We start from the raw sequence: 55,065 nt of genomic DNA, 5'->3' as shown, positions 1-55,065 counted from the left end.
ATTAAATATACAATGCACCCATAGCTCAATTGGATAGAGTACTTGACTACGAATCAAGCGGTTACAGGTTCGACTCCTGTTGGGTGCATTTTTTACTTACGGGAATTAGCTCAGCTTGGTAGAGCACTTGGTTTGGGACCAAGGGGTCGTAGGTTCGAATCCTGTATTCCCGATACGTAAACAAATGAGGAAGCTAGACATTGTGTCTAGCTTCTTTTTTTATCAAAAAATGCAAGATGATTGGCAAAAGTCGCATTCTTTTGTATAATTAAAGTCAAATATAGTCAAGGTAAAAGGAGGAAGATGAATGCAAAATCAAAATCAAAATATGTCGGATTTGATTGAAAATTACTTAAAGAATGTACTGCATAAGAATGAAACAGTTGAAATCAGACGCAGTGAGATTGCAGACCAATTCAATTGTGTACCTTCCCAAATTAATTACGTGATTAATACCCGCTTTACCATTCAACAAGGCTATGTCGTTGAAAGTAAACGCGGTGGCGGTGGTTATATCCGCATTATGAAAGTGAATCTAGTGGACGAGATGGATATCTTAAATGCATTAGGTGATCTTGTTCCTGAAGAACTTTCAGCTCGAGAAGGCAATCATTTATTACAAAACTTATATGAAAATGAGCTGATTACTAAACGTGAGGCGCAAATGATGTCACTCATGATGGAGAAAGATACATTCCCTTCAAACGTAAAGAATGCTGCAGAGATTCGTAGTAATATGATGAAGAAATTAATCGACAATTTGAAATACCGTTAAACAGAAAGGAATAAACGCATGAGTGAAATTTTTACACCAAAAGCAAAGAGTGCAATGGTATTAGCCGCAAGAGAAGCCATCCTGTTCAAACACCAAGCCGTGGGAACAGAGCACTTACTATTAGGATTAATCCTTGAACAAGAAGGCATCGCGGGAAATGTGCTTCGCGGGGCAGGGTTGACTGCGGAAATCGTTCGTTCTGAAATCGAGTCACTCACAGGATATGGTTCAAACCGTAAGCAAATGGATCCGTACTTAATGCCTTATTCACCAAGAGCGAAGAAAGTGATTCTATCGGCAACCGATGAAGCCAAACGCCTCGAAGTGCCACAAGTCGGAACAGAGCACTTACTATTAGCCTTATTACGTGAAGAAGTATTAGCGACGAAGATTCTCCGTGATAACCAAATTGACCCTCAAGAGTTGATGAAAGAAATCTACGGTAAAATCGGAATTCAACCTTCAAACGCAGGTTCTAAGAGAAAAGCACGTCAAGAGTCTTCACAAGATGGAACTCCTACATTAAACAGCTTAGCGCGTGACTTAACTGAATTAGCTCGTGAAGGCAAAATCGACCCAGTTGTTGGTCGCGAAGATGAAGTGCGCCGTATTATCCAAATCATTAGCCGTCGTACGAAAAATAATCCTGTCCTCGTTGGGGAACCAGGTGTTGGTAAGACAGCCATCGTTGAAGGCTTAGCACAACGCATGGTGAGCGGAGAAGTTCCAGAAGAAATCGCCGAAAAACGTCTCATGATGTTAGACATGGGTGCGGTTGTTGCGGGAACAAAATACCGTGGTGAGTTCGAAGAGCGCATGAAGAAAATCTTGGACGAAGTATACCGTGAACAAGATGTCATTCTCTTTATCGATGAGTTGCATACTCTTATCGGTGCAGGTGGGGCAGAAGGCTCTATCGATGCTTCAAATATCTTAAAACCAGCGCTTGCTCGTGGTGAAATCCAAGTCATCGGTGCGACTACTCTTGATGAATATCAAAAATATATCGAAAAAGACGCAGCCTTAGAACGTCGTTTTGCCTCTGTTCATGTGAATGAACCTAGCGCAGACGATACAGTCGAAATCTTAAAAGGCCTTCGCAAACGTTATGAAGACCACCACCGTGTGGAAATTACAGACGCAGCGATTGAAGCAGCCGTTCAATTATCGGTTCGTTATATTACGTCTCGTAAATTACCAGATAAAGCCATCGACTTGATGGACGAAACAGCAGCCAAAGCCCGTCTAGATCGCAGTGGTAAACACTCTCCGCTTCAAAAACTCGAAGTAGAAGTGGCAGAACTTGCTCAGAAGAAAGACGACGCGATTCGTGAGCAAAAATTCGAAGAAGCAGCTCGTTTACGCAAAAAAGAACAAGCCAAACGTGACAAACTTGAAAAACTACGCCAAAAAGTAGAAGTTGAAGCCAAACGAGAATTTGTTGCGGCGATTACGGATGAAGATATCGCAGAAGTCGTATCGCAATGGACTGGAATTCCATTAAAACAAATGGAGAAAAAAGAAAGCGAACGTCTCGTTCATCTTGAAAAAGAATTGCACCAACGCGTGATTGGACAAGAAGAAGCCGTATCAGCGGTAGCTCGTTCGATTCGCCGTGCTCGTAGCGGATTGAAAGATCCAAAACGTCCAATCGGTTCATTCTTATTCCTTGGACCTACTGGGGTTGGTAAGACAGAGTTAGCGAAAACATTAGCGGAAGCGATGTTTGGCGACCAAGACGCTCTCGTTCGTATCGATATGTCTGAATACATGGAGAAACACGCTGTTAGCCGTTTAGTCGGTTCACCTCCAGGATACGTTGGATTCGATGAAGGTGGACAATTAACAGAGAAGATTCGTAACAAACCTTACTCTGTCATTCTATTAGATGAAATCGAAAAAGCACATCCAGATGTATTTAACATTTTGTTGCAAGTCTTAGACGATGGCCATCTAACGGATTCGAAAGGACGTAAAGTCGACTTCAGAAATACGATTCTTATCATGACATCAAACCTTGGGGCAACGGCTCTAAGAGATGAAAAAGCAGTTGGATTCGGTGCGAAAACGGTCCAACATGACCATACGGCAATGGAAAAACGCATCCGTGAAGAGTTGAAGAATGCGTTCCGTCCTGAGCTATTGAACCGTATCGATGAAATTATCGTCTTCCATAAATTGACGAAACCTGAATTACGTCAAATCGTTCAATTGATGACAAAAGACATTAAGACGCGTCTTGCAGAACTCAATATCGAATTGAAATTCACTTCAGGGGTGATCGACCTAATCGCAGAAGAAGGATTCGATCCAGAATACGGAGCACGTCCAATTCGTCGCGCGATTCAAAAGAAAATCGAAGACCCACTTAGTGAAGCACTCCTCAGTGGAGAAATTCGCTTCGGGCAAAAAGTGACAATCGGTTCTCAAAAAGGAAAAGTGACGATTAAAGAAACAAAAGTCGCTCCTAAAAAAGAAGCCGTTAAAGCATAAAAAGTATAAGAATAGCCACTTCTATGTTGAATAGAAGTGGCTATTTTTTAGTAACTTTGTTTTTGTAAGAGTAGGTGGCAGAGCGTGAGGTCATTCATGTCTTTGACGTTCAGCCCTGTTTGTTCCGCAAAACGATCGATGCGATATTGCAAAGTATTGCGGTGTAAGAAGAGTTTTTGGCTCGCCTTTGAGACATTTCCATGAGCGTCCCAGAGCGCTTCAATCAGTTCTTTTACTTCGTCTTCGCTTAATAAGAGAATCAACTCGTCGGCAATCGGTGCGATATCAACCAAAGCGTTGGCAATCGCCCATAACATCACTGGCGCAAATTCCAAACTCGAGCGCTTGTGTGAATGCATTAAGTATTCCACGAAGAGCGCTTTTTCTGCTTGATAGAGAAGCGGCACAGGGCTTGACGTTGCCCAGCGGTTCCCGATAAAGAGTTGTAATTCCACGGCAAAGTCATCTTCAATGGCGGATTGCACTTCAAAGAGCGTGCTTGCTAGCGATGTTGCGACTTCCGGGTTCACAACCAGCGTGTAATGATGGCGGAAGTTTTTGAAGACGGCAAGGGTCCCAACCGTTAAGTTCTCGACGAACTCCAACCAGTCTTTTTCTTGAAAGACGCCTTCTTGCTTTGGAAATACCGCCAAGTGTACGCATTGGATATACGCAGTTGGAGTGGGCAGTGCGCCTTTTCCTTCTAAGTACGCTAGCCAAGGATGCGTTGGGATTGAAGATTTTGTTGGTTGTGTATTTAAGGTTTCGATGAGGAATCGTTCGCGCTCAGTTAAGCTCGATTCTAAGAGATAAATCACTTCACCATTCAACGTTACAGGAACAGTGTCTTGACCGTTTTCTCCAAGAAGAGCATCCGGGAACAATTCTTTCCAAGTCTTTTTCATAAGAACTCCTTTTTTAAAAGTGTTTGCCTCTTAAGTATACACGTTTGATAACTAGGATGAAAGTTAATTAAATGATTACTAAAAAATAAGATATTCTTCGGAGTTAAAACATGATATTATTTTACTTAGTAAGAATTAAAGGAGAGTAAATATGAATGAGATAAATTCAGCATTAATTGGTGCAATAGCAACTTTGAGTGGAACATTTGTTGCGTATGTGGCTTTAAAAGCAGCGTATAGACGTTCTTTAGATTTAGAATCTAAGTGGAGAGAATTTTTATTTAAAGCAGCCAGTGCGGAGAAGATAACTATGCATGAGGTGCATATATTGAGAACGGCACTTAGGTATAAGGAAAAGACAAATCCTATTGAGAATTCGTATGACTGGCTTTCAAAAAAAATAATAGAATTTTGTAACCATTTAAATCTTAAATACTATACAATATCTAAAAATTCTGAAAAAATAGATCTAACTTATGGGGAACAAGAAGTTGTTCGTATATTTATTAGATGTGTATTGAAACATCATTGGGAGGTTAATCAATTTGGTTTGTGTAAAATGATTAATCTTTTCATACAAAAAATAATGAATAAGAATAAAATTAATAATAAAGAAATAGAATATGTTCGCGAAACGTTACAACAAGCAAAACGAGTTTATGATTATCGACCATCGATAAGTACTGATAAGAAATTTGATTTTAGTTAAGTAATTCAAACTATCTATTTATAAAGAAATTCGGTAGAATAGGACATATAGTCAATATAAGGGGGATACGAAATGTCAACAGAATGGTCATTAAAAGAATTATACCCTTCATTTGAAAGTGAAGAGTTTCAACGTGACTTTGAACGTTTTTCAAACTTTAGAGAGGTATTCAACGGCTTAATGCTCGAAGATAACTTAGAGTCAATCAAAGCGGCAATCGCAGCACTAGAAGAGTTCAGCGTCTTAAGCAGCCGTCTTGGAAACTACATTAATTTAACATTAACAGCCAACACAACAGACGAAACAGCGAATAAATACCGTACTTTATTCGGTAATGCGTATGCTGCGTTAAACAGTGCGTATACAAAAGTCTACAAATTTATCGGAAGCGTGGAAACTGATATCACAGCCGACGAAAATCTAAAAGACTACGAATTCTACTTTGCAGAAGCAAAACAACAATACAAACATCTATTATCAGATGAATTAGAAGATGTGATTGCGAAATTCTCTATCAGCGGTGGAGACGGTTGGGAACAACTCTTCGAAGCGATGACTTCCGGCGTTGAAGGCGAATTTAAAGGCGAAAAAGTAACGCTTAGCGAAATTCGTAATATGGCGTATGATGCGGATGCAGCGGTTCGTAAAGAAGCGTACGAAACAGAATTGAAGATGTACGATACCATCAAAGAACCAATCGCATTTGCTTTAAACAATATTAAACAACAAGTATTAACAGAAACAAGCTTACGTGGATTCGAATCACCACTCGCACAAACATTAGAAGCATCTCGTATGTCTCGTCAAACATTGGATGCACTTCTTGAAGCGATTCGCGAATATTTACCACAATTCCGCGCTTACTTGAAACATAAAGCTTCTCTCTTAGGTCATGAAAATGGATTACCATTCTACGACTTATTTGCACCAATCGGAGAAAGCTCACGTCGTTTCACGATCGAAGAGTCGAAAGAATTCTTATTAGAAAACTTCAAAGGCTTCTCAGAAGATTTAGCACAGATGACAAAAGAAGCTTACGAAAACAACTACATCGACTTCTTACCACGTAAAGGAAAAGTGGGGGGCGCGTTCTGTAGCAACCTACCATTCATCAAACAATCACGTATCTTAACAAACTTCTCTGGTTCATTAAGCGACGTTGTAACGATTGCGCACGAATTAGGACATGCGTACCACGGTTTACACATCGAAAACCACCGTGTATTAAACCAAGAGTACTCAATGCCTGTTGCTGAAACGGCGTCAACTTTCAACGAAAATATCGTGATGAACACAGTGATTAGCGAAGCAAGCGATGCTGAAAAAGTAGCCTTACTTGAATCACAATTACAAGATACAACACAAATCATCGTGGACATCTACTCTCGTTACTTATTCGAAGCCTCTGTATTTGAAAACCGTGAAAAGAGCTTCATGTTCTCGAAAGATTTAGAACAATTAATGTTGGATGCGCAAAAAGAAGCATACGGCGATGGATTAGATCCAGACGCAATGCATCCATATATGTGGGCTTGCAAACCGCACTACTACAGCAGCGGCTTAAGCTTCTACAACTTCCCATACGCATTCGGAGGATTGTTCTCTAAAGGTTTATATGCCATCTATCAAGAGCAACCTGAAGGATTCGTTGAGAAATATCAAGAGTTATTGCGTGCGACAACAGTGACTTCTGCGGAAGATACTGCGAAGGTGTTGGGCGTGGATGTGACGGACAGCGCATTTTGGAAGAAAGCATTGGCGCAAGTTGCCGATAACATCGAGCAGTTCATTGCTTTAACTCCGGTAAAAGCATAAAAACATCTTGCGATGTTTAGTCCAATCCGTTGGAATAAAACAAAATCATTAATAGTGCTATAAAGTACTTCGAGCCCTTTCGGATATCTTCATAGCAATCATTATAGCTGTACCGGGCTGAGCCTTACGTCTCAGCTCCTATCGAGCCTCAAAGTGACTCTAGGAAATAAATTTCCAGAGTCACTAATTTGCATCGATTACACTCGCTATGATGATTGCTATAGAATCCGAAGGGCTCTTTCGTACTTTTATGGAGTTTAATTTTTGTTTTATTCCTTCGAGTTTGTAGTGATTCGTAAGATATTTTTATGCTTTTTTTTTTGATAAACTGCTACGATGTTATCGACAATGCTTAGGAAGGGAACGCAAGGGGTGTGTGCTTCATTATTAGAGTAAGTTTAGCGAATTTGTTTTGTCTTTAATTAAATGGGTAGTTGCCGTGTTATCGGCAATGCTTAGGAAGGGAACACAAGGGGTGTGCGCTTCATTATTGGAGTAGGTTTAGCGAGTTTATTTAGTTTTAATTAAATGGGTAGTTGCCGTGTTGTCGGCAATGCTTAGGAAGGGAACGGCAGGAGTGTGGTGCTGAGCATTATGTAAGTGGAAAAGGGGTGGAGTAATAAAACATGCCCTACTGCTGTAAGGCATTTTAGTTGATGATTGAGGTTGTAGTAATAAAGTGTACTTCATTTTTTTGAGAGGATTCTTAATGAAATTAGTATTCCGATGACAAAAGCAAAGGAAAAGATACTTGTTTCGAGGTGTGATAGAAATAAAATTTGTATTGGTTTTGCGTAACCAAAGTAGAGAAGTGTCAAAAGAATAATGGGGATGCAATATGTTGTAGCAGTCAAAATACCATTTCTAAGGATTTTAGCTCTGGTTACAATAGTGATTACTAAAGTTGTCCATATGATATTTGAGAAGAATAAAAATACGATTCCCCATAAGGCGTTAGGAGAGAGCCTTTGTATGTCATGAGTGATCATATGAACTCCATAAACGTTGAAGAAAGGAAGCAAGAAAAAGCTAAATAGAATTACTACTGCTAAAAATTTTTTCATTGTTAGATTCTCCTTTAAATATATTGATAATCACTTGTTTTCAAGATAATATCTTCAACTTTATTTTACTATTTTCAAGGATGATAAACAATAAGATGTGCACAAAATCACATGGAATGATTAAAAAAATAAGGGTTTAATAAATCTCTAGAAACCCTCGCTAAAATATAATTATACTACTTCTGAAATTGAAATAATAGGCTATTTATTAATAAAAAAAGGAGTAAAATATAATTAGAGTATTAAATGCGAAGGGTGTGAATATGATGCCTAAGAAAAGACTTTTATATGCTTTGATGATATATGCTTATATTGCTAATAGTTTAATATTGGGGAATTTTAGTTTCACAGATTTGACCAAAATTTTCATAGAGTGGTCAATTATATTTGGTATGTGGTGGGGTGCGGAATATTTTTATAATAAGAAAAAAAGTAGTGATGAGTGTAGTTAGTGGGGTGTTTGAATAAAGGAAAGGTGAGAGTAATGAGATACCTATTTTATCTAATTTGGATTCCTTTGCTTTGTTTCGGAATATATTTACGGAAAAAGGAAGTTGTCGTTGTCCCTAGATGGATAGAGATTTCATCAGCTGTTCTATTTTTAATATTCTTTTGGCTGTACGTGATGCTTTGGATGTAAACAAACGACTGGGTCTCCTTTTTAGTAAAGGAGGCTCTTTTTATCGGATTTAACCGATTTTTGATATTGCATCTGGGGGTAAAGAGGATTGTCGATTGATGAATATAAAAAATAAAATAAACAAAATGTTTGCAATTCGTTTGAAATAAACATTTAAAAAGTTTATAATAAACACAAGCAGGGAGGGGATCACTTGAAAAAAAGCGAAAGAATGTCAAAAATTGTAGAAATTGTTAATCAGAAGGGTACTGTTTCAGTAAATGAATTAATTGAAAGACTGAATGTATCTGATATGACGATTAGAAGGGATCTAGCTTCCTTAGAAAATGCTGGTGAACTGATTCGAGTACATGGAGGAGCGAAGAGTCATACTCCTTTAATCTATAATGAATTGACACATGAAGAAAAACATCATAAAAATCTATTAGAAAAACAAGATATGGCCGAAAAAGCAGTGAGATTCATTGATGAGGGCGACAGTGTATTTTTGGGACCAGGAACATCCATTGAAATGTTGGCGCTGGCAATGAATAATCAAAGGCTTCAAGTTGTTACAAACTGTCTACCAATCTTCAACATTCTTTCTAGAAAGAAAAGTGATACATTTAAAGTGATTTTGATTGGTGGAGAGATGCGAGAACGAACGAAAGCATTTGTTGGAGAGATGACAAATCAAATCCTTCATCAATTTCATTTTAGTAAAATGTTCTTCAGCTGTAACGGAATCAACAAAGGGAAAGTTTTAACATCCGATTATAGTGAAGCACAGACACAAAAGCTTGCCATGAAATGTTCGAATCAAATCTATCTTCTTGCGGATTCTAGTAAAATAGGAAAAGAAGATTTTACATCTATTTGCGACCTTCATGAGTTGTCAGGACTCATTACAAATGAACTATCTCCTGAAGAATTGCAAGAGGTTAAAGGGAAAACGCAAATCTATTAATATTAGAAAAAAGGAATCGATGAATATCGGTTCTTTTTTGTTTATTTCAAACAAAACTGTTGCATTCGTTTTTTGTTTGTAGTATATTCTGTTTGTAAAGAACAAAGAAACGAACAAACAAACATTTTTAGGAGGTCTCGGATATGTCAATTGTACTAGGAGCAAATAAAGAAGGACTTCGATTAAAAGAAGTTGTAAAACAGTTTTTAACCGAAGAAAACTTTGATGTTATCGATGTGTCTGATGAAACAAAAGATTTCGTAGATATCACATTAGCAGTAGCATCAGAAGTGAATAAAAAAGATGGGAACTTAGGAATTGTAATCGATGCTTATGGAGCTGGACCATTTATGGTTGCTACTAAGATTAAAGGAATGGTTGCTGCGGAAGTCTCAGATGAACGCTCAGCTTACATGACTCGTGGACATAACAACTCACGCATGATCACAATTGGGGCAGAAATCGTCGGTGATGAATTAGCAAAAAATATCGCTAAAGGTTTTGCAAATGGAAAATATGATGGTGGACGTCACCAAATTCGTGTCGATATGTTAAATAAAATGTGTTAGTGGAAGGAGAAAGAATTATGAAAATTGCAATTGGTTGCGATCACATTGTGACAAATGAAAAAATGGCAGTTGCTGACTTTTTAAAAAATAAAGGATATGAAGTGATTGACTTTGGAACATATGATCATGTTCGTACTCACTATCCAATTTTTGGTAAAAAAGTAGGGGAAGCCGTGGCAAGTGGTGAAGCAGATTTAGGTGTATGTATTTGTGGTACAGGAGTTGGAATTAACAACGCTGTGAATAAAGTTCCAGGAATCCGTTCTGCTCTAGTAAGAGATATGACAACAGCACTTTACGCTAAAGAACAATTAAACGCTAATGTTATTGGTTTCGGTGGTAAAATCACTGGTGAATTATTAATGTGCGACATTATTGAAGCGTTTATTCACGCTGAATACAAACCAACTGAAGAAAACAAGAAATTAATTGCTAAGATTCAACATGTTGAATCTCACAATGCACATCAAGCAGATTCAAACTTCTTCACAGAATTTCTTGAAAAATGGGATCGTGGAGAATATCACGACTAATCTCTGAGGAGTTTATATATGATTTTAACAGTAACAATGAATCCTGCCATTGACGTCTCTTACCCTCTCGGAGAGTTTAAATTGGATACAGTAAACAGAATTTCAGATGTATCAAAGACAGCTGGTGGGAAAGGTTTAAACGTAACAAGAGTTTTATCCGAAATTGGAGAAGAAGTAACGGCAACAGGTCTGGTAGGTGGAACAAACGGACTCTATTTAGTTCAACACTTACCAGAACCTGTGATTCCTTCTTTTTATGATATTGCTGGAGATACAAGAATTTGTATCGCAATCTTGCATGACAATCAACAGACTGAAATTTTAGAAGGAGGCCCAAGAATTTCTGAAAGTGAAAGTGAAGGTTTTTTAAACCACTTCAAAGAATTGATTGGGAAAACAGATATCGTTTCAATCTCTGGTAGTTTACCAATGGGAATGCCTGTAGATTATTACACTCAATTAATAAAGATTGCTAGAGAGCATGATAAGAAAGTAGTTCTAGATTGTTCCGGAAAATCACTTGAGGCAGTATTAAAATCAAACTTTAAACCTGCAGCCATTAAACCAAACTTGGAAGAATTGGCGCAGTTATTAAATAAAGAGAAAATTGAAAGCCCTAACGAACTGAAGAACATCATTAGTCACCCATTATTTGAAGGGGTTGAATGGATTGTTGTTTCACTAGGGAAAGATGGAGCATTTGCTAAGCATAACGATAAATTCTACAAGGTAGATATTCCAGTGATTCAAATTCAAAATGCTGTTGGTTCTGGTGATTCAACAGTTGCAGGAATTGCTTCGGCATTACGTGCTCAAAAGAGTGATGAAGACTTACTCAAACATGCGATGGTACTTGGTATGTTGAATGCACAAGAAAAAGTTACTGGACATGTAAATATGGATCATTACGAAGACTTATTTAAACAAATTACAGTGAAAGAGGTATAAGCATGGTATTAACAGAACAAAAATTAAAATCATTAGAAAAATTATCTGACGAAAATGGAATCATCTCTGCATTAGCATTTGACCAACGTGGCGCATTAAAACGCTTGATGGCTCAATATCAAGAAGGTGAACCAACAGTAGAACAGTTAGAAAGATTGAAAGTACTAGTTGCAGAAGAATTAACAAAATTTGCCTCTTCTATGTTATTAGATCCAGAATACGGTCTTCCAGCAACAAAAGTGATTGATAAGAATGCAGGTTTATTATTAGCCTATGAAAAAACAGGTTATGATACTTCAAGTACTAAGAGACTTCCAGACTGCTTAGATGTATGGTCAGCAAAACGTATTAAAGAACAAGGTGCAGATGCAGTTAAATTCTTACTATACTACGATGTAGATAGTGATGATGCGTTAAACCAACAAAAACAAGCATACATTGAACGTGTTGGTTCAGAATGTGTGGCGGAAGATATTCCTTTCTTCTTAGAAATTTTAGCGTATGACGAAAAAAATGCGGATGCGAATTCAGTAGAGTATGCAAAAGCTAAACCAAGAAAAGTAAATGAAGCGATGAAAGTATTCTCTAACCCACGTTTCAACATTGATGTATTAAAGGTAGAAGTTCCAGTAAATATGAAATATGTTGAAGGTTTCGCGGAAGGAGAAGTTGTTTATACAAAAGAAGAAGCGGCTGCTCATTTCAAAGCACAAGACGAAGCAACAAATCTTCCATATATTTACTTAAGTGCAGGAGTATCTGCTCAATTATTCCAAGAAACATTAGTGTTCGCACATGAATCTGGAGCAAAATTCAACGGAGTTCTTTGTGGTCGTGCAACATGGGCAGGTTCAGTAAAAGACTTCGTAGAAAACGGCGATGAAGCTGTAAGACAATGGTTACGTACAGAAGGCTTCAAGAACATTGACGAACTAAACAAAGTGTTACAAAAAACAGCAACATCATGGAAAACAAAAGTTCAATAAGAGCAGTGAGATAAAAGTTAGTAGTTCATCATTATAAAGTTCAAAAGAGTAGCGAATTACTAACAGAAATTAAAATTCATCGTAAGTAAAAATTTGATAGAAGGAGGAAACTATGATGAATAGAGAAGAAGTAACTTTATTAGGTTTTGAAATTGTAGCTTATGCAGGGGATGCTCGTTCTAAATTGTTGGCTGCTCTTAAAGCTGCTGAAGAAGGGGATTTTGCCAAAGCGGATACTTTAGTCGAAGAAGCAGGGACTTGTATTGCTTTAGCACATAAGGCTCAAACAAGCTTACTTACTAAAGAAGCTGCTGGGGAAGATTTATCTTACAGTGTGACATTAATGCATGGGCAAGACCACTTGATGACTACACTTTTACTTAAAGATTTAATGCATCATTTAATTGAATTATATAAGAGAGGGGCTTAATTAGATGAATAAGCTGATAGAATTTATTGAAAAGAAAAAACCGTTTTTTGAGAAGATTTCTCGAAACATTTATTTAAGAGCTATCCGTGACGGATTTATTGCAGGAATGCCAGTCATTCTGTTTTCAAGTATCTTTGTCCTAATCGCATTTGTTCCAAATGCATGGGGCTTTGTATGGCCAGAGGATATTCAAAATTTCTTATTGAAACCAAATAGCTATTCAATGGGTATCTTAGCTGTACTTTTAGCTGGGACAACTGCGAAATCTTTAACAGATTCAGTGAACAGAACTATGGAAGCTACGAATCAAATTAACTACATGTCAACATTCCTAGCTTCTGTCTGTGGATTGTTACTTTTAGCATCAAACCCTATTAAAGATGGTTTTTCTACAGAATTCTTAGGAACAAAAGGACTTTTAACTGCCTTCTTAACAGCATTTATTACTGTGAATATTTACAAGGTTTGTGTGAAAAATAACGTTACAATTCGTATGCCTGAAGAAGTTCCACCGAATATTTCTCAAGTATTTAAAGACGTAATTCCATTTACATTGTCAATCGTAACTCTTTACGCTATTGATTTATTATCTCGTCACTTTATGGGTACGAATACAGCAGAATCAATTTCTAAATTATTTGCGCCATTATTCACTGCTGCAGATGGTTATTTAGGTATCACTCTTATCTTTGGAGCTTATGCGTTCTTCTGGTTTGTAGGGATTCACGGGCCATCAATTGTTGAACCTGTGATTGCAGCGATCACTTATGCCAACGTTGAAACAAACTTGAGTCTTTTCCAACAAGGAATGCATGCCGATAAAGTTTTAACACCTGGTACTCAAATGTTTATCGTAACAATGGGTGGTACAGGAGCAACATTAATCGTTCCATTCATGTTTATGTGGTTATGTAAATCTAAACGTAATAAAGCAATCGGACGTGCTTCTGTAGTTCCAACATTCTTTGGTGTGAATGAACCAATCTTGTTCGGGGCTCCAATTGTATTAAACCCAATTTTCTTCATTCCGTTTATCCTAACTCCAATCGTAAACGTTTGGTTATTCAAATTCTTCATTGATGTATTAGGAATGAACTCATTTACTGTAAACTTATCATGGGTAACACCTGCGCCATTAGGGTTAGTTCTTGGTACAAACATGCAAGTACTTGCCTTTATCCTAGCTGCATTATTAATTGTAGTAGACGTGATTATCTACTATCCATTTATTAAAGTTTATGATGAACAAATTCTTGAAGAAGAACGTTCAGGTAAAGCAAATGATTCGTTAAAAGATAAAGTTGCTTCTAATTTTAATACAGCTAAAGCAGATGCTATTTTAGAAAAAGCTGGAGTTGAAGCTCAACCTGAAGCAAACAACATCACAAAAGAAACTAACGTCCTTGTACTTTGTGCAGGCGGAGGTACTAGTGGATTATTAGCTAATGCTTTAAATAAAGCTGCAGCAGAATATAATGTTCCAGTTAAAGCAGCTGCTGGTGGTTACGGTGCTCACCGTGAAATGTTACCAGAATTTGATTTAGTAATTCTTGCTCCTCAAGTAGCTTCTAACTATGAAGATATGAAAGCTGAGACAGATAAATTAGGAATCAAATTAGCAAGCACTGAAGGTGTACAATATATTCAATTAACAAGAGATGGCAAAGGCGCTTTAGACTTTGTACAAGCTCAATTTGAAGAGTAATATAGAATTAAAGAGAGAAGCGGGATTAATGTAAAGTTAATGCCGCCTTCTTTCAATAATGAGAATGGAAGGCGAAAATAATGACAAAGAAATTACCTAAAGATTTTATTTTTGGTGGTGCAACTGCGGCCTATCAAGCTGAAGGGGCCACTCATACAGATGGTAAAGGTCCAGTTGCTTGGGATCAGTATTTAGCTGATAACTATTGGTATACTGCTGAACCAGCGAGTGATTTCTACCATAAATATCCAGTAGACTTAAAATTAGCAGAAGAATTTGGTGTGAATGGAATTCGTATTTCGATTGCATGGTCTCGTATTTTCCCAACAGGTTTTGGAGAAGTGAATCCAAAAGGGGTAGAATTTTATCATAAACTTTTTGCAGAATGTCATAAACGTCATGTAGAACCTTTCGTAACACTGCATCACTTTGATACACCGGAAGCACTTCATTCAAATGGAGACTTCTTAAATCGTGAAAATATCGAACACTTTGTGGACTATGCCGCATTCTGTTTCGAAGAATTCCCAGAAGTAAATTACTGGACAACTTTCAATGAAATTGGACCAATTGGTGACGGTCAATACTTAGTTGGTAAATTCCCACCAGGAATTCAATACGATTTAGCAAAAGTTTTCCAATCTCACCACAATATGATGGTTGCTCATGCCCGCGCTGTGAAATTATATAAAGATAAAGGATATAAAGGAGAAATTGGTGTCGTTCACGCGTTACCAACTAAATATCCGTTAGATCCTAAGAACCCTGCCGATGTTCGAGCAGCTGAGTTAGAAGATATCATCCATAACAAATTTATTTTGGATGCCACTTACCTTGGACACTATTCAAAAGAAACGATGGATGGCGTTAACCACATCTTATCTGTTAACGGAGGAAGCTTGGACCTTCGAGATGAAGACTTCGAATTACTTGAAGCGGCAAAAGACTTGAACGACTTCCTTGGAATTAACTACTACATGAGTGACTGGATGGAAGCCTTTGATGGAGAAACTGAAATTATCCATAACGGTAAAGGGGAAAAAGGAAGCTCTAAGTACCAAATTAAAGGTGTTGGTCGAAGAGTCGCTCCTGACTATGTCCCTCGTACTGACTGGGACTGGATTATCTATCCTCAAGGTTTGTATGATCAAATCATGCGTGTGAAGAAAGATTATCCAAACTACAAGAAAATCTATATCACAGAAAACGGTCTTGGATATAAAGACGAGTTTGTGGATAACACTGTTTATGACGATGGTCGTATTGATTACGTGAAGCAACATTTGGAAGTTATTTCAGATGCGATTGCAGATGGTGCAGTTGTAAAAGGATACTTCATCTGGTCATTAATGGACGTTTTCTCATGGTCAAATGGTTACGAAAAACGTTATGGATTATTCTATGTAGACTTCGATACACAAGAACGCTATCCGAAGAAGAGTGCATACTGGTACAAAGAAGTAGCACAAACACAAACAATTCAATAATTGACGAAAAGTCTGCTACAAATTTTGTAGTAGGCTTTTTTATTGCATTTAACCGATTTATTATATTGCATATAGGGTGAAAGAGGAGTACCATTAGGGTATCAACCTTAAAGGAGATGAAGTGATGTTTACGTTAACAAAAGAATTGACGAAACAATATAAAGAAAGTTTTCAAAGTAAGCCAGAGCGTATCGTGGCGCAAAATGCTGCGGTGAAGAATGGCTTGAAAGGATCTAGTGAGACGGTCGCTTCTGTTGTGGAAAATCAGCCTGTGTATTCGATTGATTTGGAACACGGGAAAGTAGCCAACCAAAAGGCTTCTGGTCGTTGCTGGATGTTTGCGGCGCTTAATACGTTCCGCCACAGACTCTTTAATAACTTCAAGCTCGAAGAATTTGAACTTTCTCAAAGCTATACATTTTTCTGGGATAAATACGAAAAGGCTAATTATTTCCATGAAAATATTTTAAAAACAGCCGGCGAACCTGTGACAAGCCGCGATGTAGCCTTTCTTTTACAAACACCTCAACAAGACGGTGGGCAATGGGATATGATCGTGTCTATCTTCAAGAAATATGGGGTTGTGCCAAAGAGTGTGATGCCGGAAAGTTTTTCAAGCTCGGCTTCAAGCGATTTGAACAAATACTTAAATAAAAAACTTCGCCAAGACGCAAAAGTGCTTCGCGACTTAGTGGCACGTGGCGCTAGCGAAGAGGAAATCAACGAAACACGTAAACAATTAATGCAAGAAGTGTACGACTTACTTAGCGTGACTCTTGGAACTCCGCCAGAAACATTCGACTTCGAATATCGTGATAAAGACAAGGAATTCCACCGTTACTTGAATTTGACACCACAAAGCTTCTTCGAACAATTCGTGGGCTTAAACTTGGACGATTACGTGTCAATCATCAACTCACCAACAGCGGACAAACCATTCAACCGTTCATACACTGTTGACATGCTTGGAAATGTCGTTGGCAACCAAGTGCGCTACTTGAACCTTGATATGGCAACGTTCAAAGAATTAGCGATTCGCCAATTAGAACAAGGCGAGTCAGTTTGGTTCGGTTGCGATGTCGGTCAATCTTCAAACCGCGGCAACGGCCGTCTTGCGTTGAACAACTTTGACCTTGAAGGCTTAACAGGAATCGACTATTCACTTACTAAAGGTGAACGTCTTGAATACGGAGACAGCTTAATGACACACGCGATGGTATTAACAGGGGTGAACCTTGTCGATGGTAAACCAAATCGCTGGAAAGTGGAAAATAGTTGGGGCGAAGAATCTGGGGTTGAAGGGTTCTGGATGATGAGTGATGCGTGGATGGATGAGTATACGTACCAGATCGTTATCAGAAAAGACTTGCTTACAAAAGAGCAACTCGACGCTTTCAACAGCGAACCAATTGTGTTAGCACCATGGGATCCAATGGGGTCGTTAGCGTAAGGGTAGAATTTAAATAAAAACAATTAAATCAGTTCCACTATCAACATCTTCAGATGTATTAATAGTGGTAAATGTAAGGATACCACCTGGAGCCTATAGTCTCCAGGTTCCCAAGCTTCAAACAGCTGCTAGGAAATAAATTTCTTAGCAGCTGTAATTCACATTGGGTATTTGTCCTTACAAATACCACTATATAATCTGAAGATGTTTTTTCGTTCCACTGGACAAGTTTAAAATTAAATTCTGTCCTTACGCTAGACTTGGTGCTAATACAATTGGTTGTGTGAAGCGAAGTTGTCTTTTGCTTTTTTATGGCTAGGGGTGCTGGGGATGGCTTTCTGAAATTAACATATATGTTAATTAACAAATATGTTAATTGAGGCAATGAAAAAGGTGGGTAAAGGCCTGGGCCTTTATCCACCTTTTCAAATTTGAATGGTTATTCGCTGCGGAGCGATTCGACTGGGTCTTTCTTCGCGGCGATACGTGAAGGGATGAGACCGGCTAACATGGTTAATACAATGGAGATACCGATGAGGATAAGCGCGGCTTCCCATGGTAATTGCGCCACATTTTCCACGTTTGTCATTTTCGCAACGACGGCATTGATTGGAATTGTCGCAAGGAGCGTAATGGCAATACCGAGCACTCCGGAGATAAATCCTTCGATGGCTGTTTCGGCCGTGAAGATGCGACGGATGTCTTTCTTCGAAGCCCCCATTGCACGTAGGATTCCGATTTCTTTTGTACGTTCGAGAACTGAGATGTACGTGATAATCGCAATCATAATCGATGATACGATGAGCGAGATGGCTACGAAACCAACGAGTACGGTTGTAATCACGCCCACCATTGTCGTAATCGAAGACATGATGGTTTGAATATCGTCGGAGTAGGCGAGCACTTTGTCGTCTTCGCCGGCATCTTTTTTCGCCGTGTTATAGGCGTTGATGAAGTCCTTCAACTCTTGTTTTTGTTGGAACGAAGAGGTGTAGAACTCGATGGCAGCCGGTTTGGATTTGTCGATGACACCCAGTTTTGCGAGGTTTTCCTCGTAAGTGGCAGCCGAGTTTTCGTTGTATTGTTGGATGTATTGCGCTTGTTGTTCAGGCGTCAATTTGACCAACTGGATTTTTTCTTCTTCGGTTAAATCAGCCGAATTGAATGGTTTTGGATCTTTGGCAAATGCTTTTCCAGTAAATACATTGATGGTCGGGTTGGCTTCCTGCTCTTTTACGATGTCACTGTTTTGAATTTGCTCAGAAGTGTAATCGATAAGGGCGCTTGTATAAGCCACACCGCCAGAAGGAGAGTTCACACCAGAACTTGTGCCTTCTTTTTGACGAAGAACGCCGACGATTGTAAGCTCGAGGCCATTCTCGATTTGCGTCTTCATGTAGGCTTCGTCGTCAATTTTATTCATCCATTGGTTGTTTTCTTTCACGAAACGGTTCGTGTTCACAACGGCTTTGAATGTTTTCCCGATGAAATCACTATATTGATACGTTTGTGATTTGAGTTCGTCGAGTTTCTTTGCATCGTTTAATTCGCTAGGGTCTTTGATGCGTAAGCTATAAAGGAGCAGGTCACTGATTTGGTTATCTTCATCCACGATAAGGACGATTTCAGATTTATCCTTTGGAAGGCGACCTTCTAGCACATCATATTGCGCATTCAGCATCTCCTCGTCGCTTGAAAGTTGGCTCCAATAGTCGATATTTTGCAAGTAGCCTTTAATCGTTTGGTTCGTCGTGTCGACTTCGCTTGCTATGTTCGACGGAAGAATGCTCTTTGGACCGCCCGATGTGTCGCTAGCGTAAATATAGGGTTGCAGGTTGTATTGGTAACGAATGTCTTTTGTCAGTTTTGCGACTTCAGAAGCGTGTTCGTCCAAGTAAGTCTTGAAGGACGCGATGTCGTTTTTCCCGATTTGTTTTTTCAATAAATTCGTCAACACCGTATTGACACCGAGTTCGTTGTTGTCTTTATAAGGCTTATCGCTTAAATCCGGAGAAGTCGCTAGCAGATTGCTTTGGTTCTGCTCGCTAATCGTCAGAGGAAGAGAGACGAGGGTGTCTTCTTGCACCTTCTTCACGTAGTCGCTCACACCGTTCGAGAGGGCCAGGATAAGGGCAATCCCGATAATCCCGATAGAACCGGCAAACGCAGTCAGGAAGGTACGGCCTTTCTTCGTCAATAGGTTATTAAACGAAAGGGCTAGAGCCGTCATAAAGCTCATCTTCGTCTTCGTGAACTGAATGTCGCCTTGTTTGGCTTCTTCGGTTGGGTCGTATGGATTAGAGTCGCTCAAGATGTTTCCATCTAATACTTGTACGATACGAGTGGAGTACGTCTTTGCCAGCTCTGGGTTATGTGTCACCATGATGACCAGACGTTCCTTAGCGATGTCTTTTAATAAATCCATGATTTGAACAGAAGTCTCAGAATCGAGCGCTCCTGTAGGTTCGTCGGCTAAAACGACTTTTGGATCATTGACAAGGGCACGCGCAATCGCAATCCGTTGCATTTGTCCTCCAGACATCTGATTTGGTTTCTTATATAAATGGTCTTTCAACCCAACGCGTTCGAGCGCTTCGATAGCACGTTTCTTGCGTTCCGCTTTAGAAACACCAGAGAGCGTCATCGCAATCTCGACGTTTGAGAGTGCCGTTTGGTGGCCGATAAGGTTGTACGATTGGAAGACGAATCCGATGGTGTGGTTTCTGTAGCTATCCCAATCGCGGTCTTTAAATTGCTTTGTTGATTTTCCTTGGATGAGTAAATCACCCGATGTGTATTGGTCGAGTCCACCGATGATATTTAAGAGGGTGGTTTTCCCTGAACCCGATTGCCCGAGAATCGAGACGAACTCATTTTCACGGAAGCGAATCGAGATATCTTTCAGCGCGTGAAACTCTTGATTTCCCGTATGATACACTTTTGAAATATGTTGTAGCTGTAGCATCGTTTAGCTCCTTTCATCATTGAGCCTAGTGTACCATAGTTGAAGGGGTTGAGCATAGGACTCGAGTCGGAATTTTAGTAAAAAATTGGCAGGGAGAAATGTTGAAACTCCCTATAAAATCTGTATAATAGGAATACAACACAAAAAAAGGAGTACAACCCATGACAACAATTGATAAAGTGGCTCTAATGGAGCAAGCGAAAGAAGTTTTAAAGAATGCTTACTGTCCGTATTCAAAATTCCCTGTAGGAGCTGCGGTTTTATATAAAGATGGCCGTGTGATTACGGGAGCGAATATTGAAAATGTATCGTTTGGGGTAACCAACTGTGCAGAACGTAGCGCGATTTTCTACGGAGCTTCACAAGGCTATCGTAAAGGCGATATTTTAGCGATTGCCGTTGCGGGGGAAACAGAAGGATTCTTACCACCATGTAACATTTGTCGTCAAGTGATGGTTGAGTTCTGCGGACCAGATACTCCTGTATTCTTATTGAATGGAAAAGGCGAAATTCTAGAATTACGTCTAGAGGAATTAGTGCCTTATTCATTTGTTAGCTTAGAAATGTAATTTGATTTTAGAAGAAATGAAGCATCCAGTCGTTGCTTCGTTTCTTTTTTTGTCCAAAAAAATTGAAAAATAAATTCGACGGGAGTTGTTGGATCTATTCCGAAAACTGAATTTTTAGAATATAATCGCCTGAATTTCTAGTGATTGAATGATATAAAAGTTATTCAGCAGATTGCTTGAACAGCGATTAGAAATTCGGATGCAGAATCCATTTGTAATGGGATCTCCTACACAGTGAGAAGTACATTTATACAAAATTTGTTGGTTTTCCGAAGTGTTGGAATGAGTTCTTTGTATAAAATTTTCTCGCGCCATTTTTGCATGAAAAAAAGTAAAATGTAGCATATATGCTACACTTCAAAAAAATAAGACCGAAGAATCCAGAGGATGCCATAATGGCAGTAATGGGAGATGGCAACCAATGTGAATTACTGACTCTAGGGAATTCCCGTAGAGTCAGTTTGAAGCTTGGTAGAGCTTGAGACTTTGGCTCAAGCCGGTGCCCTATTACAGCTTTTATGGCCAAATCCGATAGGATTTGAAGGTGTCATTTTTTTAATTGGATTGGCGACCAGTCTTTCTGCTTGCAAGTGGGGAGGGACTGTTTTATACTGAAGTCAACCAAATAGGTTTACACATTTGCAGGAGGTGTACGATGTATCAACCAGAGAAATTAAAAGAGAGAAGAGTGGCGCAAGGACTCACGCAACAAGAGCTCGCTAATGCACTGGGTGTCTCTAAGCAGGCTTATTCTGCATGGGAACGTGGAGTGAAGGTGCCAGCTTCGGATAAGGTAGAACAGCTGGAGAAGCTTCTATCTGTGCCAAAGGGATATTTTACAGAAATAGAAATTGTACGATTATACCATACGCTCACGCCACCCAACCAAGAGAAGGCGGTGCGCTATGTCCGTACGCTCGCAACCGAGGAACAAACGCCAAAAGTGGTGCCGATGAAGAAGAAACTGGTCGCGTATCATGTGTACGAGAAGATGTCGGCCGGAATTGGGGCGACGATTTACAACGACCGAGACTACGATACGGTTTACTATGATGAAGAGTTGGCGCATGATTTTGCGTCATGGGTATCGGGGGACTCAATGGAACCACGCTACCATAATGGATCAGTGGCGCTTATTCGTGAGACGGGATTCGATTATGATGGGGCGGTCTATGCGGTGGTATGGAACGGACAGACGTTTATTAAGCGCGTGTACCGTGAAAGGGATGGGTTGCGTTTAGTATCATTTAACCCAGACTATGCGGACTTATTTGCTCCGTATGAGGAAGAACCACGAGTGGTAGGAATGATTGTTGGAAACTTTATGCCGTTGGAGGGATAAAGATGGGCTGCTTTGACTATTCGAAGGAACCGAGAAGCGACATTGCCTTTGTGGATATGAAGTCCTTTTACGCGAGTGTGGAATGTGTGGCTAGAGGTCTGCATCCGTTGAAGACGTCGCTATGTGTGATGAGTCGTGCGGATAATTCGGCAGGCTTGATTTTAGCGTCCTCCCCAACGTTTAAGAAGGTCTTCGGGAAATCCAATGTCGGTCGTGCGTATGAATTACCCTTTGATGTCAAAACACGCAAGTTTAGTTATGCCAATGCGCGCCGGCAAGGAATCGAAGTGACGCCGCAGTATGTGCGGTTTATAGAAAGTTGGGCGAAGGTGACCTATATCGTGCCACCTCGGATGGACGAGTATATTAAGGTGAACATGCAGATTCAACGCGTGTTTCAAAACTTCGGTGGGCCAGAGGATATTTTTCCGTATTCGATTGATGAAGGGTTTGTTGATTTAACGTCGTCGCTGAATTATTTTGTGCCGGATGATGCGTTCTCTAGACGGGAAAAGCTCGACCGGGTGTCTGCGGATATTCAACGGGCGATTTGGAAGGAGACGGGGATTTACTCGACGGTTGGCATGTCGAATGCGAATCCGCTTTTGGCCAAATTAGCGCTCGATAATGAGGCGAAGAAGATTCCGCATATGCGAGCGAACTGGTCGTACGAAGATGTCGAAGAGAAGGTCTGGGGAATTCCAGAGATGACCGATTTCTGGGGGATTGGTTCGCGAATGGAGAAGCGACTGAACGCACTAGGGATTTATTCGATTCGCGAATTGGCAAATGCGAACCCCGACCGATTGAAACAAGCGCTTGGCGTCGTAGGCTTGGATTTATGGTTTCACGCGAATGGCATCGATGAAAGTAATGTGCATGTGCCGTACCGTCCGAAATCAAGAGGACTCGGGAATTCGCAGGTGCTTCCGCGCAACTATGTTCGCCAGCGAGATATTGAAATCGTGCTACGCGAGATGGCGGAGCAGGTGGCGATTCGAATGCGCAGAATTAAGAAGAAGGCGACAGTTGTTTCGATTCATGTGGGCTACTCGAAGGACGAAGGCTTGTCGTCGATACAGGCACAGCGCAAAATTGACCCGACGAATCGCACTTCGGTGTTATCGGAAGTGGTGTTGGAACTCTTTCGTAAGAAATACAAAGGAGGTGCGGTGCGTAATGTGGCGGTGCGGTATTCCGGATTTGTCGAAGAAAGCTTTGGACTCATTTCACTATTCGAAGATATTGAAGCAGTTGAGAAAGAAGAAAGGCTCCAGACGGCGATTGATACGGTCCGCGACCAATACGGATTCACCTCGCTTTTAAAAGGAAACGCGCTGGAAGGCGGTTCGCGCGTGATGGCTAGAAGTAAGTTAGTCGGAGGACATTCCGCTGGAGGATTAGACGGTTTGAAATAATGGAAAGAGCGTATTTGCCGTATCGCTCGGCAAGAGAGCACAAGGATCGCGGCATGGCGAAGTGGATGGGATTTTTCCTATCTGAACATACGACGTCCCTAAAGGATGAAAAGAAACGCGCTGACCAGACGAGCATGCTGACGATGGAAGAAAAATGGATGTTGCTATCGCAATTGTATGTAGGGAAATTGCAAGCCAGTATTACGGTACCGTATCGGATGATGCGACAAACGCTCATTGGCGAAGTGAGTGAATTATACGAGAGTGAAATCTCGCTGAAGACAGAAGAAGGCTACCGCCGCATTGCAGTGGAAGAAATTCTGCAGATTCAGTTGGTAGAAGGCGAATGAATATGGTGCTAGAGTAATCGAGGTGAAACTATGGCGAAGATGAAAACTACAAGTGTGCACGTAAGAATAAAAGAAGATACCAAAAAACAAGCAGAAGCAATTTTAGGAGAATTGGGAATTTCGAGAGCGGTGGCGATAGAAATGTTTTATAGACAAATTATCCTAAACAAAGGAATTCCTTTTGAAGTAGCCATCCCAAATGCATCAAGGTCACGTGAAGAACTGACAAAAGAAGAATTTGACAAGATGATGAAAGTAGCTATTAAGCAAGTAGAAGAAGGCCAAACAACACCGGTAGAAGAAGTTTTTGAGGAACTGTATCAAGGTGTAGAATAACCACTCAAAACACTGTTTGAGAGTGTCTAATGATTGAACGTCTCCCGTTATTCACTAGAGTTGACGGGGGCGTTCTTTTTTGCTAAAATAGTCGTGTTGTAATTGTGAAGCACCACAGCTACAACCGCTCGGATTAGAGTACAAAAGACCGGAATCGGCACTTTAAACTGGCGAGTCTTAGTCTAAAATATAGGAGGTGCAATATGTACGCAATCGTAAAAACTGGTGGAAAACAAGTTAAAGTTGAAGTTGGTCAAGCAATCTACGTTGAAAAATTAAACGCAGAAGCTGGCGACAAAGTAACTTTCGAAGAAGTAGTATTTGTAGGTGGAGATGACGTTAAAGTTGGTGCTCCATTCGTAGCAGGTGCAACTGTTGAAGGAACTGTTGAAAAACAAGGCCGTCAAAAGAAAGTTGTAACTTTCAAATACAAACGTCGTAAAGACTCACACCGTAAACAAGGTCACCGTCAACCTTATACAAAAGTTGTTATTGACGCAATCAACGCTTAATCACGATGATTCAAGTGACTGTACACAAGAAGAACCAACGTATCGTTTCCTTTGAAATGACTGGTCATGCAAACTTTAGTGAACATGGTTCGGATATCGTTTGCGCAGGGGTATCGGCTTTAGCCATTACAACTGTGAACAGCATTGAGAAGTTAGCAGGATACCAACCGATTGTCGAAGTCGACGAGGTTGAGGGTGGTTACTTATATATGGAAGTTGTAGAAGACTTGACGAAAGAGCAAGAACATACAACTCAAATTTTATTAAATAGTCTATTACTAGGGTTAGAAGATATTCAATCGGAATATCAAGACTTTCTAGCTGTAACTGTTGCATAATCAATCAAGGAGGTGCACAACTATGTTAAAAGTGAATTTACAATTATTCGCCCATAAAAAAGGGGGCGGTTCTACATCAAACGGACGTGATTCACAAGCGAAACGTCTAGGTGCTAAACGTGCTGACGGACAATTCGTTTCAGGTGGTTCAATTTTATACCGTCAACGTGGAACAAAAATCCATCCAGGTGAAAACGTAGGTAGAGGTGGAGACGATACTTTATTTGCTAAAGTAGACGGAATTGTACGTTTCGAACGTAAAGGCCGTGACAAAAAACAAGTATCTGTATATCCAGTAATCGCTGCTGAATAATATTGAGTAGGATGTGACATTCAGTCACATCCTTTTTTTTAGGAAATTTGAGCAAGCTTAAAAACTACTACGAACTTTTCAGATGTCTCTATAATTGCTATACTAGCTGTATCGGAGGAAGCCTTGCGTCTTCCTTCCTCTCAAGCTTCAAAGGGACTCTAGGAAATGAATTTCCAGAGTCAGTCATTCACATTGAGTACAATCGCTAGTATTGCTATTATAGAATCTGAACGTTCTGCGTAGTTTTGTTAGCAAAAAATGCGAATGAATCTATTTCATATCATTCAAAGCTCAAAGACTCTTAAAAATAGAAGGAGGGATTCTTATCGAAGCAGGTAAAGAAATCAAAGCGTTCGAAGAATTGGCAAAAGCTGTAGAGGTGCTTCAACAAGAAATCGGTTATTCGAATGTAGAGGCGCTTGGTGAGACGTTACAAAATATTGTAAACAATAACACTGCGCAACAAGTCGAAGGATTGCCAAGTAACGAAGTCGCTGAAAAATTAAACAAAGCGTATCAACAATTAGATTTAACAAGCTATTCGAGTGAAGAGATTCGCCGTATGATTCAATTCACGTTCTTGAAAGCCGCTAAAGAAGATGGCTTGCAAATGAACCATCAAATGACGCCAGATGCCATCGGATTACTCGTGGCGTATATGATCGACCAAATGACAAAGAAAGACGAACCGTTGCAGATTGCGGACTTTGCTGCAGGAAGTGGGAACTTACTCAGCACGATTCTATTATTCTTACAATCTGCTGGTAAAACTGCGAGTGCAACAGCTATCGATAATGATGAAGTGCTTGTGCATTTAGCCTTACAAGCATTCGCCTTAGAGCAATTGGATGTGAAGACTTCCTTACAAGATGGCCTGCAAGATTCACTCGTGGATCCGCAAGACTTCGTGGTCAGTGATTTACCAGTTGGTTACTATCCAGTAGATGCAAATGCCGCTCGTTTTGAAACGAAAAACGACGAAGGCCATTCATTCGCGCATCACTTACTCATCGAGCAACAAGTGCGTTACTTGAAAGAGGCAGGAGTTGGATTCTTTATCGTTCCAACGAACCTTTTTGATACACCTGAAGGAGAGAAGTTACTTTCTTATTTACAAAAAGAAACATACGTGCAAGCCATGCTCGCATTTCCACGCAATCTCTTCAAAGATGTGCAATTTAGCAAGTCGCTTTTAATCGTTCAAAAACGTGGAAAAGGCGCAAAACAAGTGAGTCAAGTGCTCCTTGGAGATATCCCAGAATTTAAGAACAGAGAAAAATTCAGAAAATTCACTCTAACATTCGAAAAATGGGTACAAGAAATGTTATAATAAGTCTGTTAGACCCACTAATGGGCTTAATTTGAAATTAAAGGAGAATGTGCATGTCAAAATCAATCGCGATTAATGCAGGAAGTTCAAGCTTGAAGTTCCAATTATTTAATATGCCACAAGAAGAAGTAGTGGCTAAAGGTTTAGTAGAACGTATTGGATTAGGTGATTCAATCTTCTCAATCAGCTATGGAGACGACCAAAAATTTGAAGTGGTAGAAGATATTCCAAACCACGAAGTTGCGGTAGAAAAATTATTAGAACAATTAGTAGCTCTAAATATTATTTCTTCATTCGACGAAATCACTGGTGTTGGTCACCGTGTCGTTGCTGGTGGAGAATTATTCAAAGATTCAGCTTTAGTTGATGACACTGTTATCCAACAAGTTGAAGACTTAGCAGAATTTGCACCATTACACAACAAAGCTGAAGCGGTAGGAATGCGCGCATTCAAACACATCTTACCAGACATTACAAGTGTTGCTGTATTCGATACTTCATTCCATACAACAATGCCTAAGAAAGCTTACTTATACAGCATTCCAATGGAATACTACAAAAACTTCAAAGCTCGTAAATACGGAGCTCACGGAACAAGCCACCGCTACGTTTCACGCCGTGCTGCTGAATTATTAGGTAAACCAGTTGAAGAATTAAAAATCATCACTTGCCACTTAGGTAACGGTGCTTCAATCACTGCGGTTGATGGCGGTAAATCTGTAGATACTTCTATGGGATTCACTCCATTAGCAGGGGTTACAATGGGTACTCGTTCTGGTGATATCGATGCTTCATTAGTAGCATTCTTAATGAACAAATTAAACATTACAGACGTTAACGAAATGGTTGACATCTTAAATAAAAAATCAGGTCTTTTAGGTATTTCAGGCGTATCAAGCGACATGCGTGACGTTGAAGCTGCAAGTGCAACAAACGAAGATGCTAAAGTTGCAGTAGAAATCTTCGTTGACCGCGTTCAAAAATACATTGGACAATATGTTGCTGTTATGAATGGTGTGGACGCTATCGTCTTCACTGCTGGTATCGGTGAAAACTCTAAGACAATTCGTGCTCGTATCATCGACGGTTTAACTTGGTTCGGTTGCGATATCGATCCTGAGCGTAACGATACTCGTTCAGAAGCAATCATTTCTTCTGAAGGTGCGAAAGTGACTGTATTAAACATCCCAACTAACGAAGAAGTTGAAATCGCGCGAGACATCGAACGTTTACGCAAATAATAATACAAGAACCGAAGGTTCCGTCCTTAAAAGAAATTACAAATTCCTGCGGGATATTTTATAGTGGTTAGCTGAAAGGCATCGGCTCGAGCCTGTAGTCTCTCACCTACCAAATTCAAAGGCTCTCTTGGCGATAAATCGCTGAGAGAGCCTATTTCATTTTGGTTGCTATTTCTTACAGCTACCACTATAAACCCGCAGGATTCTCCATTTCTTTTAAGAACGAAATGTGCTTATGATTGCGTAAATCCTTCTCAGTTAAATACGAGACAAGTGCTTTGGGATGTGGGGGGATTTTTTCAGGTAGAGTATCTAACCAAAGTCGTGATATACTATAAAAAATGCTGGTTAGAAAGTGGGAGTCTAATGAACATCATAAGAAAAATAATAAAGGGATTTGTTGCTCTATTAATTCTTATTGGTTTAGGGTTAGGTGGAATAAAAATCATGCAACAAGTTCAGTATAATGAAATGGTCAGCACGGTCAAAAGTGAAGAAGTGAAAAATATTATTGAACATAATTTAAAGCTAAGACATGAAGGTGCTTTAGAGAATGGTGATGTCATTCAATCCTATCAAATCGATGTTGATTCTATTGAACATAGTCCAATGGGAGGAATCATCTTTAAAGTGTACATTAATAATGATGAACAGTTATACGTTCATTTCTTAATAAATAAAGACTTAAATAGTGGTCAATTAGTTAACGAGGGTGGTGGGACTTCTCAGAAATTCAGAGAATTGATTACCGCTGATAAGTAAGTTTTCATTTTTACAGCTGGAGCATTTGAAACCAAAAAGAGTATTATTCATCGTTATTGATGAGTGATGCTCTTTTTTATTCGTAAATGCGTTTTTAGGAAGAACTATTGAAAAAATCGAAAGTTTATAGATTTCTTTCTTGTTTGTGAGGAATAAGAATATTCATGGAAAGAAAATTGGGCATACTTTTGAAAATTTTTTAAAGGCGGGGAAGGATTTCTAAAAAGGGGTTTGGAATTTTCCATAAAAAGCAATTCGAGCTTCAAAGTCCATTCTTAAAATAGAAGTGTGAAGAATGAATCGAATGGAGATGAAAATCATGATGATTTCAAACGGAAAAAAGAAATTCTTACTAGCGGCTGCGCTTGTTGGGCTTAGTGCTGTGGCGCTCGCACCTACAAATGTGGTAAATGCGGATGAGATTTACTACGAAAATCAATATGGAGCGAATCAAAACTATCTTCGCTATGAAGCGGTGGACGGTCAGTTGAAGGATGCGGAAATCGTCAATAACCGTACATTTGATGAATTGGCGTATGAAGCTTCCGATAATTCATATGTGAAAGTGGACAACGGCGGAAGTGTGACGTTCACGGCGAAGGAAGGCGCAGATGGGTTAACAATGCGCTATTCCATTAAAGATGGAGACAAAGGGGAAGTCAAGGTTTATGTGAATGGTGAGCCTATGCGCACTTTCCACTTGGATTCGAACTCTGCCTATCAATATGTGGATGGAAGTAATGTCTACGATACAAAGGCGACGGATCATAGTCATGCGCGCTTTAGTTTTGACGAAGTGCATGGATTCTTCGGAGTCCACGTGAATCCTGGAGACACAGTGACGATTGAAAATAATGGCGTTGAATTGGCGCTAGATTTTGTGGAGTTAGAAAATGTCCCTGCACCTATTCCTCAACCAGAAAATAGTATTTCAATCACAGATTCAGCGTATGGTGCAGAAGATGGACAAGATAGTACAGTTGCGTTTGAAAAAGCGCTAAAAGCAGCGATTGAACAAAAGAAAACTCTCTATATTCCAGTGGGAGAGTTCAAGATTAACAAAAAAATTGATTTTACTGCTGATGGCTTAACGGTTACAGGGGCAGGAATGTGGTATTCGAGATTGAATTTCACAACGAATGCAAAAGGTGGAGGCGGATTCGAGATTGGCCACGATTCAAATCGATTGACGTTTAGCAACTTTGCGATGACGTCAGCCTTAACGTCACGTTATGACCATTTAGATGATAAGGCTCAATACAAAGCCTTTGCGGGAAGTTTCGGTAAAGATTCAAGAATCGACCATATGTGGATTGAACACTTCGAATGTGGAGCTTGGATTGGCGACTATGCCTCAATAGGTATGAGATACACGGATCATTTGGTGATTGAAAATAGCCGTATCCGCAATAACTTAGCGGATGGGGTGAACTTTACGCAAGGAACTCGTAATTCTGTAGTGCGTAACTCGAATATCCGTAACAATGGGGATGACTCTCTAGCAACCTTCTCAAGTAGTATTCACACGAATGTATATGCGGAGAATAATTCATTTGAACATAATACGATTGAACTTGGTTGGAGAGCTGGTGGTGTTGGTATCTTCGGCGGGAAAAATCATAAAGTAACGAATAACTTGATTAAAGATAGCCGTGGTGGCGCTGGAATTCGTGTGTCAACGGTCTTTGCGAATGAAGGCTTTGGACTCGGGTTTGATGATAATAACGAGATTTTAATTAAGGATAACATGATTGTAAATTCAGGGACGACGAATGATTTCTATTGGCCTCATTCAAAACCTCGTAGTAACATTGACTTTGAAGAAACATTTGGACATATTAAAGGCATTACGGTTCAAAACAATGTATTTGTGAACCCGGTATATACGGATGAGGCGATTACGCATGCCGGTGTGGAATTAGATGGAAAAGTTAAAATCATTGATTCGAACGTTCAAGGAAATACTTCTTTGGATCCTTATAAAGTAGATGCAAGCATGAGCCATTCTGTTGAAAACGGAAAAGAAGTGTACAACTTTACGTACGGTGATCAACCAACTTTCCTTCCAGAAAACAGCACGGCGTTTGAGCGTGACTACAACTATCGTGGCGAACGCGAAGTGGATGGACATATTATTCGTCTGTGGGAACATAAATAAATATTGAAGAAAAAAGCATTGCTGGCTTTCCGGGACTGACCCCAAAAAGTGAGAATTTAATAAAAAGACACCTCCATGTGGATTTGATTATATTGTGCCAAATCCAACTTGGAGGTGTTTTTATTTAGTTCTCATTTACGGGGGGCAGTGCCAAAAAACACTTGACTTAATTAATGAAAAGTGTCATACTATGTTCAAGCGAATGCTTGAATGATATTGAGGTGAGAATATGATTAACAAAGATACTTGTGAAATTTATTGTTATGACGAAGAAAAGGTCAATCGAATACAAGGTAATTTACAGACAGTAGATATTTCTAGTGTTGCCCAAATGTTAAAAGCTATTGCAGATAAAAATAGAGCAAAAATTACCTATGCATTGTGTCAAGATGACGAACTGTGTGTGTGTGATATTGCAAATATTATAGGTGTTACGGTTGCAAATGCCTCTCATCACCTGCGAACGCTCCATAAGCAAGGGATTGTTAAGTTTCGAAAAGAGGGAAAACTTGCATTTTATTCATTAGATGATGAGCATATCAGACAAATTATGATGAGTGCATTGGCACTTAAGAAAGAGGTGAAGATCAATGTCTAGTGGGAAAGCAAAACAGTTCGAAGAAGAAATGAAAGCCTATCGTGTTCAAGGATTTACTTGTACTAACTGTGCAGCCATTTTTGAAAATAATGTTAAAGAACTTCCCGGTGTTCAGGATGCGAAAGTAAATTTCGGAGCATCTAAAGTTTATGTTAAAGGGACGACAACCATTGAAGAATTAGAAAAAGCAGGAGCATTTGAAAATTTAAAAATTCGAGATGAAAAAGAACAAAGGGTAGAAGGAGAACCTTTTTGGAAGCAGAAAGAAAACATTAAGGTATATATATCAGCTCTTTTACTTGTAGTTAGCTGGTTCTTAGGAGAGCAGTATGGTGAAGAGCATGTTCTACCGACAATTGGTTATGCAGCGTCCATTTTAATCGGTGGATATTCGTTATTTATTAAAGGTCTCAAAAATTTAAGCAGATTAAATTTCGATATGAATACGCTTATGACTATTGCCATTATAGGAGCTGCAATTATTGGTGAATGGGGTGAAGGGGCAACCGTTGTTATCCTATTTGCGATTAGTGAAGCATTAGAGCGTTATTCAATGGATAAAGCACGTCAATCTATTGAATCTTTAATGGATATTGCCCCAAAAGAAGCGTTAATTCGACGAGGCAATGAAGAAATGATGATTCATGTTGATGAGATTCAAGTTGGAGACATCATGATAGTTAAGCCCGGGCAAAAGTTAGCAATGGATGGAATAGTGGTTAAAGGTACATCGACATTAAATCAGGCTGCGATTACAGGTGAAAGCGTTCCAGTAACGAAAATCACAAATGATGAAGTATTTGCAGGAACCTTGAATGAAGAAGGGTTACTTGAGGTTAAAGTAACAAAACGAGTTGAAGATACCACTCTTTCAAAAATCATTCACTTGGTAGAAGAAGCCCAAGCAGAACGGGCCCCCTCTCAAGCGTTTGTCGAGAAATTTGCAAAATACTATACACCAGCTATTGTCATACTAGCTCTTTTAATTGCAGTAGTTCCACCATTATTTGGCGGAGACTGGAGCCAATGGATTTATCAAGGATTAGCTGTATTAGTGGTTGGTTGTCCTTGTGCCTTAGTAGTCTCAACTCCAGTTGCTGTGGTTACAGCAATAGGAAATGCAGCGAAAAATGGTGTATTAATTAAAGGTGGTATCCATTTAGAAGCAGCAGGACACTTAAAAGCGATAGCCTTTGATAAAACAGGAACATTAACCAAAGGGATTCCAGCTGTAACAGACATTGTGACATATGGTAGAAATGAAAATGAATTAATAACCATAACATCAGCCATTGAAAAAGGATCGCAGCACCCTCTTGCTTCAGCGATTATGCGAAAAGCAGAAGAAAATGGATTAAAATTCAATGAAGTAACAGTAGAGGATTTTCAATCCATTACAGGTAAAGGCGTTAAAGCCAAAATAAATAATGAAATGTATTATGTGGGAAGTCAAAATCTTTTTGAGGAATTACACGGAAGCATTTCAAGCGATAAAAAAGAAAAAATTGCCGATATGCAAACTCAAGGTAAAACGGTGATGGTGTTAGGAACAGAAAAAGAAATTCTTTCGTTTATTGCCGTAGCCGATGAAATGAGGGAATCGTCTAAAGAAGTTATCGGCAAGTTGAACAATATGGAAATCGAAACAGTGATGCTAACAGGCGATAACCAAAGAACGGCAACAGCCATCGGAAAACAAGTTGGTGTTTCGGATATTAAAGCTGACTTACTTCCAGAAGATAAGCTTAATTTTATTAAAGAACTTCGAGAAAAACATCAAAGTGTGGGGATGGTCGGAGATGGCGTGAATGATGCTCCAGCCCTTGCGGCATCTACCGTTGGTGTAGCAATGGGTGGTGCTGGAACTGATACAGCTTTAGAAACGGCTGACATCGCCTTAATGTCTGATGATTTGAGTAAATTGCCATATACAATAAAATTAAGTCGTAAGGCTTTAGCAATCATCAAGCAAAACATTACCTTCTCTTTGGCGATTAAATTAGTGGCATTACTTTTGGTCATGCCCGGTTGGTTAACACTTTGGATAGCGATATTTGCTGATATGGGAGCAACTTTACTTGTAACATTAAACAGTTTACGCTTATTGAAAATCAAAGAATAGGTTCTAAAATGGTTGTACTGACCCCAAAAAGTTAGACAGAAAATCTAACTTTTGGGGTGTTTTTATTTAATTCTCATTTACGGGGATCAATGCCTTTCAGTAATGCTTTTTTTCTTCAAGTCATTTGTCATGCGTTCTCGTTCGCTATATAATAAGTATATCTTTACTTTGAAGGAGTACATATGACTCAAGGAATTATTATTAAAGCGTTGAGCGGATTCTACTATATTGAATCGGATGGAGTGATCTATCAAACTCGTGCGCGCGGAGTTTTCCGCAAACGAGGCCAATCGCCACTTGTTGGGGATGTGGTGGAGTTCGAGAGTAGTAACTTGCAAGAAGGAACGCTAACGAAAATCTTGCCGCGAAAGAATGCCATCGTTCGTCCGCCTGTTGCCAATGTGGATGTCGGGATTATCGTGATGTCGGCTGTTGAACCAGAATTTTCGACGCATCTAGTGGACCGCTTCCTTGTCTACTTAGAAGGCTTGAATGTGAAACCAGTCATCATGATTACGAAGACTGATTTGCTGGACGTGGCAGGGATGTCTCGCCTCGTGGACATTAAGGCACGTTATGAGAAAATCGGCTATCCGGTTTATTCTGGACAGGAAGTCATGAAGGACAAGGCGCCACTTTTAGAAAGCCTACGTGGTGAGAAGGTCATCTTCTTAGGGCAGTCAGGGGTTGGGAAATCGACCTTGCTGAACGAGATGATTCCAGATTTAAACCAAGAAACGGGAGAGATTTCGAATGCATTAGGGCGTGGGCGTCATACGACTCGTCACGTATCGCTTCATGAAATCGAAGGCGTGTGGATTGCGGATACTCCGGGATTCAGTACGGTTGATTTTATGGAGATTGAAAAAGAAGACTTACCGCATTTATTCCCTGAGTTTGTCGAAGTAGAGCATGAATGTAAATTTAGAGAGTGTTCGCACCAACATGAGCCAAACTGTGCTGTGATTGCCGGAGTGGAATCAGGGGACATTTGGCAAGAGCGATACGACCATTATTTGAATTTCTATGAAGAACTGGACCAAAGAAAACCAGTCTATAAACGAAAAAAGTAGATAGAGGAGACAGAACATGAAAGTAGCACCATCAATTTTAAGCGCAAATTTTGCAACACTAGGAGAAGACGTTAAGAAAGTCGAAAAATTAGGAGCAGACTGGATTCATATCGATGCGATGGACGGACAATTCGTTCCAAACCTAACATTAGGACCAAACATCGTTGAAGGATTACGTCCGGTAACTGATTTAGTATTAGATTGCCATTTAATGGTACAAAACCCAGAACGTTTCATTCCACAATTCGCAAAAGCAGGAGCAGACTACATCTCTGTTCACGTGGAAGCAACGCCACATATCCACCGCGCGCTTCAAGCGATTAAAGCAGAAGGCGGCGTAAAAGCCGGTGTCGTCATCAACCCAGGAACACCAGTGAGTGCCATTTCAGCAGTCTTAAGCGAAGTGGACTTAGTATTAGTGATGACAGTGAACCCAGGATTCGGCGGTCAATCATTCATTCCAGAAACATTGGATAAAGTACGCGAATTAGTCGCATTGCGCCAAGAAAAAGGCTACCACTACTTAATCGAAGTGGATGGCGGAGTGAACGGCGAAACAGCGAAACTTTGCGCTGCAGCAGGGGTAGACGTTGCCGTTGCCGGTTCATATGTATACTACGCAGACGATATCAAAGCTGCGATCGATTCAATTAAAGAAGCATAAGAGGGACGAAGATGGAAGTTGTGATTATCTTGGGAGGACCTAACACCAAAGAGAACATCAAGGAGCTCTTAGAAAATCGGTACGGTAAAGCCTATGAAGACTTCCGCTTTGTCGGCGTCGATGGTGGTGCTCTTCGGTTATTAGATCAACACCTTCCCATGGAAGTAGCGATTGGGGACTTTGATTCTGTCACAAAAGAACAGCGCGACTTGATTCATGAAGCAGCGGGCACTGTTGTCCAGCTCCCTTCTGAAAAAGACGATACTGATTTTGAGGCAGCCTTGTTATGGGTGAAGGAGCATTACAAAGAGACGCCGATTCATGTACTCGGTTCTTTTGGCGGGCGAGTAGACCACGCGATTAGTACCTTATGGACGATGATGCGACCAGACTTAGCACCGCTCATTCCGTATGTGGTGTTTGAGGATGCAACGAATGTCGTGAATTTCATCCAGCCAGGCACCTACACGATTGAAAAGATGGACTTTACAAAGTACCTTTCCTTTATTAGTATGACTCCTGTGGAAAATGTCACCCTCGTCGATGTTAAATACACGCTCGATTCCAAAAGCTACGCATACCCAGTGGCACTTGTTAGCAATGAGTTTACAGGGGACAAAATGACCATTTCCTTTACAAAAGGACTCATCTTAGTAGCCCAAACCCGAGATCATTGGAGATAAAACAAACATCGCACAATTTCGTGCGATGTTTTTTCTTTTTCACAATGTTAGTTGAAATCCCGAAATTCACTTATAAGTGAATTTTGGAATTTTTTCGTTCGCTGTTGTTTTCAAAGAGAGGCACTCTATATTTCTTACAGCTAAGCCTTTTTCGGAAGTTACAAATCCAACAAAATTCAGAATTTACAAATGATGTAAATAAATTTCATTTTATTGAGAAGCCTTCAAAGTGCTACCTTATAGCCTTTTCACAAACTCCATTTTTTTGAAATAAAACTCAAAAAAGGCACTTTTATCTCACCTCTGAGCCGCGCCACACTGAATGTGTAGTTTTGTTGGTAAAAGCATAAAAAATCTTGTAACAAATGTATAATGAAAAACCTTGATTGTAAGGCTTTTTGCATTTTTGTGATAGAATATGGTTAGTTTTAAAGCGAGAGTAACTAAGAAGCAGAAAAAAATATTAGATATAAATTAATCAAGATAAGGATGATAAAATGACAGAAATTGATAAAAAGAATTTAAAAAATTATCTTTGTTATACATTTGGAATTACTTATATAGCTTGGGGACTTCTTTCCGTATTAACACAATCTGATATTTTGGGGTTAGAAACGTTTATAGGGAGAATATTACATATAGTGGGTGCACTTGGACCAGCTATTGCAAGTGGATTATATTTGAAAAGTAAAAATGTAAAATTTATACATTTTTTATTTAATAAGAGAGATAATAGTAGTATTTATTTCATTATTCATATGTTAGCAATTTTGATACTATTTTCTGTATCTTCCTTAGAATTAAATGGAGTATCAATTTATTTGATGCCACTATTCTTTATACAAATGATTTTTTTTGGTGGTGGTCATGAAGAATTAGGATGGAGAGGAATATTACAACCGTTACTTGATAAAAAATATACTTATTGGCAATCTAATTTGATTGTAGGATCAATCTGGGGAATTTGGCATCTACCTTTATGGTTTATAGTTGGAGAAAGTCATCAAGGATTTCCTTTTATTTTATTTTTTATATATACATTATTTTTAAGTTTTGTTTTAGGGCTTCTTTACCGTCAAACGAAATCTGTGTGGTACTGTATATTATTTCATGCGTTCGCAAATTTGTTAAATCTCTATTTTGTTTTAAAAATTAATGTTACTTTTATTATCATTTTTATTGGTTATTTAATTTATACTATATGGGCTAGTAATAGAATTAGTAAGGAAAAGTAATTTTAATTTTAGATTACCAGATACCCATGGTCCCTTGGTTTCCTGGCATTAATCTCAGATAAAGGAGCACCTGTTTAAAGCAGATAAAAAACTTAGGCGATCCCCAAGCTCTTTTTATAAAGAGAAGGCTTAAAACAATTGCTTATAAATCATAAAGCATGAAAAGCTGCTTGAGGAGGATAGCGGTCATTGTAATGGAGAAGTAACCAATGTGAATTACCAAGGTTTAGCGACTTGTCGCTTAGCCTTGGTTTGAAGCTTGGTAGGCGAGGAGACCATAGGCTCCTGCCGGTACCATTACAATGATGTCCGCTATCCAAAACGTCAAGCAGCTTGGAATGCGAGTAGTATTCATTAGCTATTGTTTTTAAGCCTTCGGCTTATTTATTTTTAGAAAAACAAAAAGAGCTTAGGGATATCGCCTAAGCTCTTTTTAATAGTGCTCTGTATTAAACACGTTCTACTTTACCTGATTTTAATGCACGAGTTGAAACCCATACTTTTTTAGGCTTGCCATCGATTAAAACGCGAACTTTTTGTAAGTTTGGTTTCCAAGTACGACGGTTAGCGTTCATAGCGTGAGAACGAGTGTTACCTGTTTCAGCACGACGTCCAGTGAAATAACATACTTTAGCCATTGTTATTCTCCTCCTTTATTTAATTCATTATCAGCTGATATAATTTTGAACTAAATCATATACCTAAATAATTTAGCATAGTTGACCATAGATTGCAAGCATGCTGGTCAATGAGTTTTCTAGAGGGTTAAAAATTGTTAAAAGGCTAGGTAAACCGCTTGGAATATGATATTATAGTATAGAAATAATGTGTCAATCTGTCTAAAAAATAGACAGACACCTTTATACATTTAAGGGAGGTATTTGTATGACAGTAAAAATTCAAACAGAAAATGGACAAATTGAACTTAGCAATGAAGTGATTGCAACGGTTGTAGGTGGTGCCGCTACAGATAACTATGGTGTTGTTGGTATGGCAAGCCGCAATCAAATCCGCGACAACTTTAATGAAATCTTGAAGAAAGAAAACTTCACTCGTGGAGTTGTGATTCGTCAAGAAGACGATGGTGTTGCAGTGGATGTCTACATTATTGTAGGTTATGGTACAAAAATTTCTGCGATTTGTAGAAACGTACAAGAACAAGTGAAATATAACTTAGAAACAATGTTAGGATTTGCTGCAAAAACAGTGAATGTCTATGTTCAAGGAGTTAAAATCATCGAAGCGTAATGCTTGTTGATTCTAGTCAGGAGGAAGTAAGAATAATATGGCAACTATGAAAACTATTACGGCTCAAGATTTCCGCGCGATGGTGGAAATCGGTGAAATGCGTTTATCTGAAAATGCAGAATTCGTAAACTCATTAAACGTATTCCCAGTACCAGATGGAGACACAGGGACAAACATGATGCTCTCATTCAAATCTGGGGCGGAACGTGTTGCAAACTCTACAGCAACAACTGTAGGCGATTTAGCACAAGATTTAGCAAAAGGATTATTAATGGGTGCTCGTGGGAACTCAGGGGTTATCTTATCTCAATTATTCCGTGGTTTCTCTAAAGCCGTTGTCGGTAAAGAAGAAATCACTGGTGAAGAATTAGCGCAAGCATTTACGAACGGTGTGGAAACTGCTTATAAAGCGGTTATGAAACCTGTAGAAGGTACAATCCTTACTGTTGCTCGTGAATCAGCTAAACGTGGTGTTCGCAAACTAGAAACTTCAAACGACATCATCGAAGTAATGGGATCTGTTTTACGTGGTGCTGAAAAAGCATTAGCGAAAACTCCAGATTTATTACCAGTATTAAAAGAAGTTGGCGTAGTGGATTCAGGTGGTCAAGGTCTTGTATTCATTTACAACGGATTCTTCGAAGCATTAACAGGGGAAGCAGTTCCTGTACATGCATTAGAAAGCAATAAAATCGATTTAACTTCAGTGGCTCACCACGAAGCAGGCGTTGACTATGAACACGTATCAACAGGCGACATCAAATTCGGTTACTGTACTGAAATCATGGTGAAAATCGGTGAAGGCGAAACTGTCGTAGATACATTTGACTATGATACTTTCCGTAACTACTTAAACGAACTTGGAGATTCTTTACTAGTTGTAGCGGACGATGAAATCATCAAAGTACACGTGCATACAGAACGTCCAGGGGAAGTCATGAACTACGGACAACGCTTCGGTTCATTAATGAAAGTGAAAGTAGACAACATGCGCTTGCAACACGAAGAAGTGTTAAAAACTGACTACTCAGCAAAAGTAAAAGAAGCAGCTCAAAAACAAAAAGCTGAATACGGAATCGTAGCGGTTGCTGCAGGTGAAGGAATTCAAGAATTATTCAAGAGCATGGGTGTAACGACAATCATCAACGGTGGTCAAACAATGAACCCAAGTACAGAAGATATTCTTCAAGCGGTAAAAGAAGCGCATGCTGAAAAAGTTATCGTATTACCAAACAACAAAAACATTCAAATGGCTGCAAACCAAGCGGCTGAAGTATCAGAAGATGCTGCAGTTGCTGTCGTTGCAACTCGTACGATTTCAGAAGGGTTAGCTTCATTATTAGCCTTCAATCCAGAAGCAAGCTTAGAAGAGAACCAAGCTGCAATGAGCGAACAAATGGCTCTTGTATCAAGTGGTCAAATTACAAATGCTGTTCGTGATACAAACATTGATGGCGTTGAAATCAAAACAGACGACTTCATGGGGATTGTAGATGGCAAGATTTTAGTAAGTATTGCGGACCGTAAGGAAGCAACTCTTGCGACGATTGATAAAATGATCAACGACGATTCAGAGATCCTAACAATCATCTATGGCGAAGACGCAGACGCAAGAGAAGTGGACGAAATCACTGAAGCTGTAGAAGCGAAATACCCTGATGTAGAGGTTGAAGTCCATGAAGGAAACCAACCAGTATACACTTACTTATTATCTGTAGAATAATAAAAAGAAAATTAAAAAGAGTACTAATATCCTTCCGGATATTCTCTATAGTCATCATTAAAGCTGTAACGGGACAAGCCTTGGTCTTGTCCCTTTCGAGCCTCAAACAGATGCTAAGAAATAAATTTCTAAGCATCTGTAATTCGCATCGAATACTAGTCGCTATGATGATGACTATAGAATCCGGTTAGGATATTTTTGTACTCTTTTTTTTACATAAGTAAATGTATATGGTGGCCGGGACACCACACCAGGAGAATTGCGCTTAGTGTGAAGTCGAATCTTTTCGGATTACTTTGAATCCTTGCGGATTTATCCATAAAAACTATAATGGGGCACCGGTTCGAGCCGAAGTCTCTCACCTTTAAAGCCTCAAAGAGGGCGTAGGGAATGAAATTCCTTACGCCCTCTTATTCGTTTTAATGCGATTCCCCATTACAGTTATTATGGAATCCGCAGTATTCTTCGTAATCCTCCAGGATTTCTATTCAACAATAAGGAAGTGTAACTGGTTGGTTTTCGTGCTCACATCAGGGTGTTTTGCTTTGACAGAGAGTGCTTTCTTGTTTTCGCGTGCTTTTGAGTCTTCACTCGCCTCGGAAGGGAAAATAGCGCACTGAGTGGGTGCTCCTCAGTTTTTTTAGTGCGGAAAGGTTCAACGAGGGGAAACACTGCACTTTGTGGAATGAAGATTCAAACACCTTGCACTGTAACAGTCAAGGAGAGAGGAAGGAAAGTTGAAGGAGTGAAGATTCTTTAGGATTTCTCTCGATTGAGAAAGGGAAGGGCTGCACTTAGTGGAATGTACATCAAAACTCCCTGCACTGTAACGGTCAAGGAGAGACGAAGGATAATGAGGGAGGGAAGTGCTTTGAAATATTCCTGGGAAGACTTTCGGATTCTATATTCGCATGAATAGCGAGCGTACTCGATGCGAATTACTGATACTTGGAAAGAATTTCCTAGTATCAGTTTGAGGCTCGAGAGGAAAGGAGACAGTAGGCTCCTTCCGGTACAGCTATTCACGCGAATATGAAGATATCCGAAAGGATGAAAGGAATATTTAGCACAAATTTCTTAACTCCTCCCTCATTTTCCTTCCTCTTGACGATTAAAGAGAACATGAATTACACTTATTAAAGTAGAAAGGATGTGATTGGATGAATGAAGTCTTTCAAAGTGTGCAAGTCTTGCCAGGCGTTGGACCAAAACGATTAGAACCACTAGCCGAACTGGGCATCGAGACAGTCTATGACTTGTTAACGCATTTCCCGTTTCGTTATGAAGATATTCAAATTCGTGATGTAAATACCATCATGGACCAAGAGAAAGTCACGCTTAAAGGGCTTGTGGCGACACAACCGGTTGTGAGCTATTACGGCTTCAAGAAGAATCGATTGGCGTTTCGCATGGCGATTGACCAACAAGTCATCCAAGTTGCGTTCTTTAATCAGCCGTATTTAAAAGATAAAGTGGTTCAGGGCGAAGAGATTGCTATCTACGGAAAATGGGATGCAAAGCGAACGACTTTGATGGGGATGAAAATCTTATCGAACCGAAATGTGGAGGACGAAGAAGGCGACCAAGTCGAGGCGGTTTACCGCACGAATAAATCGTTGAAGCAGGCGACGATATTGAAACTCGTTCATACGGCGATGGATCGTTTTGAAGATAAAATTCCAGAAGTGTTGCCCAAATCTTTGACAGCGTCGCACCACTTGATGGGGCATAGAGACGCTGTACGGGCAATGCATTTTCCAAAAGATGAACTGGAAAGACAGAGTGCGCAATATCAGCTCGTTTACCAGGAACTCTTCTTATATCAACTGCGCTTGCAATGGATGCGTCAGAAGCGACATCAGCAAACAAAAGGGCAAGCGGTGCTGTATGATAATGCCCAGTTGAAGGCCTTTATTCAGACGTTGCCGTTTGAACTGACGGATGGGCAAAAGAAAGTCGTGAATGAGATTTGCTTTGACCTGCGTGCGCCTTATGAGATGAATCGTCTCTTGCAAGGGGATGTTGGGAGTGGGAAGACGATTGTGGCGACGATTGCCATGGTCGCAACGGCTCTAACAGGTAAGCAAGCGGCGCTCATGGTTCCTACAGAAATCTTGGCGGAACAACATATGCTGACGATTGAAAAATTGATTCAAGGAACACCGATGAAAGCAGTGTTGTTAACCGGAAGTATGAATCGTTCGCAGAAGAAGCGAAAAGAGTTACTCGCGCAAATTGAGAGTGGCGAGGCAAACCTCATTATCGGGACACATGCCTTATTCCAACAAGATGTGAACTTTAAAGACTTGGCCTTTGTCGTCATCGACGAGCAACATCGCTTCGGGGTGCAACAACGTCAGGCACTCGCTGGAAAAGGAGCAGGCGTGAACGTGCTTCAAATGACGGCAACACCGATTCCTCGTACGCTTGCGATTACGGCTTTTGGGGAAATGGATACGTCTATTTTGAGTGAAATTCCTCGTGGCCGTCAGCCCATAAAGACATCTTGGGTTCGCGAACAGGAAATGGAGCAAATTTTTAACTTCGTGGAACGTCAAATTCAAGAAGGGCGACAAGCGTATATGATTTCGCCACTGATTGAAGAGTCGGAACATCTCGATGTGCAAAACGCCGAAGAGATTTACCGCATGATTTCAGCGCATTTCTCAGACCGCGTGAAAGTGGGACTGTTACACGGGAAAATGCCGGCTGAAGAAAAAGAAGCGGTGATGGCGGACTTTAAAGCCAACAAGCTACAAGTGCTCGTCTCCACAACGGTGATTGAAGTTGGAGTGGACGTGCCGAATGCCACAGTGATGGTGATTTTAGATGCGGACCGCTTCGGATTAGCACAGCTGCACCAATTACGTGGACGTGTCGGTCGTGGACAACATGCCTCAAGCTGTATTTTAGTGGCGAGTCCAAAGACCGAAAACGGGAAAGAACGCATGCGCATTATGTGCGAGTCGACGGATGGATTTTATCTCAGTCAAAAAGACTTGGAGCTCCGTGGTTCTGGGGATGTATTTGGGATTAAACAGTCCGGTATTCCAGACTTTAAGATTGCCGATTTAATACGAGATTATGATATACTAGAACAAGCACGTAAAGATGCCATCCTTTATGCCTCGGAAGATCCAGCAGGAGAAAAAGCCGAGACAAAACGCATGAAGGCATTTATCGAACAAACAACGAAAGAAATCAATGGATAACTTCACGGCCACGTGGCTAGAAGAGGAGGAACAACAATGGTAAGAATTGCAATTGACGCGATGGGTGGAGATAATGCTCCAAAAGAAATCGTCCAAGGGGTCGTCCTTGCAGCAAAGGAAATGCCAACTGTCGAGTTTCAATTATACGGAGACGAAGCAAAAGTGAATGCATGCTTGGAGGAATCACTTCCAAATATTCGCGTGATTCACTGTTCAGAAAAAATCAACTCTGATGACGAACCAGTTAAAGCGATTCGTTCGAAGAAAGACGCTTCAATGGTCGTTGCGGCTAAAGCTGTGAAAGAAGGGGAAGCAGACGCGCTCTTCTCTTGCGGAAACACAGGGGCTCTTCTAACGGCTGGATTATTAGTGGTTGGCCGTATTAAAGGAATCGACCGACCAGGATTAATGCCAGTGTTGCCTGTTCTTGGAAAAGAAAACCGTCAATTTATTATAATGGACGTAGGCGCAAACGCGGAATGTAAACCGAAAAACGTTCATCAATTTGGTGTTCTTGGAAGTTATTATTCTAAATACGTTCTAGGTTACGAAAACCCAACAGTCGGCTTATTAAATAATGGAGCTGAAGAAGGAAAAGGGAACGAACTCGCAAAAGAAGTTTACGGACTTTTAAAAGAAGACGATAGCTTAAACTTCATCGGGAACGTGGAAGCTCGTGACATTTTAACAGGTGCTGCGGATGTGGTCGTGACAGACGGATTCACAGGAAACGCAGTCCTCAAGACAATCGAAGGAACAGCGCTTGCGATGATGGGACTTCTAAAAGAAGGTATAAAAGGGCAAGGCATCCAAGGAAAACTTGGTGCGCTCTTACTCAAGAATACGTTCTATGGATTAAAGAACACATTGGACTACTCACAATTCGGGGGTGCGGTGCTCTTTGGTCTTAAAGGAGCAGTCGTGAAATCACACGGTTCTTCAAAATCAGATAGCGTGTACCATGCGATGAAACAAATCGATACGATTGTATCAAGTGGCGTTATCAACGACTTAGTCGCTCACTTTGAACAAACAGCGGAATAAAAAATAATCCCTTGTGCAAAATGTGCACAAGGGATTATTTTTGTTACACCATATGTGTGTGGCTAACACGCCATTGTTCTAGACGTAGGCCTACCCAGAATGAATAGATTCCGAGTGTAATAATGATGAAGAAGAGCCATTTGAGCCATTGGCCCCATAATTGACCGGCAGTGCCATCAAAACGAAGTTGATTTCCATCAATGATGGTATGGTCTGCCATATAGCGATAGTAATAGCAGATAGCCCAAGGAACTAGAAGCCCAAATGAGAATGCTGAGACAACTCCAGCAAACATACTCACGGCAATGAGTTCTATTAATGAGCCAGTAAATTTACTTTCCATCGAAGATTCCTCCTTTTTTTAAAGTACGTCTAGTGTAGCATAGTTTATAAATTTCATAAAGTCGCAATAAATTCTTAGGAATTCTTGCGAAAAAAGGGTACAATAGATAAGTACATAAAGTTGCGGACGCGACTAAAGGAGGAAAGCCTATGTTCAAAGAAGTGAACGAGCAAATCTTAAAATTAATTGAGAAGAATAGTCGTTTAACACCAGAAGAAATTGCCTCTCTATTAGAAATCGACGTGGATGAAGTAGCACGTCGTATTAAAGAGATGGAAGAAGCCCAAATTATTTGTGGCTACCATACATTGATTAACTGGGAAAAAACTGATAACGTGAATGTTTCAGCGATTATCGAATTAAAAGTAAATCCTCAAAAAGGAAAAGGGTTCGACCGTATTGCGGAAAAAATCTATCATTTCCCAGAAGTGGAAGCTGTCTACTTAATGTCAGGCGGATATGATTTCATGGTGCAATTGAAAAAAGCACCAATGCGTGAAATTGCAAACTTCGTATCTTCTCGTCTTTCAGTCATTGAAGAAGTACAATCTACTAAAACACATGTTGTATTAAAACAATACAAAGATCACGGCACAATGTTTGTCGGTAAAGCAGATGATAAACGTCAGGTGGTTACTCCATGAATTTAGAAAATATGTTAAATAATAAAATTAAGGACTTGAAGCCTTCAGGGATTCGCCGATTCTTTGATATGGCGAGTGAGTACAAAGATATCGTTTCCCTAGGGGTTGGAGAGCCTGATTTTGATACGCCTTGGCATATTCGTCAAGAAGCGATTAAAGCGTTGCAAGAAGGCCGTACGTTCTATACAGCTAATGCAGGGTTAAAAGAGCTTCGTGAAGAAGTGTGTGTCTTTACAGAGGGCCGTCATGGGGTGAAATATGACCCAATGCACGAATGTGTCATCACTGTTGGGGGAAGTGAAGCCGTTGATATTTCAATGCGTGTTCTCTTGAACCCAGGGGATGAAGTGATTATTTGTGACCCAGGTTACGTGTCATACGTTCCAGCAGTTACAATGGCAGACGGGACTCCTGTCATTCTTCCGTTAAAAGAAGAAAACCAATTCCGTATCACACCAGAAGACCTTGAAGCGGTGATTACACCGAAGACAAAAGCGATTCTAATGAATTTCCCGAATAACCCAACTGGTGCGGTTATGGGACGTGAAGACTTAGAAGCGGTTTGTGACGTGTTAAAACGCCACGATATTATCGTTGTTTCTGACGAATTATATGGAGAATTAACATACACAGGAAAACCTCACGTATCTGTTGTCGAAATCGATGGTATGCGTGACCGTACAATTTTAATCGGAGGCTTCTCAAAAGCATTCGCGATGACTGGATGGAGACTTGGATATGCCTTAGCTCCAGCAGTAATCATGGAACAAATGTATAAAATTCACCAATTCGCGATTATGTCAGCTCCAACACTTAGCCAATATGCGGGTGTGGATGCGCTTCGTAATTCGGAGGAAGATATTGTAGAAATGCGCGATAGCTACAACCAACGTCGCCGTTACTTGGTAAAACGTTTCAAAGACTTAGGCATTCCTTGCTTTGAACCATTTGGAGCTTTCTACATCTTCCCAAACATCTCGCAATTCGGATTAACTTCTGAAGAATTTGCCATGCGTTTAGTAGAGGAAGAACGCTTAGCCGTTGTTCCAGGAACAGCCTTTGGAGACTCTGGTGAAGGGTTCCTACGTATCTCTTACGCTTACTCAATCGAGGACTTGAAGACAGCGTTAGATCGTATCGAACACTTCATTACGAAGTTAAGAAATGAAAAATAATTCAATCAAATAACTACGCTTCTTTTGGAATTGCAAGATTTCAAAAGAGGCGTTTTTTATTGATTAAAAATCGATTAAAATAAATTTACTAGTTTATAGGGTTGTGCTACACTATGCTTACTAAAAGAGAGGAGATAGTGCTTGAAAGAACGTTTTACCAAGTTTATTGATACGATTATCGCGCTTGATAAGGGTGACCATACATTAACCGATAAGCAATGGATGAAGAAACAAAGATGGCTCTTCGCCCTGAAGTTGTTTTGGGTGATTGTGCTTGTGGCGACCTTCCTTCTAGCCATTAATGTCTCCATCAGTTATTTTGTTTATTTCTTCTATTTTGTGAGTATACTCTTTATTCTTACAAAAGTATTAGAGTATTTTATTGATCGAAGAGTGGCGCAATTAGCCGAGGAGGAATAGGAAAAAGAATGAGAGTGGTGTATTTTATTATCGCGTGGATTTCGCTAGCGCTGGGGCTTATTGGAATTGTGCTCCCGGTACTTCCGACGACACCGTTTCTACTGCTAACAGTAGTATGTTTTTCAAAGAGTTCTACTCGTTTTGAAGAGTGGTTTCAACAGACAAAACTGTATCAACTATACGTCGCAGATTATCGTGAAACGAAGTCGATTGCGAGAAGTCGTAAGAAGAAAATTATTATTTATATCTATATTTTAATGGCCATTTCCATTTACCTGGCTCCGATTTTGGCGGTGAAAATTGGACTTGGCGCGCTGACGATTTTTATTACTTACTATCTATTTTGGGTAATTCCGGATAAAAAATAAGGAGTGTTTCAGATGGTTGAGAAGTTTAAGGAGAAGTTTAAAGCGTTAATAGAAGATTATAAAGTGACAAGAAATGAAAACGAAGACTTTGTCTGGTGGTATGTGCAACGGGTGATGCCATATAATTTCCGCTATGTGATTGCAGTAGTGCTAGTTTTATGCATTGCGGCTATTTATTTTAATATTAAATACGCGCTCACAACGGTGCTCATTTTATGGATCATTGCAGTTGTAATTACCATCGCAGAAAAAGTTTATCGAAAACGAAAACACTAATAGGAGAACCAAGAGAATCTAGCTTGTGCTGGGTTCTTTTTTTTACCTATCCTTAGGAAGAAATTTCAGAGAAAAAATAGCGCTGAGACCTTTGAGAAATAGCGCGAATAGGACTATAATTTAGATGTAGAAATAAAGTTAATGGAGGTAATTTTTATGAGATTTGACCAAGAACATGATTCATGTACAACTATTCTTGTTGGGAAGAAGGCCAGCTACGATGGATCAACGCTAGTAGCGCGTACAGAAGATTCATGTAATGGAGAGTTTACTCCAAAAAAATTTATTGTCGTACGTCCAGAGGATCAACCACGTCATTATAAAGCAGTGATTTCAGGTTTTGAAACAGACTTACCAGACAATCCTGTTCGCTATACGGCCATGCCAAATGCCATCAATAACGAAGGGATTTGGGGTGCTGCGGGAATTAATGCCTATAATGTAGCATTAAGTGCGACTGAAACCATTTCAACAAACCCGCGTGTATTAGGAGCCGACCCACTGGTGGAAACAGGGATTGGGGAAGAAGATATCTTCACATTGGTATTGCCTTATATTAAAACAGCACGCGAAGGGGTAGAGCGTCTTGGACACTTCCTTGAAACAGCTGGAACGTATGAATCAAACGGGATTGCAATTTCCGATGTGAATGAAATCTGGTGGTTAGAATCGATTGGTGGACATCACTGGATGGCACGCCGTGTACCTGATGATGCGTATGTGGTAAATCCAAATCAACTCGGCAGCGACTTCTTTGATTTTGAAGACAAAGAAAACTTTATGTGCGACCCTGATTTGAAAGATTTTATGATTCGTCACCACTTGAACTTAAACTTTGACGGTGAATCGTTCAATCCACGGTATGCATTCGGTTCCCAACGCGACAAAGACCGCTTATATAACACACCTCGTGCTTGGGATATCCAACGCATGTTCAATCCGGAAGTGGAACAATCTCCAACGAGCTTTGAAATTCCATGGGCACGCGTTCCGTACCGCAAGATTACAGTCGAAGATGTGAAAGAATCGATGAGTACGCATTATCAATTTACACCATATGATCCTTATGGAAACTTAGGTGATGGTAAGAGCAATCGTCGTTTCCGTACAGTAGGGATTAATCGTACGAGTCAAACGGCTATCCTACAAATTCGTCCAAATCGTCCGCATGATACAACAGGAATTCAGTGGGTATCGTATGGTTCAATGCCATTTACAACGGCTGTTCCATTCTTTACACAAGTGGACACAACGCCTGCATATTTTGCAAACACCACTGCGAAGGTTTCAACGGATTCCTTCTACTGGTCAAGCCGCTTAATTGCAGGGCTTGCAGATGCGCATTACTTAGAACATCAAGCAGACATTGAAAGTTATCAAAAGAACACATTATCTCGTGGGGAAGCCATGATTGCACAAGTCGATGCGAAACTTGAAAAAGGGGAAGCGGTCGATTTCGAAACGGAAAACCAACAAATGAGTGATTTCATCGAAGAAAAGACAGCTGCATTGCTCGATAAGGTATTGCTTCGTGCAAGTAATTTGATGGTCAACCATTATTCAGTGAGTGACTAATCAGCGATTCGGTTTAGGAGGTTAAAAAATGGAAGAAAAAAATGAAAAGCAACTGAGTTGGCTGATGATATCCCTGATTGCATTTAACTTTGTGTGGGGACTGGGGAATGTTGTGAACAATTTCGCCCAACAAGGGATTGTCGTTATTACATCTTGGCTCATTATTTTAGTAATTTACTTTATCCCATATTCATTAATGATTGGACAACTCGGTTCGACGTTTGAAGATAGTGAAGGGGGAGTCAGTGATTGGATTAAACATACATCCACGAAGAAACTCGCGTATTTTGCCGCATGGACATTTTGGGTGGTTCAGATTCCTTATTTAGCGCAAAAACCACAGACGATTCTGATTGCACTCGGATGGGTATTCCAAGGGCACTCAGGAATTATCGATGAACTGCCGATTCCGCTACTGGTAACAGTCTGTTTAGCCTTTTTCTTAGCCGTTCTGTATGTTTCGACAAAAGGAATTCGCGCGTTGAAATTCTTAGGAACGATTGCAGGAACTGCCATGTTTGTGATGTCGATTTTGTTCATCCTATTAGCAGTTGGGGTTCCACTCATTAAACCAGATTTACAACTAGCAACAGCGAATATGGATAAGATTGAAACGTATATTCCTAAGTTTGATTTTTCGTACTTCACAACGATTGCGCTTCTTGTCTTCTCGGTCGGAGGAGCAGAGTGTATGTCACCGTATGTGCATAAAATCAAGAATCCAGCCAAAGAATTTCCAAAAGGGATGATTGCGATGGCTGTGATGGTGGGAATCTGTGCCGTCTTTGGATCGTTTGCGATGGGGATGATTTTTGATAGCAACAATATTCCACAAGACTTGATGCGAAATGGTGCTTATCAAGCATTTGCCGTACTTGGAAAACACTGGAATTTAGGGAATGTGCTTGTAACGATTTACGCATTAACGCAATTTATCGGGCAAACAGCGACACTTGCGCTTTCGATTGATGCGCCACTTCAAATCTTCCTCGGTAGTGCCGATGAAGAATATGTTCCTCGCTGGCTTCGTGCACGTACAAAGAACGGTACGTTGAGAAATGGATACTTGCTTACAGGTATCTTGACAGGGGCACTAATTGTCATGCCGGCCCTAGGACTTAAAGAAATCGATACGGTTGTGGTTTGGATGACAAACTTGAATGCCATCGTTTCTCCAATGTGCTTCTTGTGGGTATTTGTCGCCTTTATGTTCTTGTATCGTCATTGGGATAAATTTAAAGGCGCCGAATATAAATACATTAGCAATAAGACACTTGGTTTCTTAATGGGACTTTGGGGATTTGCCTTCACGGCGTTTGCATGTATTCTCGGAATGGTGCCACAAATAGATTATGCGCAAAACCCATCTGAATGGTGGTTTGTCTTAATTTCAAATATCATTATGCCATTTGCGCTTCTTGGACTCGGACTCGTCCTTCCATGGATTGCACGAAGAGAACAAAAACAACAAGCATAAAAAAGCAACAGTAAAAAAGCCTTCTTCCATGCGAAGAGGGCTTTTTTCATAAGAGGATTAAGGGAGTCAAACTGACAAAATGACCGAAAAAATGGTATAGTAAATAAGATAAGTTTACTAGAAACGAGAGGTATCCCCCATGAAATTAATAACCATTGCAGTCCCATGCTACAACTCTCAAGAATATATGCATTATTGTCTTCAAACGCTCCTTGCTGGTGGCGAAGAGGTTGAAATTTTAATTATTAATGATGGGTCTAAAGACAACACTGCTCGCATTGCTGACCAATATGCCGCAGCTTATCCAACGATTATCCGTGCCATCCATCAAGAAAATAAAGGTCATGGTGGAGCCGTGAATACGGGGATGGCGAACGCAACAGGCAAGTACTTCAAAGTCGTCGATAGTGATGACTGGGTGGATGTGCGTGCATACTTAAAAATCCTAGAACAATTACAACGCTTCGAAGAAACCGGCGAAGAAGTTGACGTATTCATTACGAACTTCGTCTATGAAAAAGAAGGCGCGAAAACGAAAAAAATCATGCGCTATACTTCCGCATTTCCTGAAAATCAAGTGTTCACTTGGGATGATGCCAAGTCGCTTCGTCGTGGAAAATACATGATGATGCACTCACTCATTTACAATATGAACTTACTTCGTAAATCAGGATTGCAGTTGCCAGAGCATACGTTTTACGTGGATAATTTATTTGTCTTTGTACCGCTACAATATAGCAAGTCTTTATACTATATGAACGTGGATTTCTACCGCTACTTTATCGGTCGTGAAGATCAATCCGTGAACGAGAAAGTCATGATTAGCCGTATCGACCAACAAATTCGCGTGAATGAACTATTGATGGCGAATTACCATAGCGATAGGCAATTTCCAACCGTCTTGAAGAACTACTTAATAAACCACTTAGAGATTACAACGGTGATTTCTTGTGCGTTACTCAATAAGGGTGGCCAAGTAGAGCATCAAGAGAAGAAGGAAGCCTTACTTGCTGATTTAAAAGAAGCGAATCCAGAAGTTTTCCAACTCATTAGCAAAAATGTGGTCAGTAAAATTGCGATGTCCAAAAATAAACCGGGACAAGTTCTGTCAAACGGAATTTACACCGTCACACAACGATTCTTTGGATTTAACTAAATAGAGTTTCGAACTACCAGGCATGAAGTGCACCCTAAAAGTTAGATTTTCTGTCTACCTTACATAAGCCGGTGGATATTTATTGCAAATCAGACTGAAAGTTCCAAATTCTCTATTTATTTTATTGATATTTTCTATAAAAATAGGTAAAATAGTTTTATTATCAAAATATACTATACTATATAGGGGGTATTGAAATGAAATTTTCTAATCGTTTACTGCTATTCCTTGCAGGAGTTGTTTTTGTCTTTTTAGGACTTTTGCTATTTACAAACCCAGTAGCTAATCTTGTTGCTTACAGCTGGTGGATTTCATTTGGTTTACTGGTTTCTTCTATAGCAGCTATTTTAGGCTATTTCTCTGCACCAAAAGAGCTTCGCTCACCTGTTTATCTTTTCCAAGGATTTGTTAGTCTTCTCTTAGCTCTTTACCTCGTTGCTTATGGCTTTGTGACCCTGCCGGTCGTCATTCCGACCATTGTAGGAATTTGGTTAATTGTAGAAGCCATTATTGCTTTCTTTAAAGGCAATCGTCTAAGATTGATTTTCCCTATTATTGGTAGCAATATCATGTGGGTAGCCTTGCTTGAATTTTTACTAGGTCTAGTGATTCTGTTCAATCCAGTGGCTACAGGTGTCTTTGTCGTTTATGTCATTGCCTTTTCATTTTTAGTTACTGGCTTCACCTACATTATTGAGGCCTTTCGTAAATAGTCTAGTTGCTATTTCTATCGCATTCAAAAAAGCTGGGAAATCATATTCTCAGCTTTTTCGTCTCTTTAATTATCACTTTTTCGCATTCCATTCTGCGTAGAATTGCTCCAAGTATTCTTCCAAAAAGTGATGGCATAGTGCTCTAGCATTCGATAAGTTGCAATAATAACCGGTCGAGAACGGGGCATCGACTCAATCATACCGAAAATAAAAGAGCGAATGTTATCTGCAAAAAGAAAGCTTAGATTCTTTGCGATTTCAACAAAAAAAGCACTGTTTGTTCTGACCACAAAAGTTAAACAAATAATTTAAGTGAAGGATTTAGTTCTGTATTGCACAGGACTAAGTCCTTTTAGTTTTACCTTAATTCGTTTGTTGTTGTAGTAATCAATGTAGTCAACAATAGCTTGTTCCAATTGGTTAAGTGCCTTAAATGTTTTCTCATCTATGTCAGTCATCATGATGACCAAATTCACGCGCGCTATCCTTTCTTGCTCTACATCATTGCTCTTGCGACATTCATCAATATCATTACAGCGATATCTAATATCATTCGTATCCGGAAATTTCATTCTCCAGAGCTCAAATCTAGTAAAAATATCAGTTTTGCTTCCTCTCTCTTTTCTATCTTTTTCTTGCAAACCATGATGATGAAAGAGTATGGAAGTGCCGATATTCCTCAAAAAATTGCTTTTATGAATATCACTTTGGGAAGTGTCGTTTTCTGCGTACTCGTCATTATTGGCGCCTATATGATTGTAAAATCAAGAAAAGCAAAGCGAAATTTATAAAGTGTGAAAAGGAGTGAAAACTTTCTTTTTTCTAATTAAAATAGCGGAACAATTAGAATTGGAAGATCCGTTTACAGGAAAATATAAATAGGTGCTCGTCGCAGGCCACACGAGCGCCTTGAGGCGTCGCTCTGAGATCAGAGCTATGCCCGAAATTGAAAAGCCACCCGCTAAGCCACTGGATATTTATTATGGGAGAAATTATCATATATGATAATTTCGCAAAGTGTGCTTCATCGATTTGGTTCGCCTTGAGGGTCCATGGTATAATGAATAAGATAAAATAAGAAATGGGGAAACCACATGAAACCATTTGATTACATCGTTGTGGGGGCTGGATTATTCGGTGCGACCTTTGCGCATGAAGCAGCGACACGCGGTTATAAAGTAAAAGTGATTGAGAAAAGAAATCATATTGCGGGGAATATTTATACAAAAGAAGTGGAAGGCATTCAAGTGCACGAATACGGTGCGCATATTTTCCACACGAGCGACAAGAAGATTTGGGATTACGTGCATCAGTTTGCGACATTTAATCGCTATACGAATACACCCGTTGCCAACTTCAACGGAGAAATCTACAACTTGCCCTTTAACATGAATACTTTTAATAAATTATGGGGTGTGGTGACGCCACAAGAAGCCGAAGCAAAAATCGCTGAGCAGCGTGCGGTTCTTGGGGACAAAGAGCCTGAAAACTTAGAAGAGCAGGCGATTTCTCTTGTTGGGGAAGATATTTACTATAAGCTCATCAAAGGCTATACGGAGAAACAATGGGGACGTTCTGCTACAGAATTACCAGCGTTTATCATCCGCCGCTTGCCGGTTCGTTATACTTACGACAATAACTACTTTAATGATACGTACCAAGGGATTCCGATTGGCGGCTATACGAAATTGATTGAAGCCATGCTGGATCATGAGAATATCGAAGTCGAGTTGAATGTCGATTTCTTCGCGAAAAAAGACGAGTACTTGAATAGTGGTGCCAAAATCGTCTTCACGGGAATGATTGATGAGTTCTTCGATTATGAACTTGGAACGCTGGAATACCGTTCGCTCCGTTTTGAAACAGAAGTCGTGGACGTGGAGAACTACCAAGGGAACGCGGTAGTGAACTATACAGACCGCGAAACGCCATACACTCGTATCATCGAGCACAAGCATTTCGAGTTTGGCACACAGCCAAAAACGGTGATTACGCGTGAGTATCCAGCCGATTGGAAAGTGGGCGACGAGCCTTATTATCCAGTGAATAATAAAGTCAACAACGACTTGTACGCGCAGTATAAGAAATTAGCGCAGACGGTTCCGCAAGTGATTTTCGGAGGACGCCTTGGACAGTATCGTTATTACGATATGCATCAAGTCATCGCCGCAGCACTAGAAACTGTCGATAAAGAATTCCGTTAAACGCAAGAACACCATATTTGGTC

50 protein-coding genes, 2 tRNA genes, 1 pseudogene and 1 other annotated feature are annotated in these 55,065 nt (G+C 40.0%); of the genes and pseudogenes, 47 read left to right on the top strand and 6 right to left on the bottom strand.

Going from position 1 to position 55,065, the window contains the following annotated elements; genetic code table 11:
• Positions 1 to 14: 14 nt before the first annotated feature.
• The 4 genes from O3793_RS05905 to O3793_RS05890 all read left to right on the top strand — a co-directional run bounded on the left by O3793_RS05905 (position 15) and on the right by O3793_RS05890 (position 3,268).
• Positions 15 to 88, top strand: a tRNA-Arg gene (locus O3793_RS05905).
• A gap of 11 nt (positions 89 to 99) precedes the next feature.
• Positions 100 to 173, top strand: a tRNA-Pro gene (locus O3793_RS05900).
• 134 nt (positions 174 to 307) lie between these two features.
• Positions 308 to 775 carry a CtsR family transcriptional regulator gene (locus O3793_RS05895; protein ID WP_371446256.1) on the top strand — a complete coding sequence of 156 codons (468 nt, stop codon included), beginning with the start codon at positions 308 to 310 and terminating at the stop codon, positions 773 to 775.
• Between the two features lie 18 nt (positions 776 to 793).
• Entirely contained in the window at positions 794 to 3,268 is a 2,475-nt protein-coding gene (locus O3793_RS05890; protein ID WP_371446255.1) for an ATP-dependent Clp protease ATP-binding subunit, read from the top strand.
• Between the two features lie 47 nt (positions 3,269 to 3,315).
• Here the strand turns inward: O3793_RS05890 and O3793_RS05885 are convergent, their stop codons facing one another.
• On the bottom strand, positions 3,316 to 4,173 hold the full coding sequence (locus O3793_RS05885) for a helix-turn-helix domain-containing protein (protein WP_371446254.1): 858 nt from the start codon (positions 4,171 to 4,173) through the stop codon (positions 3,316 to 3,318).
• A 151-nt stretch (positions 4,174 to 4,324) separates the two neighbouring features.
• On the opposite strand from O3793_RS05885, the gene O3793_RS05880 reads away from it, so the two are divergent.
• Both O3793_RS05880 and O3793_RS05875 read left to right on the top strand, forming a co-directional pair.
• The gene (locus O3793_RS05880; RefSeq protein WP_371446253.1) at positions 4,325 to 4,882 is read left to right on the top strand and encodes a hypothetical protein; all 558 of its coding nucleotides are present in this window, start codon (positions 4,325 to 4,327) and stop codon (positions 4,880 to 4,882) included.
• Positions 4,883 to 4,954: 72 nt separating this feature from the next.
• Positions 4,955 to 6,697, top strand: a complete 1,743-nt coding sequence (locus O3793_RS05875; protein WP_371446252.1) for a M3 family oligoendopeptidase — start codon at positions 4,955 to 4,957, stop codon at positions 6,695 to 6,697.
• Between the two features lie 686 nt (positions 6,698 to 7,383).
• Here the strand turns inward: O3793_RS05875 and O3793_RS05870 are convergent.
• Positions 7,384 to 7,761 (bottom strand): hypothetical protein, encoded by a 378-nt coding sequence (locus O3793_RS05870; protein WP_371446251.1) that lies wholly within the window; start codon positions 7,759 to 7,761, stop codon positions 7,384 to 7,386.
• 833 nt (positions 7,762 to 8,594) lie between these two features.
• Here O3793_RS05870 and O3793_RS05865 point away from each other — a divergent pair.
• The 9 genes from O3793_RS05865 to O3793_RS05825 all read left to right on the top strand — a co-directional run bounded on the left by O3793_RS05865 (position 8,595) and on the right by O3793_RS05825 (position 17,455).
• Positions 8,595 to 9,347, top strand: coding sequence for a DeoR/GlpR family DNA-binding transcription regulator (locus O3793_RS05865; protein WP_371446250.1), 753 nt, complete (start codon positions 8,595 to 8,597; stop codon positions 9,345 to 9,347).
• Between the two features lie 143 nt (positions 9,348 to 9,490).
• Positions 9,491 to 9,916: a galactose-6-phosphate isomerase subunit LacA gene (gene lacA / locus O3793_RS05860; protein WP_371446249.1), complete on the top strand. Its 426-nt coding sequence runs from the start codon at positions 9,491 to 9,493 to the stop codon at positions 9,914 to 9,916.
• A gap of 17 nt (positions 9,917 to 9,933) precedes the next feature.
• Positions 9,934 to 10,449: a galactose-6-phosphate isomerase subunit LacB gene (lacB, locus tag O3793_RS05855; RefSeq protein ID WP_371446248.1), complete on the top strand. Its 516-nt coding sequence runs from the start codon at positions 9,934 to 9,936 to the stop codon at positions 10,447 to 10,449.
• An 18-nt stretch (positions 10,450 to 10,467) separates the two neighbouring features.
• On the top strand, positions 10,468 to 11,397 hold the full coding sequence (locus tag O3793_RS05850; protein ID WP_371446247.1) for a tagatose-6-phosphate kinase: 930 nt from the start codon (positions 10,468 to 10,470) through the stop codon (positions 11,395 to 11,397).
• Positions 11,398 to 11,399: 2 nt separating this feature from the next.
• The gene (gene lacD / locus O3793_RS05845; protein WP_371446246.1) at positions 11,400 to 12,383 is read left to right on the top strand and encodes a tagatose-bisphosphate aldolase; all 984 of its coding nucleotides are present in this window, start codon (positions 11,400 to 11,402) and stop codon (positions 12,381 to 12,383) included.
• Positions 12,384 to 12,498: 115 nt separating this feature from the next.
• On the top strand, positions 12,499 to 12,813 hold the full coding sequence (locus tag O3793_RS05840) for a PTS lactose/cellobiose transporter subunit IIA (protein ID WP_371446258.1): 315 nt from the start codon (positions 12,499 to 12,501) through the stop codon (positions 12,811 to 12,813).
• A gap of 4 nt (positions 12,814 to 12,817) precedes the next feature.
• Positions 12,818 to 14,518: a lactose-specific PTS transporter subunit EIIC gene (locus O3793_RS05835; protein ID WP_371446245.1), complete on the top strand. Its 1,701-nt coding sequence runs from the start codon at positions 12,818 to 12,820 to the stop codon at positions 14,516 to 14,518.
• An 80-nt stretch (positions 14,519 to 14,598) separates the two neighbouring features.
• Positions 14,599 to 16,005 (top strand): 6-phospho-beta-galactosidase, encoded by a 1,407-nt coding sequence (gene lacG, locus O3793_RS05830; protein WP_371446244.1) that lies wholly within the window; start codon positions 14,599 to 14,601, stop codon positions 16,003 to 16,005.
• Between the two features lie 124 nt (positions 16,006 to 16,129).
• The gene (locus O3793_RS05825) at positions 16,130 to 17,455 is read left to right on the top strand and encodes an aminopeptidase C (protein WP_371446243.1); all 1,326 of its coding nucleotides are present in this window, start codon (positions 16,130 to 16,132) and stop codon (positions 17,453 to 17,455) included.
• Positions 17,456 to 17,894: 439 nt separating this feature from the next.
• Here the strand turns inward: O3793_RS05825 and O3793_RS05820 are convergent, their stop codons facing one another.
• Entirely contained in the window at positions 17,895 to 20,420 is a 2,526-nt protein-coding gene (locus O3793_RS05820; RefSeq protein WP_371446242.1) for an ATP-binding cassette domain-containing protein, read from the bottom strand.
• 161 nt (positions 20,421 to 20,581) lie between these two features.
• On the opposite strand from O3793_RS05820, the gene O3793_RS05815 reads away from it, so the two are divergent.
• The 18 genes from O3793_RS05815 (at position 20,582) to O3793_RS05730 (ending at position 37,464) form a co-directional block, all read left to right on the top strand.
• A complete protein-coding gene (locus O3793_RS05815) occupies positions 20,582 to 20,989 on the top strand; it encodes a cytidine deaminase (protein ID WP_082161731.1) in 408 nt (135 codons plus the stop codon).
• A gap of 655 nt (positions 20,990 to 21,644) precedes the next feature.
• On the top strand, positions 21,645 to 22,331 hold the full coding sequence (locus O3793_RS05810; protein ID WP_371446241.1) for a helix-turn-helix domain-containing protein: 687 nt from the start codon (positions 21,645 to 21,647) through the stop codon (positions 22,329 to 22,331).
• 2 nt (positions 22,332 to 22,333) lie between these two features.
• A complete protein-coding gene (locus O3793_RS05805) occupies positions 22,334 to 23,749 on the top strand; it encodes a Y-family DNA polymerase (protein WP_371446240.1) in 1,416 nt (471 codons plus the stop codon).
• Positions 23,746 to 24,099, top strand: coding sequence for a hypothetical protein (locus tag O3793_RS05800; RefSeq protein WP_371446257.1), 354 nt, complete (start codon positions 23,746 to 23,748; stop codon positions 24,097 to 24,099). The genes O3793_RS05805 and O3793_RS05800 overlap by 4 nt, the downstream gene beginning before the upstream one ends.
• A 30-nt stretch (positions 24,100 to 24,129) precedes the next feature.
• Positions 24,130 to 24,435, top strand: coding sequence for a type II toxin-antitoxin system RelB/DinJ family antitoxin (locus O3793_RS05795; RefSeq protein ID WP_371446239.1), 306 nt, complete (start codon positions 24,130 to 24,132; stop codon positions 24,433 to 24,435).
• A 112-nt stretch (positions 24,436 to 24,547) separates the two neighbouring features.
• Positions 24,548 to 24,623 (top strand) — a sequence feature (ribosomal protein L21 leader region).
• A 15-nt stretch (positions 24,624 to 24,638) separates the two neighbouring features.
• Positions 24,639 to 24,947 carry a 50S ribosomal protein L21 gene (gene rplU / locus O3793_RS05790; protein ID WP_005607264.1) on the top strand — a complete coding sequence of 103 codons (309 nt, stop codon included), beginning with the start codon at positions 24,639 to 24,641 and terminating at the stop codon, positions 24,945 to 24,947.
• 5 nt (positions 24,948 to 24,952) lie between these two features.
• Entirely contained in the window at positions 24,953 to 25,285 is a 333-nt protein-coding gene (locus O3793_RS05785; protein ID WP_048713159.1) for a ribosomal-processing cysteine protease Prp, read from the top strand.
• A gap of 22 nt (positions 25,286 to 25,307) precedes the next feature.
• On the top strand, positions 25,308 to 25,598 hold the full coding sequence (rpmA, locus tag O3793_RS05780) for a 50S ribosomal protein L27 (RefSeq protein WP_048713162.1): 291 nt from the start codon (positions 25,308 to 25,310) through the stop codon (positions 25,596 to 25,598).
• 361 nt (positions 25,599 to 25,959) lie between these two features.
• Positions 25,960 to 26,928 (top strand): class I SAM-dependent methyltransferase, encoded by a 969-nt coding sequence (locus O3793_RS05775; protein ID WP_371446238.1) that lies wholly within the window; start codon positions 25,960 to 25,962, stop codon positions 26,926 to 26,928.
• 53 nt (positions 26,929 to 26,981) lie between these two features.
• Positions 26,982 to 28,169 carry an acetate/propionate family kinase gene (locus O3793_RS05770; protein WP_371446237.1) on the top strand — a complete coding sequence of 396 codons (1,188 nt, stop codon included), beginning with the start codon at positions 26,982 to 26,984 and terminating at the stop codon, positions 28,167 to 28,169.
• Between the two features lie 366 nt (positions 28,170 to 28,535).
• Positions 28,536 to 28,931 carry a DUF1310 family protein gene (locus tag O3793_RS05765; protein WP_371446236.1) on the top strand — a complete coding sequence of 132 codons (396 nt, stop codon included), beginning with the start codon at positions 28,536 to 28,538 and terminating at the stop codon, positions 28,929 to 28,931.
• Between the two features lie 295 nt (positions 28,932 to 29,226).
• On the top strand, positions 29,227 to 31,089 hold the full coding sequence (locus O3793_RS05760; RefSeq protein WP_371446235.1) for a right-handed parallel beta-helix repeat-containing protein: 1,863 nt from the start codon (positions 29,227 to 29,229) through the stop codon (positions 31,087 to 31,089).
• 229 nt (positions 31,090 to 31,318) lie between these two features.
• On the top strand, positions 31,319 to 31,687 hold the full coding sequence (locus O3793_RS05755) for a helix-turn-helix domain-containing protein (RefSeq protein ID WP_048712132.1): 369 nt from the start codon (positions 31,319 to 31,321) through the stop codon (positions 31,685 to 31,687).
• On the top strand, positions 31,680 to 33,809 hold the full coding sequence (locus O3793_RS05750; protein WP_371446234.1) for a heavy metal translocating P-type ATPase: 2,130 nt from the start codon (positions 31,680 to 31,682) through the stop codon (positions 33,807 to 33,809). Before O3793_RS05755 ends, O3793_RS05750 begins: the two co-directional genes overlap by 8 nt.
• A gap of 182 nt (positions 33,810 to 33,991) precedes the next feature.
• Positions 33,992 to 34,882 carry a ribosome small subunit-dependent GTPase A gene (gene rsgA / locus O3793_RS05745; RefSeq protein ID WP_371446233.1) on the top strand — a complete coding sequence of 297 codons (891 nt, stop codon included), beginning with the start codon at positions 33,992 to 33,994 and terminating at the stop codon, positions 34,880 to 34,882.
• A 16-nt stretch (positions 34,883 to 34,898) separates the two neighbouring features.
• Positions 34,899 to 35,546: a ribulose-phosphate 3-epimerase gene (gene rpe, locus O3793_RS05740; RefSeq protein WP_371446232.1), complete on the top strand. Its 648-nt coding sequence runs from the start codon at positions 34,899 to 34,901 to the stop codon at positions 35,544 to 35,546.
• A gap of 11 nt (positions 35,547 to 35,557) precedes the next feature.
• On the top strand, positions 35,558 to 36,229 hold the full coding sequence (locus O3793_RS05735; protein WP_371446231.1) for a thiamine diphosphokinase: 672 nt from the start codon (positions 35,558 to 35,560) through the stop codon (positions 36,227 to 36,229).
• A 497-nt stretch (positions 36,230 to 36,726) separates the two neighbouring features.
• Positions 36,727 to 37,464 (top strand): lysostaphin resistance A-like protein, encoded by a 738-nt coding sequence (locus O3793_RS05730; RefSeq protein ID WP_371446230.1) that lies wholly within the window; start codon positions 36,727 to 36,729, stop codon positions 37,462 to 37,464.
• Between the two features lie 449 nt (positions 37,465 to 37,913).
• Here O3793_RS05730 and rpmB read toward each other — a convergent pair whose 3' ends face one another.
• A complete protein-coding gene (rpmB, locus tag O3793_RS05725) occupies positions 37,914 to 38,102 on the bottom strand; it encodes a 50S ribosomal protein L28 (protein WP_048713558.1) in 189 nt (62 codons plus the stop codon).
• A 247-nt stretch (positions 38,103 to 38,349) separates the two neighbouring features.
• On the opposite strand from rpmB, the gene O3793_RS05720 reads away from it, so the two are divergent.
• From O3793_RS05720 to plsX, 4 genes are all read left to right on the top strand, one after another.
• The gene (locus tag O3793_RS05720; RefSeq protein ID WP_048783475.1) at positions 38,350 to 38,712 is read left to right on the top strand and encodes an Asp23/Gls24 family envelope stress response protein; all 363 of its coding nucleotides are present in this window, start codon (positions 38,350 to 38,352) and stop codon (positions 38,710 to 38,712) included.
• A gap of 37 nt (positions 38,713 to 38,749) precedes the next feature.
• The gene (locus O3793_RS05715) at positions 38,750 to 40,435 is read left to right on the top strand and encodes a DAK2 domain-containing protein (RefSeq protein ID WP_371446229.1); all 1,686 of its coding nucleotides are present in this window, start codon (positions 38,750 to 38,752) and stop codon (positions 40,433 to 40,435) included.
• 1,160 nt (positions 40,436 to 41,595) lie between these two features.
• Positions 41,596 to 43,647 (top strand): ATP-dependent DNA helicase RecG, encoded by a 2,052-nt coding sequence (recG, locus tag O3793_RS05710; protein ID WP_371446228.1) that lies wholly within the window; start codon positions 41,596 to 41,598, stop codon positions 43,645 to 43,647.
• Positions 43,648 to 43,683: 36 nt separating this feature from the next.
• Positions 43,684 to 44,691, top strand: a complete 1,008-nt coding sequence (gene plsX / locus O3793_RS05705; protein ID WP_371446227.1) for a phosphate acyltransferase PlsX — start codon at positions 43,684 to 43,686, stop codon at positions 44,689 to 44,691.
• Positions 44,692 to 44,734: 43 nt separating this feature from the next.
• On the opposite strand, the gene O3793_RS05700 is transcribed toward plsX, so the two are convergent.
• A complete protein-coding gene (locus O3793_RS05700; protein WP_371446226.1) occupies positions 44,735 to 45,034 on the bottom strand; it encodes a DUF898 family protein in 300 nt (99 codons plus the stop codon).
• Between the two features lie 149 nt (positions 45,035 to 45,183).
• On the opposite strand from O3793_RS05700, the gene O3793_RS05695 reads away from it, so the two are divergent.
• The 9 genes from O3793_RS05695 to O3793_RS05655 all read left to right on the top strand — a co-directional run bounded on the left by O3793_RS05695 (position 45,184) and on the right by O3793_RS05655 (position 52,838).
• Positions 45,184 to 45,678 carry an Lrp/AsnC family transcriptional regulator gene (locus O3793_RS05695; protein ID WP_371446225.1) on the top strand — a complete coding sequence of 165 codons (495 nt, stop codon included), beginning with the start codon at positions 45,184 to 45,186 and terminating at the stop codon, positions 45,676 to 45,678.
• Positions 45,675 to 46,853, top strand: a complete 1,179-nt coding sequence (locus O3793_RS05690; protein WP_371446224.1) for a pyridoxal phosphate-dependent aminotransferase — start codon at positions 45,675 to 45,677, stop codon at positions 46,851 to 46,853. Before O3793_RS05695 ends, O3793_RS05690 begins: the two co-directional genes overlap by 4 nt.
• A 141-nt stretch (positions 46,854 to 46,994) precedes the next feature.
• Complete coding sequence (locus tag O3793_RS05685) at positions 46,995 to 47,273, top strand: hypothetical protein (RefSeq protein ID WP_371446223.1); 279 nt, start codon at positions 46,995 to 46,997, stop codon at positions 47,271 to 47,273.
• Between the two features lie 8 nt (positions 47,274 to 47,281).
• On the top strand, positions 47,282 to 47,641 hold the full coding sequence (locus tag O3793_RS05680) for a YbaN family protein (RefSeq protein WP_371446222.1): 360 nt from the start codon (positions 47,282 to 47,284) through the stop codon (positions 47,639 to 47,641).
• Positions 47,642 to 47,653: 12 nt separating this feature from the next.
• Entirely contained in the window at positions 47,654 to 47,917 is a 264-nt protein-coding gene (locus O3793_RS05675; protein WP_371446221.1) for a hypothetical protein, read from the top strand.
• Between the two features lie 156 nt (positions 47,918 to 48,073).
• Entirely contained in the window at positions 48,074 to 49,492 is a 1,419-nt protein-coding gene (locus O3793_RS05670) for a C69 family dipeptidase (protein ID WP_371446220.1), read from the top strand.
• Positions 49,493 to 49,520: 28 nt separating this feature from the next.
• Positions 49,521 to 50,969: an APC family permease gene (locus O3793_RS05665; protein WP_371446219.1), complete on the top strand. Its 1,449-nt coding sequence runs from the start codon at positions 49,521 to 49,523 to the stop codon at positions 50,967 to 50,969.
• 139 nt (positions 50,970 to 51,108) lie between these two features.
• Positions 51,109 to 52,125: a glycosyltransferase family 2 protein gene (locus O3793_RS05660; protein ID WP_371446218.1), complete on the top strand. Its 1,017-nt coding sequence runs from the start codon at positions 51,109 to 51,111 to the stop codon at positions 52,123 to 52,125.
• 197 nt (positions 52,126 to 52,322) lie between these two features.
• Positions 52,323 to 52,838 carry an HdeD family acid-resistance protein gene (locus tag O3793_RS05655; protein ID WP_371446217.1) on the top strand — a complete coding sequence of 172 codons (516 nt, stop codon included), beginning with the start codon at positions 52,323 to 52,325 and terminating at the stop codon, positions 52,836 to 52,838.
• Positions 52,839 to 53,146: 308 nt separating this feature from the next.
• On the opposite strand, the pseudogene O3793_RS05650 reads toward O3793_RS05655, so the two are convergent.
• Positions 53,147 to 53,281 (bottom strand): annotated as a pseudogene (locus O3793_RS05650) (IS3 family transposase); the annotation flags it as partial.
• 651 nt (positions 53,282 to 53,932) lie between these two features.
• Between O3793_RS05650 and glf the strand changes: the two are divergent.
• Complete coding sequence (glf, locus tag O3793_RS05645; RefSeq protein WP_371446216.1) at positions 53,933 to 55,042, top strand: UDP-galactopyranose mutase; 1,110 nt, start codon at positions 53,933 to 53,935, stop codon at positions 55,040 to 55,042.
• The last annotated feature ends 23 nt before the right edge of the window (positions 55,043 to 55,065 follow it).

This window comes from Granulicatella sp. 20925_1_28 (assembly GCF_041433575.1).
Lineage (GTDB): Bacteria > Bacillota > Bacilli > Lactobacillales > Aerococcaceae > Granulicatella.
The sequence above is the reverse complement of the archived record's forward strand: the minus strand, read 5'-3'. Positions and strand labels throughout refer to the sequence as shown.

What these genes read in the sequence shown, in the direction of transcription:
- O3793_RS05880 (WP_371446253.1), top strand. Translation starts at nt 4,325, where the DNA reads ATGAATGAGATAAATTCAGCATTAATTGGTGCAATAGCAACTTTGAGT.
- O3793_RS05655 (WP_371446217.1), top strand. Translation starts at nt 52,323, where the DNA reads ATGAAATTTTCTAATCGTTTACTGCTATTCCTTGCAGGAGTTGTTTTT.
- lacG (WP_371446244.1), top strand. Translation starts at nt 14,599, where the DNA reads ATGACAAAGAAATTACCTAAAGATTTTATTTTTGGTGGTGCAACTGCG.
- recG (WP_371446228.1), top strand. Translation starts at nt 41,596, where the DNA reads ATGAATGAAGTCTTTCAAAGTGTGCAAGTCTTGCCAGGCGTTGGACCA.
- O3793_RS05875 (WP_371446252.1), top strand. Translation starts at nt 4,955, where the DNA reads ATGTCAACAGAATGGTCATTAAAAGAATTATACCCTTCATTTGAAAGT.
- O3793_RS05680 (WP_371446222.1), top strand. Translation starts at nt 47,282, where the DNA reads ATGAGAGTGGTGTATTTTATTATCGCGTGGATTTCGCTAGCGCTGGGG.
- plsX (WP_371446227.1), top strand. Translation starts at nt 43,684, where the DNA reads ATGGTAAGAATTGCAATTGACGCGATGGGTGGAGATAATGCTCCAAAA.
- O3793_RS05715 (WP_371446229.1), top strand. Translation starts at nt 38,750, where the DNA reads ATGGCAACTATGAAAACTATTACGGCTCAAGATTTCCGCGCGATGGTG.
- O3793_RS05810 (WP_371446241.1), top strand. Translation starts at nt 21,645, where the DNA reads ATGTATCAACCAGAGAAATTAAAAGAGAGAAGAGTGGCGCAAGGACTC.
- lacA (WP_371446249.1), top strand. Translation starts at nt 9,491, where the DNA reads ATGTCAATTGTACTAGGAGCAAATAAAGAAGGACTTCGATTAAAAGAA.
- rpmB (WP_048713558.1), bottom strand. Translation starts at nt 38,102, where the DNA reads ATGGCTAAAGTATGTTATTTCACTGGACGTCGTGCTGAAACAGGTAAC.
- O3793_RS05835 (WP_371446245.1), top strand. Translation starts at nt 12,818, where the DNA reads ATGAATAAGCTGATAGAATTTATTGAAAAGAAAAAACCGTTTTTTGAG.
- O3793_RS05755 (WP_048712132.1), top strand. Translation starts at nt 31,319, where the DNA reads ATGATTAACAAAGATACTTGTGAAATTTATTGTTATGACGAAGAAAAG.
- O3793_RS05735 (WP_371446231.1), top strand. Translation starts at nt 35,558, where the DNA reads ATGGAAGTTGTGATTATCTTGGGAGGACCTAACACCAAAGAGAACATC.
- O3793_RS05770 (WP_371446237.1), top strand. Translation starts at nt 26,982, where the DNA reads ATGTCAAAATCAATCGCGATTAATGCAGGAAGTTCAAGCTTGAAGTTC.
- O3793_RS05850 (WP_371446247.1), top strand. Translation starts at nt 10,468, where the DNA reads ATGATTTTAACAGTAACAATGAATCCTGCCATTGACGTCTCTTACCCT.
- O3793_RS05765 (WP_371446236.1), top strand. Translation starts at nt 28,536, where the DNA reads ATGAACATCATAAGAAAAATAATAAAGGGATTTGTTGCTCTATTAATT.
- rsgA (WP_371446233.1), top strand. Translation starts at nt 33,992, where the DNA reads ATGACTCAAGGAATTATTATTAAAGCGTTGAGCGGATTCTACTATATT.
- O3793_RS05895 (WP_371446256.1), top strand. Translation starts at nt 308, where the DNA reads ATGCAAAATCAAAATCAAAATATGTCGGATTTGATTGAAAATTACTTA.
- O3793_RS05695 (WP_371446225.1), top strand. Translation starts at nt 45,184, where the DNA reads ATGTTCAAAGAAGTGAACGAGCAAATCTTAAAATTAATTGAGAAGAAT.
- O3793_RS05660 (WP_371446218.1), top strand. Translation starts at nt 51,109, where the DNA reads ATGAAATTAATAACCATTGCAGTCCCATGCTACAACTCTCAAGAATAT.
- O3793_RS05675 (WP_371446221.1), top strand. Translation starts at nt 47,654, where the DNA reads ATGGTTGAGAAGTTTAAGGAGAAGTTTAAAGCGTTAATAGAAGATTAT.
- O3793_RS05885 (WP_371446254.1), bottom strand. Translation starts at nt 4,173, where the DNA reads ATGAAAAAGACTTGGAAAGAATTGTTCCCGGATGCTCTTCTTGGAGAA.
- O3793_RS05690 (WP_371446224.1), top strand. Translation starts at nt 45,675, where the DNA reads ATGAATTTAGAAAATATGTTAAATAATAAAATTAAGGACTTGAAGCCT.
- O3793_RS05805 (WP_371446240.1), top strand. Translation starts at nt 22,334, where the DNA reads ATGGGCTGCTTTGACTATTCGAAGGAACCGAGAAGCGACATTGCCTTT.
- lacD (WP_371446246.1), top strand. Translation starts at nt 11,400, where the DNA reads ATGGTATTAACAGAACAAAAATTAAAATCATTAGAAAAATTATCTGAC.
- O3793_RS05890 (WP_371446255.1), top strand. Translation starts at nt 794, where the DNA reads ATGAGTGAAATTTTTACACCAAAAGCAAAGAGTGCAATGGTATTAGCC.
- O3793_RS05820 (WP_371446242.1), bottom strand. Translation starts at nt 20,420, where the DNA reads ATGCTACAGCTACAACATATTTCAAAAGTGTATCATACGGGAAATCAA.
- O3793_RS05785 (WP_048713159.1), top strand. Translation starts at nt 24,953, where the DNA reads ATGATTCAAGTGACTGTACACAAGAAGAACCAACGTATCGTTTCCTTT.
- O3793_RS05720 (WP_048783475.1), top strand. Translation starts at nt 38,350, where the DNA reads ATGACAGTAAAAATTCAAACAGAAAATGGACAAATTGAACTTAGCAAT.
- O3793_RS05750 (WP_371446234.1), top strand. Translation starts at nt 31,680, where the DNA reads ATGTCTAGTGGGAAAGCAAAACAGTTCGAAGAAGAAATGAAAGCCTAT.
- lacB (WP_371446248.1), top strand. Translation starts at nt 9,934, where the DNA reads ATGAAAATTGCAATTGGTTGCGATCACATTGTGACAAATGAAAAAATG.
- O3793_RS05665 (WP_371446219.1), top strand. Translation starts at nt 49,521, where the DNA reads ATGGAAGAAAAAAATGAAAAGCAACTGAGTTGGCTGATGATATCCCTG.
- O3793_RS05870 (WP_371446251.1), bottom strand. Translation starts at nt 7,761, where the DNA reads ATGAAAAAATTTTTAGCAGTAGTAATTCTATTTAGCTTTTTCTTGCTT.
- O3793_RS05760 (WP_371446235.1), top strand. Translation starts at nt 29,227, where the DNA reads ATGAATCGAATGGAGATGAAAATCATGATGATTTCAAACGGAAAAAAG.
- O3793_RS05825 (WP_371446243.1), top strand. Translation starts at nt 16,130, where the DNA reads ATGTTTACGTTAACAAAAGAATTGACGAAACAATATAAAGAAAGTTTT.
- glf (WP_371446216.1), top strand. Translation starts at nt 53,933, where the DNA reads ATGAAACCATTTGATTACATCGTTGTGGGGGCTGGATTATTCGGTGCG.
- O3793_RS05840 (WP_371446258.1), top strand. Translation starts at nt 12,499, where the DNA reads ATGAATAGAGAAGAAGTAACTTTATTAGGTTTTGAAATTGTAGCTTAT.
- O3793_RS05670 (WP_371446220.1), top strand. Translation starts at nt 48,074, where the DNA reads ATGAGATTTGACCAAGAACATGATTCATGTACAACTATTCTTGTTGGG.
- rplU (WP_005607264.1), top strand. Translation starts at nt 24,639, where the DNA reads ATGTACGCAATCGTAAAAACTGGTGGAAAACAAGTTAAAGTTGAAGTT.
- O3793_RS05700 (WP_371446226.1), bottom strand. Translation starts at nt 45,034, where the DNA reads ATGGAAAGTAAATTTACTGGCTCATTAATAGAACTCATTGCCGTGAGT.
- O3793_RS05795 (WP_371446239.1), top strand. Translation starts at nt 24,130, where the DNA reads ATGGCGAAGATGAAAACTACAAGTGTGCACGTAAGAATAAAAGAAGAT.
- rpe (WP_371446232.1), top strand. Translation starts at nt 34,899, where the DNA reads ATGAAAGTAGCACCATCAATTTTAAGCGCAAATTTTGCAACACTAGGA.
- O3793_RS05730 (WP_371446230.1), top strand. Translation starts at nt 36,727, where the DNA reads ATGACAGAAATTGATAAAAAGAATTTAAAAAATTATCTTTGTTATACA.
- rpmA (WP_048713162.1), top strand. Translation starts at nt 25,308, where the DNA reads ATGTTAAAAGTGAATTTACAATTATTCGCCCATAAAAAAGGGGGCGGT.
- O3793_RS05815 (WP_082161731.1), top strand. Translation starts at nt 20,582, where the DNA reads ATGACAACAATTGATAAAGTGGCTCTAATGGAGCAAGCGAAAGAAGTT.